Origin of the sequence: Aestuariivivens marinum (assembly GCF_022662175.1) — a bacterium.
GTDB classification, from domain to species: Bacteria; Bacteroidota; Bacteroidia; order Flavobacteriales; family Flavobacteriaceae; genus Aestuariivivens; species Aestuariivivens marinum.
Genome location: NZ_JAKMCR010000002.1, coordinates 288,358 through 346,028, shown reverse-complemented (window position 1 = coordinate 346,028; position 57,671 = coordinate 288,358). Strand labels below are relative to the sequence as shown.

The window sequence follows — 57,671 nt, the reverse complement described above, 5'->3', positions numbered from 1 at the left end:
AAATTAAATAATCATGAAATCAATAATGAAAAAAGTAATATTAATAGCAATAATATTCACAGGTTTTAGTTTCTATGCTCAGAACAGGGATTTAGACAATTTTAGGCAACCAGATAAGCGTGGTATAAACGTTTTCGAAGCTCCTAAAGATAGTGTGTCAACTTTTGAAAACGTAAAAGTGAGATTGGGAGGAGCTTCAACACTACAATTCCAATCATTGTCACAAAAAAATGATAACAGTAGTGTTACACTCACAGATTTGGGATCTAATTTTAATTTGGCTACCGCTAATTTAGATTTAGATGTGGCTTTAGCAAAAGGTGTTAGAATGCATTTAAGAACTTATTTATCATCTCAGCATCATACTGAAGCTTATGTTAAAGGCGGATATATTCAAATCGATAATCTTGACTTTATAAGTGAAGGCTTTTTAAGTGATTTTATGAAGCATGCACGTGTGAAAATCGGTCATATGGAAAACAACTATGGTGATACCCATTTTAGAAGAACTGATAACGCTATGGCACTTTACAATCCTTTTGTGGGTAATTACTTAATGGATTCATTTACAACTGAAGTTGGAGCCGAATTGTATTATTTCAGTAATGCATGGTTTGGAATGGTTGGTATAACCAATGGAAAATTAAATCAAAATGTAACGGATAAAGATCAAACAAGCCCATCGTTCTTAGCTAAATTTGGATATGATAATCAAATTGATAATGATTTTCGTTTCCGCTTAACAGGATCCTTATTCCACAGTGCTCATAATAATGCTAGAGGTATTTATCTATACAGTGGTGACCGTGCAGGTTCTAGATATTATACTGTAATGAATGGTAAGGATGCCAATGGAGATGCTATAGGAGACAGTTTTAGAGCAGGTAGAATCAACCCTGATTTAAAAAATGAAATGACAGCTGTGATGATAAACCCATTCTTGAAATATGGAGGATTGGAATTCTTTGGTGTAATTGAATTTTCACGAGGAAAAGCCAAACAAGAGGTAGATAGAAGAAAATGGACTCAAGTTTCAGGAGAATTACTATATAGATTTGGAGATAAAGAAAATGTTTATTTTGGTACTCGTATTAATAGAGTTGGTGGTGAATTACGCAGTGGAGATGATGTAGAAGTTAATAGATTCCAGTTAGTAGGAGGATGGTTTATGACCAAGAACATTTTAATGAAGGCAGAATATGTTAGGCAAAAATATAATGATTACCCAACATCAGATTATCATTATGGAGGTAAATTTGATGGTCTAGTTCTTGAAGCAGCAATTAGCTTCTAAAAAGTAAACAGTAAGCAAGTCTCTTGGTAATATGTTTAATTAAAATATTTAAATTGACATATACTTTGAGACTTGTTTTTGGAAAAAAAAATTAAAATTGCCTCATTGATAATGAAATCAAAAATTTTAAATAAAGTATTGTTTATTGTTGTAATAGGAATGGTTATGGCATTTACTACAAATGATGCTATGTTTAAAAGTACATCGGTTATTGTAACTTCGGAAAGTTCATTAGTAGTTAGAGGTACAACGAATGTAAATACATTTACTTGTGGCTTTGATGTACTTAAACTTAAAAATCCAGTTCAAGTGCTTTACAAGAAAGTGGGCGCTAGATTGGTTTTTGATAAAACAGCCTTGGTTTTGGATAATGATTGCTTTGATTGCGGAGGTATAGTTATTAATAGTGATTTTAGAAAAATATTAAAATCTAAAATGTATCCACAAATCACTTTGTTTTTAAATGATATTAATGATTTGGAGGAACAAACCGATGATGTCTTGGCTTCCATAGACATTGAGATTGCAGGAGTCTCTAAAAATCATAAGGTACCTATAAAGTTTAAGAAAGGTAGAGGTATGCTCATAACAGGAGTTTTGCCTATAAGTATGTCTGATTACGATTTAAAACCACCAAAAAAATTTTTTGGACTTATTACGGTTCATGATATTATAAAAATTTATTTCCAATTGGCGGTTAAGGAGAGTTGATTTAAATAAATAATTTTAAAACATAAAAGGTCTTCATTTGTATGAAGACCTTTTATGTTTTAATTGGTGGGCAATTCTTTTGATTGGTTATTTGTTTTTAATGCTTCCTGAAACACTATTGTTTTTAGTCACTTTTTCAGGGTTTCCATAATACTTTACATCGCCACCGCTTGTAGCACTAGCAATAAGTTCCTTGGCCGTGTTTATGGTTATATCTGCACCACTTGTAGCTTTTACTTTACTGGATTGAGCGATTAACTCACCAGCTTTAATATCACTACCGCTGGTAGCTTCTGCTATTAAGAGATCAGTTTTTCCAGACAGTTTTAAATCACTTCCACTAGTTGATTCGCAATGTAGTGTTCTGGCATTGACCGCCAAGGTCATATCACTACCACTTGTGGTTTTTAAATCTAACATTTCAACATCTATGGTTTTGGTAGTATAGACATTACTACCGCTTGTGGCAATTATTTTTGAGATATCCTTAAAGTTGACCAAAACTTTTTTTGCTTTACATTTTCCAATGTTTTTTTTGGTGTGTATTTTTAGAACATCATCCTCAATTTCTGTTAAGATAAGGTTGTGAAGATTCTCATCGGCTTCAACAATAATACTTTCATTATCGTTTTGGGTTAAAAGCACTTCCAAGCCTTCGGTTGCTTTAATGATTGAAAAGTTGGAGCTAGTTGTACGTTCTTCGGTAACTACATTACCATTGCCACGAACTCCAGAATTTAAATTGACATCAAAATTACAGGAAAAAAGTGATAAGCTGAGAAGGGTTGTTACAATGATTTTGATTAAAGTTGTCATAACTGTTCGTTTTTGTATGATTATTTTGATTAAAGATTTGATCGAATTTATTTAGTTACTAATTATAATTTAAAGATTTGTTTTTTTAGTTGCTAAACTGTTAATTATTGGTCGATTTCACAGATAGTCCAGTACTATCTAAGCTAACATTAACGGATTCTGTAATGCCTTTTATGCTCTTTCGTTTAATGGTTAAACTAGAACTATCGGCTTTTACTTCAACACCTTCTTTGTTTATTTTTACGCTGGAATCGCCATCCTTAATGTCTACATCTACTTCAAATTTTTCTTCTTCGGGACAGTCTAAGCACTCCACCTTATCGTCAAGTATTTTTAAATAATGGTTAGCATTATTATGAGATACAATGGACCCATAGTAGTTTCTACTATAAAAAAACGAATTTGAGTTGGAATGGCACTTGAGTATAGATCCCTCTGGAAGATAAAGTGCTAGATGAATTTCTTGATCACTATACTTGTTTTCAGGTGAGGTGGTAAAGTAAGAATCCAAAATCAAGGTTTTATCATCAAATACATAATTATAGTTTATATTTCTGGCACGTTCCATGGCTTTTTCAAAACTTCTACCATCAGCACTTTTTTCTATGCTTAATGTTGCTAAAGAATCGGTTGTAGATTTAACAATAATGGCCACATCAGAAGAATAGATTATTTTCTCTCCTTTTTCATTATGGGCAACTTTAAAGGAGTTACTACGGTATCTCGTGTTTTTATAAAGGTCGTTATTTACCATTTTTAAATTAAGCGTATCGTTTGTAGTGATGTTGAGTTCTATCTTTTCCACAACCCGTTCGTCAAAAGCATGTTCGCTAGCTTCCCTTACCCCAAAAACAGTAAGCATGATGATAGAAATTAACCATGCTCCCAATAGGGTAAACTTTGCAATCTTGCCAATGGATTTTAAATTGTTTATCAATATTTTAAGGCCAAGGTAGAACACAAAGAAAAATGGAATACCAACAGCAAAAAAAGTTAATAAAGAGATTAACCAAATAGGTGTGTTGGCCGCGTTAACAATATTTGCATATTCAATACCAGGAATATTTAGAATATTGACTACTCCCACAGAAAATAAGCTAATTATTAATGCTATTAGTGTAACTGCGCCAATAAACATTAACAAGATACCAACGAATTTGGCAAATATGTTAAAGAAAAATAAGATGATGTCTCCAATAGTATCAAAAAATGTTTTTGATGACGACTTAATGGAGTTTGCTTGTTTTTTTACATTAACATTTTTGGCGACATCTGATACATTTTTGGCAACATCGCTAACGGTCTCAGATACATTTTTAGCAACATCACTTACAGTATCAGACACATTGTCAAAGCCATCCTTTATTTTTTTTTCAATGTTACTAATGTTAACGGGCTCTCCGGTCATCATTAATTTTTCGGCAGTGGTTTTGGCTTCAGGAACTAAAACCCAAAATAAGATGTATATAAATATAAAGGTGCCTCCAGAACCAATAGTTAAAATAATCCATAGCAATCTAATCCATACGGCATCAATACCCAAATAGTGACCTAACCCAGAAGACACACCACTTATATAAGAGTTGTCGGTATCCCTGAACAACTTTTTAGAAGGTGACGAGGAACTTTTATATGAGGTTTTTGGTTCGTCTTCAAAAATTTCGTCATCAACTAAGTAGTCTTCAGGCTGCCCCATAATGGCGATAATCTCATCTACTTCTTTTATACGTATAACTTGCTTGTCATGTTGTACTCGCTCGTTAAAAAGTTCGGCAATACGTGCTTCAATATCAGCAATGATTTCAGAGCGTCCTTGAGAATCTGTAAATGAACGTTTTATAGCCTCAAGATAGCGTTGTAATTTTAAGTATGCATCTTCATCGATATGAAAAAATATACCTGCTAAATTTATGTTGACTGTTTTATTCATTTTTTTGTTGTTTTTTGGCTTGTTACTATGTTTACTGCGTTTTGTAATTCGTTCCAAGTATTATCTAATTCTTTTAAAAAGAGCTTACCTGTTTCGGTTAACCCATAATATTTTCTTGGAGGTCCAGATGTGGATTCTTCCCATCTGTAGTTTAAAAGTCCTGCGTTTTTAAGTCGCGTTAGTAGGGGGTAAATGGTGCCTTCTACAACGAGCAACTTAGCGTCTTTTAAGGTGTCTAAAATCTCTGCAACGTATGCGTCGTCGTCTTTTAAGACCGATAGTATGCAGAATTCAAGTACCCCTTTGCGCATTTGTGCTTTTGTGTTTTCTATCTTCATGTTCTAAAGCGTTTAAATATGGTGAAACTGTTCATTTTTTTGATTGATGATTAATGTTGATGAAATTTATTGTAAGATATTTTTAGTGTAAATTACTTTAAAAAATTAATGGTTAATGGATACTTGTATGGTTCGCCATCCCTAGCTTTTAAACTAGCTTTGACTATTAGAGCCAGCTCCACAATAAAGGCAATGATCATTAAAGCCCCCAAGCCACCACCAATGTAAAGTAGGGGTGAAGGTTTTCCAAGGTTAATATGAAAATTGTGAAACCCGTTAAAGTCTATAAAGTCCAGTCCGCCTAAAATTTTAAAAATAAAAAAGGGAATGGTTATGGTTCCAATAATAATGGCATACAGCAAAATACTCATTTGAAAGTTTAAGGCTTGTTTACCATGATTGTCTACAAATTCCGATTTTTCCTTGTTGGCAATCCACAGGACCAAAGGGCCAATAAAATTTCCAAAAGGAATAATAAACCTACTAAAGGTTGATAAATGTATAAACGTTGCGATGGTTTTTTGGTGTTTATCTAACATGATTTAAAAGCATATAATAATATCTTATGCAAATATATATCTAAAAAAAGGTATTATGCAATACAAAGTACTGTTATTTTATTAAAATTAACAAAATATTAACATTTTACGATATTGATTTATTTCATAATTTAGAGGTAAAATAAAAGAACCTCTATGCGTATAACTCCCAGAAAATTAAATGCTTTTAAGCTGTTAAAACTGCCATCGGCTTATTTATGCGGTGTGCGAACTAAATCTATTGATGCTAAATCCTGTGTTGTGACGGTGAGACATCGGTGGATAAACCAAAATCCATTTAGATCCATGTTCTGGGCGGTGCAAGGCATGGCGGCAGAATTTTCTACCGGTGCCTTAATGATGAGCAAAATTAAAAGTTCAGGAAAACAAATGTCCATGTTAGTGGTTTCCAACAAAGCGATCTTTACAAAAAAGGCAACAGGTAAAATTACGTTTACTTGTAACGATGGCCATTTGATTGATGAGACTATAATTAGGGCCATAGAAATAGGCGAGGGACAAACTCTTTGGATGACTTCGGTTGGCGTTAATGAAGAAGGAACAGAAGTATCTACTTTTCATTTTGAATGGAGTATTAAACTTAAGGGTTAATCGTATGTTGTTAAGTTGTGTAGTTACACCTTAACAACGAACATCTAAACAGCCAACAAAAAACTGTAACAAAACAGCAAACAAATCAACATATAAAAGAATAAACAAAAAACATAAAAATGACAGCACACGAAATAGACTATAGAATTTACGGCGAGGAAATGCAGTATGTAGAAATTGAACTCGACCCTAATGAAGGCGTTGTAGCAGAAGCGGGCAGTTTCATGATGATGGACGATGGGATAAAAATGGAAACCATTTTTGGGGATGGTTCGCAAAAGGACTCAGGATTTTTAGGGAAAATTTTGGGAGCGGGAAAGCGTATTTTAACAGGTGAGAGCCTGTTTATGACCGCATTTTATAATACCTTAAGTGGTAAGCGAAATGTGTCTTTTGCCTCACCTTATCCGGGTAAAATAACCCCAATTGATCTTACTCACTATAGCGGTAAGTTTATTTGTCAAAAAGATGCTTTTCTATGTGCGGCAAAAGGAGTTAGCGTAGGTATTGAATTTTCGAAGCGATTGGGGCGAGGGCTTTTTGGAGGCGAAGGTTTTATCATGCAAAAATTGGAAGGTGATGGTATGGCCTTTGTACATGCAGGGGGCACTATGGCCAAAAAAATATTGCAAGCTGGTGAAACCTTACGTGTGGATACAGGGTGTATCGTTGGTTTTACCCAAGATGTAGATTATGATATTGAATTTGTAGGTGGTATTAAAAATACCATTTTTGGAGGTGAAGGCCTGTTTTTTGCAAAATTGCAAGGCCCTGGAACGGTATATATTCAATCGTTACCATTTAGTAGACTGGCAGGACGGGTTTTAGCTTCTGCGCCAAGAGGTGGTGGGAAGGATAAAGGAGAAGGCAGTATTTTAGGAGGGTTAGGCAATTTACTTGATGGAGATAACCGATTTTAAACTGTTAAATTTTTTAAATTTAGATACTAGTTTACAATTTTTTGTTAAATTTAGATGTTAAATTATTAAACTTGCTGCCTATAATATACCTTTACTTTTTTCAAACCAAACACCTTAATATTAATTATGGCAAGAGCAATGCTAGAGTATACCAAAACTGTACTTAAAAAGGTCAGTTTTGATGTTACATTGTTTTGCAAAGAGGTACAAAAGGCATTAACACGTTTGTTGCCTTATGAGATTGAAGAACTTAAAGTTTTTATTCAATCTCTTGTACAGCAAAACCCAGAATTAAATCAATGTTTAATTTATTTAAAACCATAATAAAAAGCGATCTTTAGATCGCTTTTTTAGTTTTTAGATAAAGGACTAATGATTTTTACATTTTGAAACGCTATAGCTCCTCTTATAATACCTGATATTACATCTTGTAGGGCTTCAATGATTTGCATTTTTAGTTCACTTTTGTGATAAATAAGGCTTACCTCCCTTGCAGGGGGTGGTTCATTAAAGTAATGTATGTTTTCGGTGTCTTTTTCATTAAGATCCAAAGTGTGTAAATAGGGAAGCAAAGTCATACCTAAACCTTCATTGGAGAGTTTAATAAGTGTTTCTATACTTCCGCTTTCCAATTGGAATTTATCATCTGGATTGTCTTTGAAAATTTTGCAAAGATTAATAACGCCATCCCTAAAACAATGACCATCTTCTAATAACAACATATCATTTATATCTAAATCTTCAATATTAATCTTATTGTTTATATGAAGCCTGTGGTTTTTTGGAATATAACTAACAAAAGGTTCAAAGTAAAGTACTCGTTCCTTAATATCTTCCTCTTCTAACGGTGTTGCAGCAATAGCAGCATCTAAATGGCCTTCCTTGATTTTATTGATGATTTCCTCGGTGGTAAGCTCTTCAATTTTAAGCTTGACTTTAGGATGCTTTTTTATAAAGTTTTTTAAGAACATAGGTAGCAAGGTAGGCATAACTGTTGGTATGATACCTAGTTTAAACTCACCGCCTATAAATCCCTTTTGTTGGTCTACAATATCCTGAATTCTATAGGATTCATTAACAATATTCCTGGCTTGTGTCACAATTTTTTTTCCAACTTCGGTCAGCTCAATTGGTTTTTTACTGCGATCAAAAATTTGAACGTCCAATTGGTCCTCAAGTTTTTGTATTTGCATGCTTAACGTGGGCTGCGTTACAAAACACTTTTCAGCTGCCTTGGTGAAATTTTGGTTTTCAGCAACAGCTAAAACGTAATATAATTGAGTGATAGTCATATTTATTATATGTTAGACTGTAAAGATATAAAAACTATCAATAAAATTTATTAAAACTGATATTTGTTATAAATTAAATATGTTGAATATTTAAAAATATCGTAATGATACTTTTAAATAATTTAGGCTTAGAAACCAATAAACAATAACTTTACGAAGAGATTTTAATCATTTTTCGGCTAATTTTCAAATATACTATCTAAACTTTCGATGTATTTATTGGAATATTAAAGCAAACGCTTTTTTGGTTTTCATATATATGACCAATATTTAAGCGGTATGATTTCCTAACGTGTATTGAATTGACTTTAGCCAAAACACCATTGTATAGGTTCGAGGATTATATTGTAAAACCTAAAGTGCCTGCTTTAAAAAACATATCGCAAGACAAAAGGCAATGCGTCTTATTGTGGATTTACTTATGTACTTTTAAAGATTGAAAGGCATATTTTAAATAAGTCTCATGATGTCAATAATGAAAGCATGAATTCTATGTTGATTGATTTTATTTAAGAATAAAAAAGACGTTTTTGATTATGAAAGTTTGTTTCTGTTAAACCATTTAGTTTGTTAATTTTTAGTTTGAAAGTTCATTAGCCAGAGTTCATTGATTTTTTTACAATAAACCTCTGGCCTTAATTTCAAGGTATTTGTTGATCGTATCTATGGTCAAAGCCTCGGGAGTCGTTAAGATGGTATGGATGCCATATTTTTTTAACTCATTCACAATTAAACGCTTTTCAAAGGCAAGTTTTTCAGCAATAACCTTATCATAAACCTCTTGTACCGTTTCGGCTTTTTCATTTATAAGCCTGCTTAGTTCGGTGTTTTTAAAGAAAACAACTACTAGAAGATGGTTTTTTGAAATGCCTTTTAAGTAGGCTAGCTGCCTGTTCAAACCATCTAAAGTTTCAAAATTGGTGTATAGTAAAATAAGGCTGCGGTGCTGTATGTTTCGTTTTATATCGGCATATAAGCGTCCAAAGTCACTTTCAAAAAAATCAGTATTAATGTTGTACAGTGCATCTAATATCAATTGCATTTGGGATGCCCTTCGTTTAGCCACTATACGATTTTCTATTTTTTTTGAAAAGGCAATAATACCCGCTTTATCTTGTTTTTTTAATACCATATTGCTAATAACTAGAGTAGCATTTATGGCATAATCCAATAATGTTAAACCATTAAAGGGCATTTGCATAACGCGGCCTTTGTCGATAATGGAATAAACAGGCTGCGACCGCTCATCTTGAAACTGATTAACCATAAGCTGATTACGCTTGGCGGTTGCTTTCCAGTTAATGGTTCTTAAATCGTCACCCAAAACATAATCTTTAATCTGTTCAAATTCCATAGTGTGTCCCAACCGACGTATTTTTTTAATGCCTTGTTCCATGGCATTTTTGTTAATGTTTAATAGTTCAAACTTTCTAAGCTGTTTGAAACTTGGATAGGTGGGTACCATGGCACCTCTGTCGAAAGTAAATCTTTTGGTTACTAAATTTAGTATGGAAGCTGCGTAGATATTTAAATGTCCAAAATGGTATTCGCCACGCTTGGTGGGTTTTAAAATGTATTTAATAGTTTTTATTTTTCTGGGGCTTATGACTTTTTTAAGCTTAAAATCCCTTACTTGAAACTGTTCTGGGATTTCATCAATCACTTCCAGATAAATTTTAAACGGGTAATTATTGGTGATGGTTATACTCACAGCATTATTATCGCCATTAGAAAACTTATCTGGGAGTATTCTTTGGGCTTCAATCTTCTGTTTTCCTAAAAATACAATGAGAACATCCAGAAAGAAGAGCACCATAAGTACTAGTATAGAAACTTGTGCTATGTTGAACAATATCGGAACAAAATAACTTAAGCTAAACAAAACCACGATACCAATACCAATATAGAAAAAACGGGGTTGTATGTAAAATGGTTTAAGTAGTTTCAATGTTATTGGTTAATGATTGTTTGTTAATATTTGTGTATTAGGTTTTTTAGCTTTTACTCCGACTGCCTACTGAACACTGCCAACTGTTAACGTGGTATCTCCACCGTTTCAATGATTTGTTTAATGATTTGCTTACTTGTTACGCCTTCCATTTCACGTTCTGGCGTTACAATAACACGGTGTTGCAATACAGGAATAGCAGCACGTTTAATATCTTCTGGAGTTACAAAATCACGTCCACCCATTGCAGCGAAGGCTTTGCTGGCCTTTAAAATGGCAATGGAAGCCCTTGGTGATGCTCCTAAATATAAAAAGGGATTGTTACGTGTAGCCACAATAAGTTCGGCAATGTATTTTAGCAAATGTTCTTCTATAATAATTTGTGCTACCAGATTTTGGTATTCCAAAATTTGTTTGGCCTTTAAAAATGGAGAAATCGTATCTGTTTTTTCTAAGTCCTTTAGCTGGTGCTCCCTAACTAAAATTTCGATTTCTTCATCTAAATTGGGATAGTCTACATCTATTTTGAACAAGAAACGATCCAATTGGGCTTCGGGAAGTCTATAGGTGCCTTCCTGCTCTACGGGGTTCTGGGTGGCTAAAACCATAAAAGGAAGGTCTATTTTAAATTTCTGTCCATCAATGGTTATTTGATGCTCTTCCATAACTTCAAATAAAGCGGCTTGTGTTTTAGCAGGAGCTCGGTTTATTTCATCAATTAAAACCATGTTGGAAAAAATAGGGCCTTTTTTAAACTCAAAATCTGAATCCTTTAAATTAAAAACCGATGTCCCCAAAATATCACTGGGCATTAAATCTGGTGTAAACTGGATTCTACTAAAATCAACACTCAAGGACTTGGCCAGTAATTTTGCCGTAATGGTTTTGGCAACACCCGGTACGCCTTCTATAAGCGAATGTCCTTTAGCTAAAAGTGAGGCAATAAGCATATCGACCATATCTTTTTGTCCCACGATTACTTTACCCAATTCCTGCTTTATTTTTTGAATACTGGTTTGCAGTTCGGTTAAATCCAACCGACTTTTAAACTGTAAATCGTTATTGTCTTGAAGTGTACTATTCTCTATTGACGATAAAGCACTTTCGGGTTTTGGTTTAAAGTCTTGGTGGTTTTGTTCTTCTTTATTTTCGTCCATAGTTATTTTAAGTAAAAAGCTTCAATAAGCCTGTTTAATTGCATGAGGTTAGTCTCAAAAAACTCATTTTTTGTACGTAACCAATTTATGTAATTTATAAGTTTTTTGATGTCGTCTTTTTTCTTTCCGGTTTTTAGGGCCAACTTCTTTATAAAATTATTGTCTAAAGTTGTTGTATCCATATTAAAATCAACTCTTAGGCGTTCTAGAAAATAAGTTATTTTTTTATCAATCAGGTTTTTGTGGTCTTGGGTTTCGTAATATAGATTAGATATAGTCTTTACAAAATCTATCGTTGTATTTTGTAGCGGTTTAATGGTTTTAATAATACGTTGTCTACGTTTAGCATTAAAAATTATAAATAGTAATCCAAAAATCAATGCCATGTACCAAGCCCATTTAAAGGAGAGCTGTTCTAGAAACCAACTAAGATTCGATTCTTTTTCAACATCACCATTATAACCCGTTTGTATTTTAGTATACGAATCAAAATAAATATTGTTTTCTGGTAAATAGGAAATTAACCCTTCAACATATTTGTAACGGTCTTCTTTTAAAAGATTGTAATTGGTAAATGCTTTAGGTTCGGTATGCAAATAGATTTTTCCTTTACCAAAAGGGATTTCAATAAAATTTACAAGACTGGAATCTATTTTTGTATGGCCTAAAATACTGTAGTTAATGGAGTCGAAACTGGAGAAATAATTAATACCTTCATTTTTGTCTATATTAACTGTATCAACATCTATATGTTTTAAGTAATGATAAGAGATGCTATCTTTTGTGTTTTTAATATATTCAACAGAAACATCTAGTGTGTTGTGTATTTTTTGTGAGAAATAATAATCTGAAATAAAAAGCGTATTACCAGCACCAACAAAATTAAGAAGTTCGTCAACTGAATCATCTTCCAGATAATCAGAGTTTCCTATAATTATGAAACTACCTTTGGCGACATGGTCACCATAGCCATCTTCCCTATTTGCTGTTAAATAACTAGCAGGTTGATGATATACCGTTCTAATTTTTTGATTTTTAAAAAGTTTGGGCAATTCTTTGTAAAACACGCTTACCCCATAAGGTTTATTGCTTTTTTCGTTAAACGATTCTTCCCAATCAATGCTACGGGTGGATTTAATGCCAAGGGTAATGGCAATGACAACAATTAAACCAATAATGATAAGACCTATGGGAAGTACTTTTTTCATTATTTCACTTGGTTTAATAGGGTTACAAAATTGTGTTTGGCCTTATCGTAATCAACATTGTCTAGAGGAAATTTGCCATACCAGATATAGCTGTAAAGGTAGGAGGTATAAGCAAAGGTATTACTGAATGGTTTCTCGCTAATTTCATTTAAATAATCGCCGTTGGTTTTATCGTCTTCAAATTTTATATGGTTTTTTAGGCTTAGCGTTTTTAATACCAATAAATAATAATACCGAATGGCCAATCTAAAATCGTTATTGTTTTCTGCATGTGTTATTAGGGCATCGATATCGGTGTTTTCAATGTTTTTAGCGGTTATGTTCTCATGATGGTTAAGTTTTCTGTTTTGTCCTTTTGAAAATAATCCGGTTCCACCTTCATTCAGTAAAATATAGACGAGATAAACCAAGGCAAGAATTAGGGCTAGGTAAAAAAGCCAACTAAAGGGGCCTAAGTTTATTGAAAAAGTATCACTGTTGTCCCTTTCCCTAATATTAGGGTTTTCATTTTTATAATCTTCATAATTACCCGAGCCAGAAGGTGTTTCATTAATTACTTTTTTGCCTTCGTAATTATATTTTCTACTGGAATAACGGTCTTTAAAATTAGTGTCAAAGCTTCTAATCTGTTGTGGCTCTTGAAAATAAGTAGAGCCAAAAACATTAAAGTGAAGCAAAGCCACTAAAAACAATAAAACAAAACGATATAACCTAGCTGTTTTCAAATAATCTTAGGGCTTAAAATGGGCGTTTTGGTAATTTCCTTTTGAACCTTAAACGGATAGACCAAATAGTAATAACTAATTATAGCCAAAGTAATTAAAATGATACCAACCGATAGCCAATGCGGCATAATGTTGGAATACCTAGTGATAAAACCTTCTAAAAATCCTGCTGAAAATGTAAAAGGAAACGTGCTTATTAGAATTTTCACACCTGTTTTAGCACCTTGCTTAAAGGAAACATATCTGGAATGTGTGCCGGGGAACAAAATGCTGGCTCCTAATATTAAACCTGCAGCACATTCTATAACTATAGCGAAAATTTCCATAGATCCGTGTATCCAAATGCCACGGACACTTTCCCAAAATACGCCTTTTTCATAAAAGAAATATTGAAAAGACCCTAGCATAATACAGTTATTGAACATAATGTACAGTGTACCAAGGCCACCAAAGGCACCTAATATAAATGCGATAATACCAACACGAAGGTTATTTATGGTAATTCCGATAAAGCTTCCCCAATTGCTTCCGCTTTTATAAACTGCCACAGGGTCACCCTTTTCAATATTCTCCAAGGACATGTTTACATAGTCATCTCCTAAAATAGAACGTACAAATTCACCATCGTTTGCAGCAGAAATAGCCCCAATAAATGTAAATGCAAAAAATATGATGAATGCAATGTAGATAAATTTACGATACTGATAACAAATGAGTGGAACTTCGGTTTTCCAAAAAGCGACAAAACGATTGGTGTTTTCCCGTTTGGTTTTGTATATTTTTTGAAAGGCCTTTGAGGCTAATTGATTCAAATAATCGATAACCCTACTTTTTGGGTAAAAGGTCTGGGCATAAGCCAAATCGTTTATTAAATGAATGTATTGCGAAGCTAGCTCGTCGGGATCTTTAAAGTCATTATTAAAAATGGCCTTTTCAAAACTCAACCATTTTTCCTTATTTTGTTTGATGAATGAAACTTCCCTCATATTTTTCTTCTGTGAGAAACTAAATTTTGTATCAAAAAATTACAAAATTTAGTCCTACTTCAGTAACCTCTTTCGTTAATCCATGTAATTTATTCATTTACTTTTTCTAAATTTTCAAATGAATAAATTCATGTATTTTTGATAAATTAAAATATAAAATGTCAGAGTTACAAATTAACACGACCCAAAATGTAAAAATAATGTTCACTGCGGCAGGAGCAGGAGAACGACTGTTAGCTTTTGTAATCGATACCGCCATTAAAATAGGCTATATGCTCGTTTTAAATTGGACATTCGGAGCTTTTGATAACATGGATGAATGGTCACAAATCGCCATAAATACGGTCTTGAGCTTTCCGGTTATGTTCTATACGTTAGCATTGGAATCCCTTTTAGATGGACAAACTATTGGCAAACGGGTCTTAAAGATACGTGTGGTGAAAATAGATGGCTACCAGGCGTCTTTAGCTGATTATGTAATACGCTGGTTTTTTAGAATTGTAGATATCTATGTCTTTGGTATCGGTTTTTTTGTGATTCTATTCAATAAAAAACAACAACGTTTAGGAGACATGGCAGCAGGAACGGCAGTTATAGCTTTGAAAGATAAAGTAAACATTAGTCATACCATTTTGGAAGAATTAAAATTAGATTATGTGCCCACTTATCCTAATGTGATTAGATTAAGTGATAACGATGCACGTATTATCAAGGATACTTTTACGGCTGCTAAGCTGGCAAAAGATTATTCAACGCTTATAAAATTGAGGAATAAACTTGTAGAGGTTGTTAATATAAAAGATATAAAACAAAAAACCGATATTGAATTTATTGATGTTATTTTAAAAGATTATAATTATTACACGCAAAGTATGTAAGTAGAGAGCCGCTATTTGAGTAGAAAAAATAGTGTTGATTACTTACCCTTAGTTTATTTTGGAATCTCATAAAAAAGCATATGTTCTACACCATAGATATTTTAGGAACCATAGCCTTTGCCATTTCAGGGGTATTAGTAGCTATCAATAAGAAAATGGACTTGTTTGGTATTTTAATTATTGCGTTTGTTACGGCTGTTGGTGGGGGAACATTACGCGATTTGCTAATTGGTGCAACGCCTGTGAGTTGGATGAAAGATATGACCTTTACCTATGTCATTATGGTTTCAGCAGTATTTGCTATTGTGTTTAGAAGTAAGATTAATTACTTGCGAACCTCATTGTTTTTGTTTGATACCATTGGTATAGGCTTGTATACTGTAGTTGGTATAGAAAAGGGGGTGAATATAGGTTTACACCCTATTATATGTATTGCTCTGGGAACTATGACAGCTAGTTTTGGAGGTGTTATTAGGGATATTTTATGCAATGAAATACCCGTTATTTTTAGAAAGGAAATTTATGCAACAGCCTGTATTTTGGGAGGGCTCACTTATTTTTTGTTACGGGAGCTTCCGATTGGTAATAATCTTGTTTTTGTTATTTCAGGCATTGTGGTTATTACAGTTAGGTTACTTGCAGTAAAATTTAAAATTGCCTTGCCTTCTATTTATAAATAAGGTTTAAAGTTCAAAGTTTATGTTTTGTATCTTTGAAGACTGCCAACTCATACTGAACACTACTCAATAATCTCTACGTTTTTAATATAAATATTCTTAAGCGGCCAATCGGCTTCGTCAGTATCAACCGCGGCTATTTTGTCAACCACATCCATACCATTAATTACCTTGCCAAAAATGGTATAATCACCATCTAAATAATGGGCGCCACCCTGTTGTTGCACAATAAAAAACTCGTAAGGCGAGGCTAGTTTGTGAGGGTTGTCTATTTCACTGCTAGGCATGGAAATAACTCCTCTATCATGTTTAAATCCTCTATTAGTATCTTTAGGAAGCAAGTATCTGCCAATCCTTTTACGCTTTCTGGCTGTCTTTTTATCATCGCTATTACCAGCCTGAACCATAAAATTATCGATAACTCTGTAAAATTGTGTGCCATTAAAATACTTTTGCTTGGTTAAAAAGATAAAGTTTGCTCGGTGGAATTTGGTCTCTTCAAACAATAAAATGTCAATGACACCAAAATCGGTGGTCATTCGTACTTTATTTTCTTTATGTTCTTTTTCATAATGTAAAAAGAATTCCATAGCATTTTTTGTGTCTAATTTCGGAAGGCTGCTCTTCAGTTTGCTATCGGGTTCAGGAGTAGTTATTTTTTCATTATTTTGTTCTGTTATTACAGAAGGGGGTTGTGGTTTCGTATTTTTTTTAGATTGTTTATCTTCACAATTCAGAACTAAAAGACAAGAACAGATTAATATAGCAAGACGCATGTAGATGAAATTTGATGAATTTTTAAAATCGCTTTCAAAAATAAAAAATATACCGCTACCAGCCGAGTCGTCACATTTTAAAATGGTGCCACCGTTTAGGCGCGAACTTCTCAAATTGCAGAGTGAAGCCATAAAGCAAGCAAAACACGCAGGAGTAGTTGCATTGTTTTATCCAAATAAAGAAGAGCAAACCAAGTTTGTATTGATACTCAGAAACACCTATAATGGGGTGCATTCGGCACAAATAGGGTTTCCAGGAGGGAAATTGGAGCCTCAGGATAAATCGTTACAACATGCTGCTATACGTGAAACTTTTGAAGAAATAGGAGTGCCTATGCATGAGATTAAAATTTTGCGTGAATTATCCCAAGTTTACATACCTCCAAGTAATTTTTACGTTTTTCCATTTTTGGGAATTGTATATCACCCCCCAGTTTTTAAAAAACAGGAAGATGAGGTAAAGGCAGTTATTGAAGTTGACCTGCAAGATTTTTTGGACAATAATATGTTGATCACCAGAAAAGTAAAAACATCTTATAGTGTTGCAGTTGAAGTGCCAGCATTTTTATTGAATGGACACGTGGTTTGGGGTGCCACAGCCATGATGTTAAGTGAGATTAAAGACCTTATTAGGCAGATAGTATAGTTTTTTGGTTTAGTACTATGCTTTTGGGGAAATTAAATTTTGTATAAAAGCTGCAAAAATTTGGTTTCAGTTTAGCAACAATTTTATTAGTACATAAAATTTTTTTATTTGGTTTTCCGTGAATTTTCAAATAAAAAAATTCATGTACTTTTGTGGCAACTAACCAAATATAGAATCATGATTTATGGGGCTGTTTAAAAGAAATCCATTTGGACATATACTCCTTGTAAAAAAATGGATCATCCGCATTTTGGGTGTGATGACCCACAGACGTTTTCGCGGATTTAATGAATTGCAGATTGAAGGTTCGGAGATTATAAAGGATTTACCCGATAAAAATGTACTGTTTATATCCAATCACCAAACCTATTTTGCCGATGTTGTGGCCATGTTTCATGTCTTTAATGCCAGTTTAAGTGGTCGGGTAGATTCTATTAAAAATGTGGGCTATTTGTGGAACCCTAAACTCAACATCTACTATGTGGCAGCTAAAGAAACTATGAAGGCTGGTTTGTTGCCAAAAATTTTAGCTTATGTAGGTTCGGTAAGTATAGAGCGTACATGGCGTGCTGAGGGTAAAGAGGTGAACAGACAGGTGAAAATGAGTGACATTTCCAATATTGGAAAGGCGTTAGATGACGGTTGGGTCATTACCTTTCCACAGGGTACAACCACACCGTTTAAGCCTATTCGAAAAGGGACTGCCCACATCATTAAGCGTTACAAGCCAGTTGTAGTGCCTATTGTTATTGATGGTTTTAGACGTTCGTTTGATAAAAAAGGACTTCGTATTAAAAAGAAAAATATTCTACAGTCCATGGAGATAAAAGCCCCTTTGGAAATTGACTATGATAATGAAACCACCGAAGATATTGTTAAGAAAATAGAATTCGCTATAGAGCAACACCCATCTTTTCTGAAAGTGATTTCCCAAAAAGAACTGGAAGAGCAAGAAGCGCTGAATAAGTTAAGAGAGTGGTAGGGGTTTGTTTATAGCACTTAGGCTACAATATAAATACTCGATGAAAATTCCCTAACCTCAATAACTAAATCCATTAACCCACACCTTGAAAGTCTGTATCGCTGAAAAACCTAGTGTTGCCCGTGAAATTGCTGCTGTATTGGGGGCCAATACCAAGCATGATGGATACTATGAGGGTAACGGTTATATTGTAACTTATACTTTCGGGCATCTGTGTACACTTAAAGAACCGGTAGATTATAAACCCTATTGGAAAAGCTGGGACTTAAATAACCTGCCCATGCTACCCGATAAGTTTGAGACCAAAGTGGTTTCCAATTCGGGGGTGAAGAAGCAATTCAATATTATTAAAAGCCTGTTTGATAAAGCTGAAGTAGTTATAAATTGCGGCGATGCAGGCCAGGAGGGAGAGCTCATACAGCGATGGGTTATGAATGCCGCCAATTACAAAGGCGAGGTAAAACGGTTATGGATTTCATCTTTAACCACCGAAGCCATTAAAGAGGGCTTCGAAAATTTAAAATCCGAAAAAAATTATGATAACCTCTATTATGCGGGGTTTTCACGAGCGATTGGTGACTGGTTGTTGGGTATTAATGCCACACGGCTGTACACGGTTAAGCATGGGGGCTACAAGCAGGTGCTGTCGGTGGGGCGTGTTCAAACACCCACTTTGGCGATGGTGGTAAACCGGTTTAAAGAGATAGAAAACTTCAAATCTCAACCCTATTGGGAATTACAAACCGTATATCGTGATACTTTATTTGCTTATGAAGAAGGACGCTTCTTTAAAAAAGAGGATGGTAAGGCATTGGCGAATAAAGTTAAGGAAAGTGATTTTGAAATTGTTTCTGTTGAAAAAAAGAAGAGTAAGGAATATGCGCCCAAATTATTTGATTTAACAGGGCTTCAGGTGTATTGTAATAACAAGTTTGGGTTTTCGGCAGAAGGCACATTAAAAATTGTTCAGGAGCTTTATGAGCGTAAGGTAGTGACCTACCCCAGAGTAGATACTACATTTTTACCTAATGACGTTTATCCAAAAGTACCTGGCATTCTGCAAAAATTGACCAATTATATTAACCTAACCCAATCACTATTGGGTAAAAAACTGAAAAAGACTTCAAAGGTCTTTAACGATAAAAAAGTAACGGATCACCATGCCATAATTCCAACAGGAATACAAATTGGATTACAGACCAATCAGCAAAAGGTTTATGATATTATTGTGAGACGTTTTATAGCTGTATTTTACGATGATTGTATGGTGGCTAATACCACAGTAATGGGTGTGGCTGCAGAGGTTTCTTTTAAAGCTACCGGAAAAGAGATTTTAAGTAAAGGGTGGCGTATTGTTTTCGAATCGTCTGGCAAAAAAGAAAAGGAACCCGATATGTTACCAACATTTGTTAAAGGTGAAAAAGGGTCGCATGAACCGTCTTTTTTGGAAAAGGAAACTAAGCCTCCCAACCAGTTTACCGAAGCGACTTTGCTTCGGGCAATGGAAACAGCTGGAAAGCAGGTGGGTGATGATGAACTAAGGGATTTAATGAAGGAAAACGGCATTGGACGCCCTTCAACCCGAGCCAATATTATAGAGACCCTTTTTAAGCGCAAATATATTAAGCGCAATAAAAAACAGGTGTTGCCTACCGTTACTGGAATTCAGTTGATTGATACTATTCAAAATGATTTATTGAAGTCGGCCGAATTAACTGGGCGTTGGGAAAAGCAACTAAAAGATATTGAAAAAGGAGAGTTTAGTGCGACGGTGTTTATAAAAAACATGAAGCGCATGGTTGATGCCTTGGTGTATGAGGTTAGGAGTGAAACCAAGCGCGCTAACATATCACATGTTGTTGCTGATGAAAAGCGTAAGGCTAAGGCAATACAAAAGGAAAAGGCTGGTATTGTGTCTAAAACTTGTCCGAAATGCAATAAGGGAACTCTATTAAAAGGCAAATTCGCCTATGGCTGTAGTGCATATAAGCAAGGTTGTAATTTCTCTTTGCCTTTTAAAGTCCATGGCAAAAAAATTTCTGAAAAGCAATATATAAGATTGTTGCAAAAGGGGACTACTGTTAATCTTAAAGGATTTAAAACAGAAGCAGGTACAGTTGAAGGTTTGTTGTGTTTTGATGGTAGTTTTAATCTTATTTTTAAACCTAAGACTAGTGATAAACTTGTTAAGCTTAGTAAATCTGAAGGAGAAAATAGATGTCCCAAGTGTAAAATGGGTCACATCATAAAAGGTAAGACAGCATATGGTTGCAGTGCATACAAATCGGGATGTGATTTTAAAGTGACTTTTGAGGTGGTTAAAGCAAAGTTGAATGGTAGCAAACCCACTCGTGAGCTTGTATATAACATTTTAAAGAACAACATCTAAAGTGGCTCATAAACACTTCATCATTTACAAACCTTATGGCTGCTTGAGTCAGTTTTACAGCAATTCCAAACAGCAACGAAACAAACGGTTTTTGGGCGATCTTTATGATTTTCCTGAGGGCATTATGCCTATTGGTCGGTTGGATGAGAAGTCGGAAGGCTTATTGCTGTTGACCACTGATGGTAAGTTAAGCGATTACATTAACAGTCAAAAAGTTGAAAAAGAATATTATGCTTTGGTCGATGGTACTGTATCAAATGAAGCTATAGAACAATTGCAGGTGGGTGTGGAGATTGGTTTTGATGGGAAAAAGTATAAAACCAAACTTTGTAAGGTTTTTAAACTGGATCGTGACCCCAATTTACCGGAACGTTCCAAAAAAATAAGGGATGCACGCCATGGGCCAACAACCTGGCTGTCCATTACCTTAAGAGAGGGGAAGTTTAGGCAAGTGCGAAAAATGACTTCGGCAGTAGGATACCCCACACTTCGATTGGTGCGAGTTAGGGTAGGGGCTATTGGGCTTGACAATATGCAAGTTGGGGAGGTGGATGAAGTTAACAAATTACTTCCTTAGGGCTCAAGTGTTTTTAGTTCTTTATAATTCCTGTTTAAACGTTTAAGTAGCAGTCCGTAAATAAGCTTATAAAATAGCCAAATGACGAGAATAAAAATTATAACTACACCAATTATTTTAGCGATTAAAAAAATAAATTCATTATTGCTATAATTGTCAATTGCATTGGTGAATTTGGGGTCTTTTGTTAATGAATAGTAAAAACCTAAGGCTAATGATACTCCTGCCATAATAAGGTTGTATAATACGTAATATTTTATGATTTTTCGGGTATGTAAAATCCTCTCCATTAATGTTTTTGCATTGTCTGTAACAGATATAGCTTTATGGGATTTAAATAACAAATAGATAAATAAAACAATAACAGCATAGCTGAAAATGGTTAGGCTAGTCAATAAGTAATCACTTTTATAAATATGGTCAAGTTTAGCTTTATAGTTTTCGGAAAACAAATATGGTATAGAATTAATAATTATCCATAAAATAAGTTCCCCTACACTTATATAGAATAAGGTTTTAACAATAGAAGAAGACTTTTTGTGAAGCATAGGATAAATATCCTTAACCGATAGTTTTTTGTCTTCAGGTTGTTGTCTATTCCAATCCTTTTTTAATAAATCTAATCCTTCCATAAGCTTACGGATTTAATACGGTTTTAAGTTTGGTTTTTATTCTATTCATCTTCACCCGGGCATTCACTTCACTTATACCTAAAGTTTCACTTATTTCTCTATAATCCTTATCTTCCAAATACAAAAACACAAGCGCTTTTTCAATATCGTTTAAATTGTGTACTGCTTTGTATAGTAGTTTTAATTGTTGTTCTTCCGTATCGTCATAGTCTTCAGCATTTATTTTGAATTCCACACCATCAAAATTTTGGGTAGAAATGCTTCGTTTCGATTTTCTATAAAGTGTAATTGCAGTATTCAATCCCACACGATACATCCAAGTACTAAATTTGGAATCGCCCCGAAATTTAGGGTAAGCCTTCCATAATTGGATGGTAATCTCTTGAAATAAATCGTTGTGTGCATCATAATTGTTGGTATACAATCGGCATACCTTGTGAATGATATTCTGATGCTTTTCCAGCAATTCTACAAAACTATGTTCAAGCTCTTTGTTCAATGTGATAGGTTAGCTATTCTGTAAGTAGCCTAGGTGGTTAAAATGTTACAAAGTAAAATTATTTATTAAGTTTTAGTACATAAAATTCTTTTATTAAAGGACTGTTTTGAGTTTTTTTGTTTTAACTTTTTTAATTTAAATTAATAATTTAATTAATATATATTAAATAATTGATATTATGTTTATTAAATAATTATTATAGATTTTATTTATGATTGTTTTTTAAGCCCAAAAACAATTAATAATTGTGCTAAAGCATAAGTTAGCATAATGCTAATATTTGCTAAGGGTAATGGTTTGTAAAATTTATTTAATGCCAATAAACTATCTGAAATAATAAAGGTAATAGCTCCTAAAAAAACTAATATAAAACTTAATTTATTTACTTGCCCCTGTCTTAAAAATGCCATTGTTACCATAAGTAAAATAACAGCCATATATAAAATTACAGGTAAAAGCATATTGCCCAAATTGTTTTTTAAAATATAAAAAAGGAAGAAAACATAAATTAATAAAATACCTAAAAAATTAAAAATCTTTTTGTGAAACTTATGCTTCCCATAAAACACTTTTATGTACATAAGGTGTGCCAACATAAAAGAAATTAATCCACCTATAAAAAAGTTTTGGTTGATATAGACAAACATTAATAGAATATCTCCTAAAACTGAAAAAGTCAATGCCCAAATGGTAATTTTTTTAGTTTTTCCATCAAGTTCATTAGCATATTGATGTAAAAAACAAATAAGTGAAATCACAATGGCAGGTTTGGTAATGAAGTGCAATACATATAGGGATACTACGGAGCTACAAACCAATTCTAAAATTACAATAAGGAAATAAACAAAGACAAAAGATTTTTCAGACTTGGTTAACATATAATACCTTTTTATTCAAAAGTAAATGATTTATATGCAATTCATAATCAAAAGTTCACAATTCAGTTCATATAACTTTTTATAAGGACAGGATGTTTTATTTTATAAACTTAATTAAACAAGTAAGACAGGCCATTAGTTTATGAAACCACTTGAGGTAGTTATAACCTCAGTGCTTTGGGCGACTTTGTTGATGCTCTACATGCTTTTACTTTACCTGAAAATATTGAAGTTGCTTTAGACTATCACTTATTTGTCAGAGTAGGTATTGCCAACGAAATATAAATTTGTATTGATTGTAGATAGGTGTTTGTATCCTATCTAGCAACAACAAGCGATATGTCATTCCATAGGAGCGGTTTTCCTTTTTTGTTTGGTGGGATTACCTTTTCGACTGGAGATAATTTTCGAATGTGGATAAGTCTTGTCTAGTATATTGTTTAGATACTAATAATTAAACAAATCAGTATAAAACCGATATTGGACTTATGAATATTATTGCTACACTTTGGGACAAAAAAGAGGCAGAAAGGTTCGGTAAGTGCTAATCTATATTAATAATTCAAAATCTTTGGGGCTATATAGAGATCCAAAAGTTATAACAATTATTTAACTTTTTTTTAAAAAATAGAGCTAATTATATTGTAATTTTACCGCGATGAAGTTTATATCACTCATATTATCAATCTATATCTTTGGGCTCAATTTAGTCCCCTGTGAAGATAATGTGAAATTTACAGATGAGGTTAAAACAGAAATTTCACAAGTTCAGGGTAATGACCATCAACATCAAGACAGCGATTTATGTTCACCATTTTGTAGTTGTGAGTGTTGTCACATTTGTATTTTAAGTTTTAATGCGGCAGACTATATTATTCAAAATCCATTTGTTTCCACAGAAGTATTTTATTATAAAGGTGGTTTAGAAAAAAACTTCAATTTTTACATTTTACAGCCTCCCCAGTTTTAATTCAGTTTTATAGGATAGTGTATCCTAATTTTATCGTTTTCGGTCATTTCAAGTCCGATAGACAGAAAATTATTTTTATCGAAACGTTTAACTGAATTAATATATTTTATATGATTAACAAGATCATTGATTTTTCAATCAATAATAAATTTATTATTGGTTTGCTTACGCTTACCATAATTGGAACAGGTATTTGGAGCATGACCCAAGTTCCCATAGATGCTGTTCCAGACATTACAAATAATCAAGTACAGGTTATTACCCAGTCACCAAATCTAGGCACAGAGGACATCGAACAGATTATAACCTACCCTGTAGAGGTGGCCATGAGTAATTTGCCCAATGTAGAGGAAATACGTTCCATTTCACGGTTTGGCCTATCGGTCGTTACCATTGTTTTCGAAGATGATATGGGAGCTTTTCTTCCCAGACAATTAGTAGCAGAAAAGCTAAACGAAGTTAAGGAACAAATCCCTCAAGGATTTGGAGAACCTACTATGGGACCCATTTCAACAGGATTGGGAGAAATTTACCAATACACCTTAAAGGTAAAGCCGGAGTATAAGGACAAGTATTCCATATCAGATTTACGTACCATACAAGATTGGATCGTACAGCGCCAAATGGCCATGGTTCCAGGAGTGGTTGAGGTAAATGCCATAGGAGGTAGAGTAAAACAATACGAAGTTGCTGTAGATCCAAACGAACTAAAATCGATTGGATTGACCATATCGGATGTATTCGAAGCCCTTGAAGCCAATAACCAAAATACTGGCGGGGCTTATATTGAAAAAAATCGTCAGGCTAATTTTATACGAGGTGAAGGTTTGGTAAGGAGCTTGGACGATATTAAGAAAATCACCGTAAAGAACATCAATAATGTACCTATAACTATTGGTGATATTGCTAACGTGCAGTTTGGTTCGGCCATTCGTTACGGTGCCTTAACGCAGGATGGCGAAGGTGAAGTGGTTGGTGGTTTGGTAATGATGCTAAAAGGCGCAAATTCTAACGATGTTATCGAAAATGTCAAAGAGCGAATGTCTCAAATTCAAAAATCATTACCAGAAGGTGTCGTAATAGAACCACTTTTAGATCGTAGTAAATTAATTGGCGAAACCACTTCTACAGTGGCTACTAATCTTATAGAAGGTGCCCTTATAGTTATTTTCATACTCATCTTTTTATTGGGTAATTGGCGTGGTGGATTAATCGTAGCGTCAACTATTCCCTTGTCGTTGTTATTCGCATTCATTTTAATGAACATATTCAACGTATGGGCAAATTTGATGAGTTTAGGGGCTATCGATTTTGGTATAATTGTAGATGGTGCTGTCATTATTGTTGAATCTACTGTATTTCTTATTGCTTCAAAAGTGCTTAAAAAGAAAAAAATAACCACAAGAGAAAGTAATGAGATTGCTGCTTTAGCGTCAAAAAAAATGATGAATGCTGCTTTTTTCGGTCAGCTTATTATTCTTATCGTTTTTTTACCCATTTTAGCATTACAAGGTATTGAAGGTAAGATGTTTAGGCCCATGGCACTCACCTTTATTTTTGCTATGTTGGGAGCTATGATATTATGTTTAACCTATGTGCCCATGATGTCGGCTTTGGTGTTGAGGCCTCCCAAAAACAATAAATTGTCATATGGTGATAAATTTGTTCACTGGGTAGAAATCAAGTACAAGCCATTTTTGGAAAAAGCATTACAAAAGGGAAAGCTTGTCATAGGAATTGCAGTGGCTTTATTTGCCGTTGCGGTCTTTATGTTTACCAGAATGGGAGGGGAGTTTATACCTCAACTCGATGAAGGTGATATTGCCTTTCATGCCATTTTAAAACCTGGTAGCTCGCTTACCGAAACTATTGAAACTACAACCAAGATAGAGCAAATTGTAAAGGTGAAGTTTCCAGAAGTTGAAAAAATTGTGAGTCGTATTGGTGTGGCTGAAATTCCTACTGACCCTATGCCGATGGATATTGCAGACGTATTTGTAATTCTTAAGCCCAAAAGGGAATGGACTACTGTAGAAACCAAAGACGAACTTATTGATGAAATAAAAGAAGCAGTCGAAATTATTCCTGGTGTAAACTACGAATTCACCCAACCTATTGAAATGCGTTTCAACGAACTGCTAGAAGGTATTCGTGAAGATATTGCCATTAAATTATATGGGGAAGATATAAACCTATTGTCTCAAAAAGCAGAAGAAATCACTAAAATAATTGCAGGCACCCCAGGTATTGGTGATATGAAAGCTGAGGCTACAACAGGACTGCCACAAATGACAATAACTTACAATAGGAACAAATTGGCACAATATGGCCTACAAATAAATGTACTTAACAAACTAGTGCAATCGGCTTTTGCCGGAGGTAATTCAGGTGTTATTTTTGAAGGTGAAAAGCGTTTTGATTTGGTGGTTCGTTTAAATCAAAGTAATCGCAAGGACATCTCAGATATACAAAATTTATTTGTGAACTTACCATCAGGGACACAAATTCCACTTCGGGAGGTAGCTAATATATCCTATAAGTCAGGTCCAATGCAAATAAGCAGAGACAACACAAACAGAAGAACCTATGTGGGTATTAACGTGAGAGGGCGTGATGTAAAATCTTTGGTTACAGAAATAAAATCAAAACTAGAAGACCAATTGGAGTTGCCTTCAGGTTATTTTGTTCGTTATGGTGGTGCTTTTGAAAACCTGGAACGCGCGAGTAACCGTTTAAAGATGGTAGTGCCCATTGCCCTGTTGCTTATTTTTGTACTTATATATTTTGCTTTAAAATCATTGCCTCAAACCTTAATGATTTATATTGCCATTCCAATGGCTACTATAGGCGGTGTTATAGCATTGTGGTTGCGAGATATGCCTTTCAGTATTTCGGCAGGTGTTGGTTTTATTGTACTGTTTGGTGTTGCGGTTTTAAACGGCTTGGTAATGGTAAGTGGGTTGAACGAACTCAAGGAAGAAAGCATTACAAGTTTAAGGGATAGGGTTTTTGAAGGCACTAAGCGACGTATTCGCCCCATTTTGCTAACAGCATTCACAGATGTGCTTGGTTTTTTGCCCATGGCAATTTCAGCATCGGCAGGAGCCGAAGTGCAACGTCCCTTAGCAACCGTTGTTATAGGTGGTTTGTTGACTTCTACACTACTTACTTTGTTTGTGCTGCCTATTTTATACTATTGGGTAGAAAGCAAATCCTTTAAATTTCAGCCCAACAAAAAAATGATTGCAGTTACCGCAGTATTTGTTTTGATGTTTGGTTTTTCAAATAAGAGCAGTGCACAGCAGTTACAAATGTCATTACCAAAAATAACGTTACAGGATGCCGTAAAGCTTTCCAAAGACAATTACCCACTATTAAAACAAAAACAATTGGAAGTAGCCAAGCAGGAAAGCCTAAAATCCACAGCTTACGATTTTGGCTCTACACAGATTTTCACGGGTGGAGAAGAAATTAATGAGGACTATGGTGTTTATACCACAGTGGGTATAGGACAATCCAATATCAATGTTTTTGGCATTGGTTCTAAAAGAAAGTTACAGGAGGGGTACATTAGGCTATCAAAACAGGTGTTACAATTATCTGAATTGGAATTAGAACTTAAAGTAAAAAAAGCTTGGGTAAAGTGCTATCAATCCAAAAGAAACTATTTATTGTACCTAGAACTCGATTCCATCTACAATAAATTTGAACAGGCTGTAACCTTAAACTTTGAAGTTGAGGCCATTTCAAAATTGGAGTATTCAGCAGCCAAAAGTCAGGTGTTTCAAATCCGGAATAAAAAAATGCAGGCTTATAGGGATTATCTTATTGCTATTCAACAATTAAATCTTTTGTTGTTTACTGAAGAAACTTTTACGGTCACTGATGATTTGGAAGTCTTATCCTCAATAGAAGTAGTCATTCCTGACTTAAATAAGCACCCTGCTGTTGTATTATCGGAACATCAACTCAATTTGGCTGAAGCAGAATTTAGAATGGCAAAAACCGATAATCTCCCAAAACTCAATCTTCAAGGTAGTTTGCAGAAGGTAGATGGCAATACTGGGTTTTACAGTTATCAAGCAGGTATTTCCATTCCGTTTTTATCAAGTTCAAACAAAGTAAGGGTCAAATCAGCTAAAGTTGATAAGGCAATAGCAGAGAATAATGTTCAATTTAAAAAGAAAGAAATACAATCGCAATATGCACAGAGAAGGGCAAATTATTTAAAATGGAAAAATGCTTGGGAACTATATCAATCACATGTATTGCCAGTTTCGAATGACCAAAAGTCTGGTGCGCTTTTGGCATATCAGGAAGGTGAAATAGATTATATCACCTTTACACAATTGTTAAAAGAAGTAGTACAGTTTGAGCTAGAGGCACAAACCACTTTGGTAAATTATTTGGAAAGTGCATTTCAATTACAATATTTTAATTTATAACATCATGATAAAAAAAGGAAATACATACATTGCTTTAATTTTTATAGTACTATTAATCGTGTCTTGTGGTAACAAAACTGACCATTCAGAAAATGACGTACACTCACACGATAAAGATAAACAATCTGTTAAAGGTGAAATGCATCACGAAGAAGAAGTAATTCTTAATGCACAACAATTCAAAGAATTAAAAATGAGAATAGACACTTTGTCTTTGCGCAGCATAGGAGATTATGTTGAAGCTAACGGATCTTTAGAAGTGCCACCGCAGAATGAAGCTGCAATAACAACAGTAGTTGGAGCAAATGTAACAGCTATTAAGGTTATTGAAGGCGATAAAGTAAACAAAGGCCAGATTGTTGCCTACCTTTCACACCCGAGTATTATAGCCTTACAAACCGATTACTTGAAAGCCTTCAGCAATAGTGAGTTTTTAAAGAAAAATTTTGAACGCCAGAAAAAATTATACGATTCTGGTGTAGGCTCTGGAGCTAATTTTCAAAAGGCAGAAGCAGAGTATAAATCCTCTATCGCAATGGTAAACGGCTTAGCTGCACAATTAAATATACTTAACATTAATGCAACATCAGTGCGGAATGGCATAATAGACCAACAAATAGGGATACAAAGCCCAATTGAAGGGTATGTTCAAAAAGTTAAGGTAAAGACTGGTCAATATGTCGAGCCACAGACAGAACTGTTTGAGATTGTTAATACACATCACGTACATGCTGATTTAATGGTATTTGAAAAAGATGTGCACAAAGTAAAAAAAAGGCAGAAGGTAGTCTTTAGTGTGCAGTCTGTACCAGATGCCGAACTTACCGCAGAAATTTATTCGGTGAGTAAAACATTTGAGGACAATCCTAAAGCGGTACACGTACATGCCGAAATTAAGAACAAATCGGAGACTTTGATACCAGGGATGTATATTCAAGGAAAAATACAAACAGATAGTATCTTGACAAAAGCATTGCCTGAAAGCGCTATTGTAAAAGATAATGACAAGTTCTATGTGTTTGTTGTTGGAAAAAAAGGAAATGCTTGGACTTTTAAACCTATAGAAGTTATTATTGGTAAAAAGGATGGTAAATGGATTGAAGTGAGTTTTCCTAAAGAGCAACCATTAAATAGTATGTTTGCTTTTAACAATGCTTATTACCTTATAGCAGAGATGAAAAAAGGTGAAGCTGAGCATACACATTAATCGAATTCAGCTTTTATATCGATTTCTGAAATTTTGTCGTTTTAAAATGAAGTTAAAATGTCAAAATTTCAGAAACTTGTTAAGAGATTCTTAATAAATATGTCAAAGTAGATAGATATTTGGTTTTGGTACTTTATTTGTCAATGTATGATTGAAAACAAATGTTTAACTAGCCTGCATAAAGCAGGCAAATAAAAAAATTAATCATGAGCAATCTAGTGACATTACCAAAAAATGGAAATTTAGCACATAGAAACAAAAATAGGTTGCCAAATTTCCCAGGTTTATCTACGTGGTTTGATGATTTTTCGTTGGGTGAATTTCCCTCAATGTTTTCATCAAGCTTTAATACAGGTATTTCTATGCCTAAAGTAAATATTAAAGAGGTTTCAGATGCCTTTATAGTAGAAATGGCGGTTCCAGGATTAAAAAAATCAGATTTCAATATCAATTTAGAAAACAATCTAATGTCCATTTCTGCTGAGCTTAAAGAAGAAAAAGAAAATAAGGATGAGGATTATACAAGAAGGGAATTTGGTTACTCGTCTTTTAAAAGAACCTTTACATTGCCAGATACTGTTAATGAAAGTAAGATAAATGCGAGCTATAGCGAAGGTATTTTAACGGTACAACTTCCTAAAAAAGAAGAAGCCAAAGAAAAACCCGCACGTACTATTAAAATTTCATAAGAATTTAAGTTTTCTAGTAAAAAAGCCTGTTATATAACAGGCTTTTTTTATACAAATTCATTTTATAGGTTCCGTTAAATGATATTTATCATAGTAAATTAACAAGGTTTCAAATATTTTTAAAGTATCAAATTTAAAATTAAGTAATAGACCATAACCAAGACTCATTAATGTAGTTAAATTGTTTAAAGTTGGATTGCATCGGATAGATATAAAATAAAAAATTGACTGATGAAACCTAAGAAGAACCCCAAATTTGAAATAGGAAGAAATAGCAGCTTATATTTTGCTATTGGCTTAAATGTTATGCTATTTCTCTCTTGGCGAGCCTTAGAGCACAAAACCTATGATAAGTCAGAAATAGATTTAGGTATAGTTAATATTACTGAAGAAGCGGAAGAAGATGTACTTGTTATTAAAGTTAATACTTCGCCGCCACCTCCACCTCCAGTTACAATTCAGGAGTCGATTCAGATTGTTGAAGATGTTGAAGAAATTGAGGAAACAATTATTGAAAGTACAGAAACAAATCAAGAGGAAGCCATTGAAGAACGTGTTATTGAAGTAAGCGATGTGCAAGTTGAAGAAGTTGAAGAAGAAGTTGAAGTTCCTTTTACTACGATTGAAGATGTTCCTGTTTTTCCTGGATGTGAAGGATTGAGTAAAGTTGAAGTTAAAGAGTGTTTTCAAATGAAAATACAAGAACATGTTAGAAAACATTTTAAATACCCCCAAGCTGCTCTAGATTTAGGAATTCAAGGTAGGGTGTCGGTGATTTTTGTAATCGATTCACAAGGTGTTGTAACTGATATTCGTTCGAGGGGGCCTGATAGAATTTTGGAAAGTGAAGCCGAACGAATAATAGGTTTGTTGCCAAAAATGGCTCCAGGAAAACAGCGTGGTAAGGCTGTGAAAGTTGCTTATGCATTACCTATTTTATTTAAATTCCAGGAAAGTTAGCATATGGTTTTGAGCATGCTAAGCGTTCAGTTAGTTATTAGCTTAACGGCCTTTACTATTTAATCGAAAAAAATCCTCGAATCCAAACATTCGGGTCAGGGTTTCTAATGATATTCCCGTTCCCATCTATAGGTTGCAAATATTCTCAAGGAACGATCTTGGAAAGATTGGAAAATGAACAGGATATTTAAACCTTGATCCAAATTAACCGGAAGGTTTTTTAAATATTAATGTAATAAAGGGTGTGCTAAGCTGCTTCAATTACTGTTTACAAATAAAACTGAACTCGCTATATCGAACAAAATAATATTATATTACTGTAACGTTTTAAGATGTTCAGGGATTTGTTGGAATATTTCTAAAATCTCTAGTGATAGACCTAAAAAGATTAGTTTTAATTTGAAGGACTCACACGATAAGCAAAAAAAGCTAAATTTTTTTCGTGACAATATGACATTTTTACAATAATGGCAGTACTTTTGCCAATCAATTTAAGTGTTTGCATAAATTATAATTTAGCATGAGTAAAAAGGAAAGTAAAGAGATAGAAAAAGAACAGGTTGAAGGTCCTCAAACTGAAACTGTTGAGACTGAAGATCCGATAGTGGAAGAACAAACAGTAGAAGAAAAACTTCAAGCAGAATTACAGCAGGAAAAAGATAAGTTTTTACGTTTGTTCGCTGAGTTTGAAAATTATAAAAAACGGACATCCAAAGAACGTATAGATTTATTCAAAACAGCAAGTCAGGACGTTATGGTGGCTTTGCTTCCGATTTTGGATGATTTTGACAGGGCCTATCTGGAAATTTCTAAAAGCAAAGAAAAAGAACTTTTAAAGGGAGTTGAACTTATAAGTAATAAGCTAAAAACAACCTTGGAACAAAAGGGATTGTCAGAAATGAAGGTCAAGCAAGGCGACGAATTTAACGCCGATAACCATGAGGCAATTACACAAATTCCTGCACCAAGCGAAAATTTAAAAGGAAAGATTATAGATGTTATTGAGAAAGGATACACTTTAGGTGATAAGGTTATTCGGTTCCCAAAAGTTGTTATAGGACAATAAACCAAGAGCATGGCTAAGAGAGATTATTACGAGGTTTTAGGAGTAAATAAAGGGGCTAGCGATGCCGATATTAAAAAGGCGTATCGCAAGAAGGCCATTGAATACCATCCAGATAAAAATCCAGATGATAAAGAAGCTGAAGCTAAGTTTAAGGAAGCTGCTGAAGCCTATGAGGTATTGAGTAATGCTGATAAAAAAGCACGTTACGATCAGTTCGGCCATCAAGCCTTTGAAAATGGTGGTGGATTTGGTGGTGGTGGCATGAATATGGATGATATATTTAGTCAGTTTGGTGATATTTTTGGAAGTGCTTTTGGTGGTGGCGGTTTCTCAGGATTTGGCGGTGGTGGTCAACGTCGTGTTAAAGGTAGCAACTTGCGCATCAGGGTAAAGTTAACCCTAGAAGAAATCGCTAATGGTGTTGAAAAAAAGATAAAGGTAAAACGAAAGGTTCAAGCACCTGGAACAACCTATAAAACGTGTTCAACATGTCATGGTTCGGGCCAAGTAACACGAATTACTAATACTATTCTAGGTAGAATGCAAACTTCAGCACCATGTAATGTGTGTGGTGGTGCAGGAGAGACTATTGATAAAAAACCGGCTGATGCTGATGCTCAAGGACTAAAAATTTCCGAAGAAACAGTTTCCATAAAAATCCCTGCAGGTGTTGTTGATGGTATGCAACTTAAGGTGTCTGGTAAAGGAAATGAAGCACCTGGTAATGGGATCTCTGGTGATTTATTGGTGGCCATTCAGGAAGTAGAACATGAAAAGTTACAGCGCGAAGGCGACAATTTACATTACGATTTATATGTAAGTTATCCCGAGGCCGTTTTAGGGGCATCAAAAGAAATTGATACTGTAACAGGAAAAGTGCGCATTAAAATTGAACCAGGGGTTCAATCTGGTAAAATATTGCGTTTACGCGGAAAAGGTATTCCAAGTATAAATGGTTACGGAAGAGGGGATTTATTGGTACATGTTAACGTGTGGACTCCTAAAACATTAAACAAACAACAACGTGAGTTTTTTGAAACTATGATAAATGATGAGCATTTTATTCCAAAACCAGAAAGTACAGATAAGTCTTTTTTTGAAAAAGTAAAAGACATGTTTTCATAAGAAAAAGACCCAAAAACTTAATAATCCGCCTTTGAGCGGATTATTTTTTGCGATAACTTATTTAATAGTTTTGCTATTAGTATCGAAAAAAAAACTATATTTGAACTATCACTAATTTATTTTAGTGGTAATTTTTCTTTTTCATAGCAATTTTTTTCCCATCCTTAACTCGTTAAGGGTGGGTTTTGTTTTTATATTGAAAATTGATTTTAAATAGCTGCTAATTCTGCATAAAGCATTTAGTCCCTCCAATAACATTTAATATATTTACATTCGCTAAGCGATTAAAGTAACACAATGAACAACTTACTTGAAGTTAAAGCTGTATCCAAACATTTTGGAACTTATAAAGCCTTAAACCGAGTTTCCATTACGGTACCCCAAGGCAGTATTTTTGGATTATTAGGGCCAAATGGTGCTGGAAAAACGACGCTTATTCGAGTCATTAACCAAATAACAATGCCCGATGAAGGTCAGGTGTTTTTAGGTGGTGAAGCACTAAAGAACAGGCATATTACAGATATTGGTTATTTGCCTGAGGAGCGGGGTTTATACAAATCTATGAAAGTAGGGGAACAGGCTTTATATTTGGCACAGCTTAAGGGATTGAGTAAATCAGAAGCCAAAATTCGTTTAAGGTATTGGTTTGAGCGATTAGAAATTGGAGATTGGTGGAACAAAAAAATACAGGAATTATCAAAAGGGATGGCCCAAAAAATACAATTTGTGGTTACGGTGTTGCACCAACCCAAATTATTAATTTTTGATGAGCCTTTTTCAGGTTTCGATCCTATAAATGCTAATTTAATTAAGGAAGAAATTTTACGGTTACGGGATGAAGGGGCTACGGTAATATTCTCTACCCATCGTATGGAGTCGGTTGAAGAACTTTGCGACGACATTGCATTAATCAACAAATCGAATAAAATATTGGAAGGTAAGTTATTGGATGTTAAGCGACAGTTTAAGAGCAATACCTACGAAGTTGGACTTAAGACCAATAATCGAGGTTTGCTGCAAAACCACTTGGCTGAAAAATTTGAAGTTACCCAGGCTAATTTTAAAACCTTAGGGGATGAGTTAAAGCTAAACATTAAGATACCTAATGGAGAATCACCCAATATGCTGTTAGAATATTTGGTAGGGTTAGGTGAAGTATCCCATTTTGTGGAGCTTATCCCTAGCGTCAATGATATTTTTATTCAAACCATAAAGAACAATACCTGAGCATGAACCATTTACCGCTTATAATAAAACGTGAATACCTTACTAAGGTTAAAAACAAATCCTTCATTGTGATGACCTTTTTAAGCCCGATGATTTTTATAGCACTTATTGCCCTAGTGGCTTATTTATCGCAATTGAATAACGATAAGATTCATATCATTTCGGTATTGGACGAATCTGGGCTCGTTAGTGATGGACTAAAAAGTTCGGATAAGATAAAATATGAAAAGCTTTCAAATCTATCGTTGGAAGAGGCAAAGGCATTAGCTAAGAAAACAAAAAGCTATGGATTGTTACATATTAAGACATGGGACAGTTTTAATGACTTGTCCAATAAAGTCAATTTTTATTCTGAAGAATCACCATCATTTGCAATTTTTTCAGAATTAGAAAATCAAATAGAATCTAAGTTAACCAATTTAAACCTTGAAGAGAAAGCAATTGATGTTGACGTAATTAAAGATTCAAAAATAACTATTGATATTATCCAGGAAAACTTTGAAGGTCTTCAGACATCAAAAACAGATGGTATAGCCAAGCTGATTTTTGGAGGTGCAACGGGATATTTGCTATTTATGTTTATTATTATTTATGGCAATATGATTATGCGCAGTGTTATTGAAGAAAAAACCAGTCGTATAATAGAAGTAATTATATCGTCGGTTAAGCCCGTACAGCTTATGTTGGGAAAAATTATAGGAACGTCATTAGCAGGCATTACACAATTTGTTATTTGGGTTATTTTAGGAGGTGTTTTAATGACGGTTGTGTCATTGGTTTTGGGTATAAACTTATTCGATTCATCAACGCCACAACAAGAGTTAATGACAATAGCTTCTGAAGGGAAAGGAGTTGATTTTTATTTTGAATCGTTTAAATCGATTTTAAGAAGCTTACCATTAATCAACTTGGTCATTGCTTTTATATTGTATTTTATAGGCGGTTATTTGTTGTATAGTTCGCTGTATGCTGCCATAGGTGCAGCGGTAGATAATGAGACAGACACCCAACAGTTTGTAATGCCCATACTAATGCCTCTAATTTTAGCCGTTTACGTTGGCATTTTTACTGTAATTGAAGATCCACATGGCACTGTTTCTACTGTTTTTTCTTTTATACCGTTTACTTCGCCAGTAGTTATGCTCATGCGAATTCCCTTTGGTGTACCTTTGTGGGAACAATTGCTGGGTTTTTTGCTGTTAATTGCTACCTTTATGTTTACCGTTTGGTTTGCTGCAAAAATATATCGTGTGGGTATTTTAATGTATGGTAAAAAACCGAGTTATAAGGAGTTGATTAAATGGATTAAATATTAAAATGCAAGATAAAGTAACAGATAAAATAGAGCAAAAGGTTGAAGAAGTAGGAGGAGTTATAGCCGAAAGCTCTGCTTGGGAAAGTATAAAGAGTTTTCTTGATCTTCATATTAGTTTTACTGATGAGATTAAAATATCTATACTTAACCTGTTGATTGTTACTACGGTAATTTTTATTGCCTCGATAATTTTAAGGGTGGTTTTTAAAATCCTGACGAGAAAGCTTCCTAAAGACGATAAAATTAAGTTTAATGTAGTTTATGGGTATTTCAGATGGCTAATCTACCTTATCATTTTATTAATTACCCTGCATTCGGTCGGTGTGGATGTAACGGCTATCTTTGCAGCTTCTGCAGCTCTTTTAATCGGTGTTGGTTTAGCTTTGCAAACACTATTTCAGGATATTATATCTGGGATTTTTATACTTATAGACCAATCGGTTCATGTGGGTGATATTATTGAAATTGAAGATAAGGTGGGGCGCGTGGAAGAAATTAAATTACGCACAACCCGTGCCGTTACTATAGACAATAAGGTACTCATCATACCAAACCATTTGTACTTAACCAATAGTTTGTATAATTGGACACAAAATGGAACAACTACTCGGGAATCGGTATCAGTAGGGGTAGCTTATGGCAGTGATGTACAGTTGGTTAAAAAATTATTGATTCAGGCAGCAAGTACCCATCCTGATGTGCTAACTGAACCAGAACCTACCGTAGTTTTTACCAGTTTTGGAGATAGTTCATTGGATTTTAAAATTATATTTACTATAAATGATAGCTTTAAGGCACAATTTCCAAAGAGTGATATACGTTTTGAAATAGATCGCTTGTTTAGGGAGCATAACGTAACCATTCCGTTTCCACAAAGAGATGTTCATATTATTAAAGGTCCAAAATAAAACATTGAATTATTAAGAATAAAGGGGCAATGCATACAACTTCGTTTCAAAACATTTCAAAAGTGCTTTGCTTTCTTGTTTTTGTATTTGTTTCTAAACTATCTAATGCCCAACTTACAGATTTAGCTCGATTGGAATATTCGTTTATGCCTAAAAATAAATCAGATGACCATTATACAAGGCTTCGAGGATTGATTAATTACCCAATAGAGTTGAAAAATGATACCTATATAGTTGTTGGTGCTGAGTATAATCAAATTCTACTTAATTTGGAGGATCACTACCCTTTTGATGTATCTGGGTTAAGCAAGATTCATGTTATAGACTTAAATTTTGGTTATACGTTTAAGTGGAATGATAATTGGCGGGTTGGAGTAAAGTTTAATCCCAGGGTTGCTTCAACATTGACAAAATCATTGGTGTCTGACGATTATTTTATGAATGGTGGGGTTTATTTAATAAACGATAGAACTAAAGATGAAAACCTAAAACGCCCTTATCGATTAATTTTAGGCTTGACTTATAATGCGACTACGGGATTACCTTTTCCCTTACCTTTTGTAAGCTACTTTAGGGAAATTAACGACAAATGGAGTTTTAGTTTGGGCGTTCCTAAATCAAACTTAAAATATGCCTTAAACGCTAAAAACAATGTTCAGGCATTTGTGGGACTGGATGGGTATTTAGCACATTTACAAGAACCTTCATTGGTTAATGGACAACAGGTTGATAACATTTCGTTATCTGTTGCCATTGGTGGTTTGGGGTATGAATATTTGTTCACAAAGCATTTGGTAGGGTATTTGTATACAGGTTACACGTTTAGATTAAATAATGTATTACGTAACGAAAAGAGGGATGAAATTTATAAATTGGACGACATCAATACGTTTTACTTAAGAACAGGAATTAAATTTAAAATTTAAATATGTCAAAAATATTAGTCATTGAAGATGAAGCCGCCATTAGGCGTGTGTTGGTTAAAATACTTTCCGAAGAAAATAGTACGTATCAAGTTGAGGAAGCCGAAGATGGTTTATCGGGAATTGAAAAAATTAAAAATGAGGATTACGATTTAGTGCTTTGCGATATTAAAATGCCTAAAATGGATGGTGTTGAGGTATTGGAAGCGACCAAAAAAATTAAACCTGAAATTCCAATTGTGATGATTTCTGGTCATGGTGATTTGGACACCGCAGTTAACACTATGCGGTTAGGAGCGTTTGACTATATATCAAAACCACCGGATTTAAACCGTTTATTAAATACGGTTAGAAATGCTTTGGATAAAAAGGAGCTGGTTGTCGAAAATAAAATTCTAAAGAAAAAAGTCAGTCAGAAATACGAGATGATAGGTGAAAGCATTGCCATTTCCAAAATCAAGGACATGATTGATAAAGTTGCCCCAACCGATGCTCGTGTACTTATTACTGGTCCTAATGGGACTGGAAAGGAATTGGTCGCGCATTGGTTACATGAAAAAAGTGAACGCTCTAGGGGTGCTTTAATAGAGGTGAACTGTGCGGCTATCCCTAGTGAACTTATAGAAAGCGAATTGTTTGGTCATGTAAAAGGAGCGTTTACCAGTGCCAACAAGGATAGGGCAGGCAAGTTTGAAGCGGCTAATGGTGGTACTGTTTTTCTTGATGAAATAGGGGATATGAGCCTATCGGCACAAGCTAAGGTGCTTCGTGCCTTGCAGGAAAATAAAATACAACGGGTAGGGAGTGATAAGGATATTAAAGTAGATGTAAGGGTAATTGCTGCTACCAACAAGGATTTAAAGAAAGAGATAGAAGATGGCAAGTTTAGGGAGGATTTATATCATAGATTGGCCGTGATTTTAGTGGAAGTTCCAGCACTTAATGACCGTAGGGATGACATTCCATTATTGATCAATCATTTTGCAGAAAAAATAGCTAATGAACAGGGAACAGCCGTAAAAAGCTTTTCGGATAAGGCGATTAAACAACTTCAGGAATACGACTGGACGGGCAACATCAGAGAACTCAGAAATGTGGTGGAACGCCTTATTATCCTTGGCGGTAAAGAAGTAAGTGAAACCGATGTGCAGCTTTTTGCGAGCAAGTAATGTGAGCTTATACCATAGTTACTCAACATTTGATAAAAACATTGAGAAAAGGAAAAATCATAGGAATTCATATATTCATTTTTGTCATTTTAACAATTGTTTTATTTCTTTCTTCTGAACTATTATTGAACAAATTTGCATCAGGAATTCACAATGTTGAAATGTGGCTAAATTTAATAATATATGGAACAATTGGGATTTTGATTTTGACAATAATTTCGTGTCTGATTTTTATCAAAAAAGGAAAAACGGACATTGGAAAAGCTGACTTATAAACAGACCTCAATGCTTCTTTATGGAGTTGCTTTGATTACACCAATGTTTTTCGGTACTTGGACAATTGGCGTTTTTGGACTGATTATGGGCTGGTTAGGAATTTTTGCTTTAGAACCATTTGTTGCGATTCCTTGGTTTGCGAATTTTCTATATTTTGGAAATCTAATTTTTAACAAACTAAATCTGAAAACGAAAATCGGAATGTCTGTTCTGACTATAATTTTTGCAATTTTAATTGTTGGACTACTATCACTACCAGATAATGCAGGCGGAAATAATAGAGAGGTTACCGTGGGAATTGGATTTTTAATATGGATTTCTAGTTTTATCGTTTTATTAATAGGACAATTAAAAGAAAAAAATAAAAACGTTGGGTAACAAAGAACTGAGTTAAAAACAAGTGTTTTTAAGTTTATTCCTCTGCTGAATAGTCCTACGGACGATTCCGCGCCAAAATCATATCCAAACCTTTAAGTAAGAAATTCTTTGAAATTCAAAACACAAATAAAAATATTATCTCGTTTCACACAATTCCAACTGAGCCATATAGTTTGAGGCCAAAGTTTTTATGGCATGGTTAAAATGGTTTTTTATGGCTTCTAAGCTTTCGGTTTCTAAAGTCTCTGTGCTGCTGTTGACAGTTAAGACCTCATGTTTGCAATTACAAATATCTAAGGTGCTGTTATAGGTTTTTACGTTTAGAGCTATGGCATTTTTATAGGATTGGATTAGCTGCTTCTTTTTTAAAGAAAGTTCCTGTTCCTGTTGCTCTGCCAATTTGGCCTTTATCTCCTCTTCCTTTTGTTTTAAGGCTTCTTGCTGTTGCTTTAATTTTAGCTGTTCTTTTTCTAAATCGGAAAGAATGCTGACCTCCGCTTGGGTTTCAATAGGTTCGGTGTATTCGGCAACCGAGCATTTGTCAATTTCAATAATACTTTCCTTGCTTAATTCTCTGGCTTGCTTTACAAAAAAGCGCCCATCTTCATAGGTAGTAACACCGTCTACCTTTGCCAATAGGTCAATGCTTTTATTGGCCAATGTTAAGGCCTTGTCGCAACCGCAATCTCCTAGAGTGTTTTTGGACAGTTTAAAAGATTTTAAAGAGCGATCGGCATAATATTTTAAATGACTAATATTGTTGGAGTCATAAGCATCCTTGACATGCGAATAAGCATTAACAAGATACGCATTGGCTTCATCACAGTTGGGTTGTGCATAACCAATAAAACAAACTAACAACAGGAGAAATAAATAAAAAGTTTTCATTTAGATTTGGTTTCATTACATAAATAGGTAGGACGAATGTAATAAAAACAATACACTTTTATGTGCAGTTCATCGAAAAGTTGAAACAAACTATAGCATTATTTTTTTAACCATAGGATTTATTAACTAAAGACTATCAATTAGATAAATTATAAAACCGTTTGTATTTTATATATTTAAACCTTTATAAATGATGAAAAATGGATGAATATAAAGTAAGATCAAAAATCACTTTAAAACATCTTAAAACGAAAGTTGTTATTGATAATGCCAAACAGCAGCTTAAGGTAATTAGGAAGCAACTTGGTGATTTACAGAATACCATGTACGCCCATAACAAATATGCTGTTTTGGTGTGTTTGCAAGGAATGGATACTGCGGGCAAGGATAGTTTGGTACGTGAAGTTTTTAAGGATTTTAATGTTAGGGGGGTTAATGTGCATAGTTTTAAAGTGCCTACCGAATTAGAGTTAAGCCATGATTATTTATGGCGCCATTATATTGCATTGCCAGAACGAGGCAAGTTTGGTATTTTTAATCGAACCCATTATGAAAATGTTTTGGTGACCAGGGTGCATCCTGAGTATATTTTAGACGAAAATATCCCGTCGGTCAATTCGGTTGACGATATAAATGAAGTCTTTTGGGATAAGCGTTTTGAGCAGATCAATAACTTTGAAAGACACCTTGCAGAAAATGGAACACTTATTTTTAAATTCTTTTTAAACCTGTCTAAAAGTGAACAGAAAAACCGATTATTACGCCGATTAAACAAGCAGGAAAAGAACTGGAAATTTTCGCCGGGAGATCTTAAGGAACGCAAGCTTTGGGATAATTATCAAACGTGTTACGAAGACGCTATTAATAGAACCTCAAAACCATATGCACCTTGGTATACTATTCCAGCCGATGACAAACCAACAGCACGTTATTTAGTGGCCAAAATTTTATTTGATACCTTAATACAGTACACCGATATTAAAGAACCAGAATTAGACGACAATATTAAAGCAAATATTGCCTTGTACAAGGAACACTTACAAAATGAATGACAAGTTTTGTGATTTCTTTTAGAAATGATAGGTTTATAAATAATAGATTTGATATTTCAAAAACACACCCATTTATGAGATGTATTAGAACCGCTATTTTAGTCTTTTGTGTATTGTTTACAACCAACCTGTTTTCACAAACGGATGAGGAAATATTTAAAAACATTTATAAATCGTCATTAACTAATGGTAAGAGCTACGACTGGTTAAATTACCTTTCAAATCAAATAGGTAGTCGTTTGTCTGGGTCTTTGGGAGCTGAACGAGCTGTGGCTTTTACCAAGCAAGAACTTGAAAAACTTGGGTTGGATAACGTGTGGTTACAGCCTGTAATGGTGCCAAAGTGGGTCCGGGGAGCTAAAGAATATGCTTATATTAAGTCGGCAAAAGGAACCACTACGGTTAATATTTGTGCTTTAGGTGGTTCTGTTGCTACACCACCACTTGGTTTAAAATCAGCTGTGGTTGAAGTTCATGATTTTCAGGAACTGAAAGCCTTGGGTAAAGAAAAAGTGGAGGGTAAGATTGTATTTTACAACCGCCCCATGCAGCCTGATGTAATCCAGACATTTGAAGCCTATGGCGGTTGTGTCAATCAGAGATACGAGGGGGCTTTACAAGCTGCCAAATATGGAGCCGTTGGCGTTATTGTACGCTCAATGAATTTAAGATTGGATGATTTACCCCATACTGGAAGTATGACCTATGAGAATTTACCCGTTGATAAGCGTATCCCTTCGGCAGCGATAAGTACCAATGATGCTGAACTATTAAGTACTATGTTAAAATTAGATCCATCAATTGAATTCTTTTTTAGGCAAAATTGTAAGCAATTAAAAGATGTACTGTCCTATAATGTTATTGGTGAGATTACAGGTAATGAATTTCCAAATGAGTATATGATTGTTGGAGGACATCTAGACTCATGGGATTTAGGAGATGGTTCTCACGATGATGGTGCGGGTGTTGTTCAGTCTATGGAGGTATTGCGACTATTAAAGGAAATAGGCATTAAGCCAAAGCGTAGTATACGGGTTGTTTTGTTTATGAATGAAGAGAATGGCTTGCGTGGTGGTAATAAATATGCCGAAGAAGCTAAACAGAAAGGTGAAAACCATGTATTTGCTCTTGAGAGTGATGCAGGTGGTTTTACGCCTCGTGGGTTTAGTTTTGATTGTACCGATGCAGCCTTTAATCAGGTTTTGAGCTGGCAGCATTTATTTAAACCTTATTTAATTTACTTTTTTGAAAAAGGAGGTAGCGGTGCAGATGTTGGCCCTTTAAAAACCAATACAAATGTGTTGGCAGGATTAAGACCAGACTCTCAGCGTTATTTTGATCATCACCATGCTAGTAACGATACTTTTGATGCTGTTAATAAGCGAGAACTGGAATTGGGTGCGGCAACAATGACTGCATTAGTATATTTGTTCGATAAGTATGGTGTTAATACAATGGTTAATCGGTTAAAAAATTAATAAGGATATGGAATTAAAAAAAATTAAGAAACCCATTTTACCAATAGCTTTAATGCTAACGGTGTTTGTTATGGCACAACAAGATGAAAAATTACCTTATTATGAAATTCCTCAGCATGCCGAAAGTTATACCGCAGGGACTGTAGCTTCAAGAATGGTTGACGGCTTGGGCTTTCGTTACTATTGGGCAACCGAAGGATTAAGGCCAGAAGATTTAAGCTATAAACCAAGTGAAACTGGTAGGACTATAGAGGAAACTATAGACCATATTTTTGGTTTATGTAATTTTATTTTAGGGAATATATCTGAAGATAAGGGTAGGAGTGAAAAAAAGGAATTGACTTTTGAAGAAAGACGGAAACAAACCCTTTTAAGTATTAAGAAGGCTTCTGATATTTTAAGACAAATGGAAGATTTATCGAAATTCGATAACGACAGATTCCCATTTTGGAATATTATAAATGGACCTATAGCTGATGCGTTGTGGCATTGTGGACAAGTGGTTATGCTAAGAAGGGCTTCAGGAAATCCGTTTAATTCTAAGGTTAGTGTATTCTTTGGTAAGCTAAGGGAATAACTTAAATTTGTTTAAGATTCTGTCAACTAAATGTTGTGTAGTGTAATTATAACCTAAATTTGTTGATGGTGTAGAGGCTTATTTTTATCACTTAGCGGCTCTTTTAGAAAAATCTTGCATATTTGATAATAGCCATTTCTATAACCTGTGATCAAAAGGTTAATATCGTTAGGTGACCAGGCAGGTAAAATATCCTTAACGTCGTTATAGGTGACTTGAGTTTTATGTCTGGCATCGTTATGCATAATGAATATTTCAGAATGCGTCATATCATCAACCTTAGCAGAATAAGCAACTCTTGCACCCCTAACATTAGACCAATTAGGATATTCACTATGGTCTTTAAAATAACTAAGCCTATCTCTATCTTTAGTGATTATATTGTATGTATAAATAATGTTGCTTTCGCCCTGTGTATTTCTGTTGGAATAATAAATAACATTATCTCCTCTTGGTGTAAAGTTTGGGTAGAGGTTAATGTGTTTGTTTGAAATAATTTTTTTTAAGCGTTTTCCCTTATTAGAGCACATATAAATATCAAAAATATCGACACTTTCTTTGTGGCTAAACACGACTTGAACACCATTTGGTGCAAATCGGGCAAAGGATTTATGCCCTTCTAAGTTTATGGGAACTTTATCTATTGTATTGGTTTCAAAGGAATAAGTGTAAATTTCGGAAGTGCCACTTCTATCAGACTCAAACAGTACTATGTCTTTGTAGGGATGCCATGATGGACGCCTATCATTAGCTTTACTTTTAAACAATGGTTTTTGGTGTCCACCATTTTTATCCATGATGTAGATTTGCCAAAGCCCATCACGGTTCGATTCAAAAACTATTTTGGACCCTTCTTTGTTGTAACTGGCATATCTATTATCAGCATTGGTGTTGGTAAGCAATTCTTCCTTATATCCCAATTCTTTTTGGCCAAAAGTAGCAAGGGTAATACATGTATAAAGTAAACAAGTTATTTTTTTAAACACTTAAAAAAAATAATATGAGATTGTTCACTAATATAAACATTATCTTATAAATGGTATATATGAGCTTATTTCTTTTCTTTAAAAGCCAAATGCAAATGTATATAATGCCTAATGGTTATAAAGCAAGACTCCCAGTATTTTGATCTCTGTTGGTTTTCTTTTTTGAGAGTAACATAACCAAATTACAACTAATGATACTAATGAGTAAATAATTAGCATAGCTCCAGTAGAAATTACAGCTAGTAAGACCAAAATAACAGCACCCACAATAATGTTAATAGTGTTGGCAGAAAGACCTAATACGCCTACACTATGTTTTAATCCTTCGTATTTTTGAATCATAAAGGGTTGTTATAAATAACTTAACCACCATTTGTCTTTGTTGTTTGCCTTGTATATCATATACTTTTTACAAGGTATATAGAGTAACATAACGATGGCTATCCATACAATATATGTTGTAAAAAGAGAATAACCATATTTTGCTAATCCTGGCAGGTGGTTTCCATGTATAGAAAGTAATAATTCCATACCATTATCATTATATAAAATAATACCTATAATGGCTGTAGTATGTATTACGAATACATGCAAAAAATAATAGAACAACGGCACACGGCCAAAAACCAAAAAGAAATTAGATATCCTATTCTTAACATTTTCAATACAATATAAAAACAGTAATGAAGGTCCTATTGTAATCAAAAGATATGATAGGGAAGGTGGATATTTGGTAACATTAAAGAATGATAAAATGGTTTTTGTTGATGTATCTTGATGGCTCCAAGGTACCAAGTCGCCATAACTGTTTATGCTGCGTATGATAAAAAAAAATATAATGGCCCCAACACCAAGGCGTAGTAACCATTTTTTTCGTTTGCCCAAACTATACCCTTTTGTAAATAATGAACCTAAGCAATAACCTAAAGCAATTAATCCTATCCAGGGTATAACAGGGTAAGCAAAATATATAAATTTATCTCCAACAGTAATTCCATTGGCTTGGTGAAGCATGTACCAGATAACCGACTTTAAACTACTGCCTTTCATGGTTATATTGTCTAAAATATTATGTCCAGCAATTAATATAAAACCAATAATTGCAATTAGTTTTCGAGGTAAAAAAACAAGAAAAGATAGACAAACCATACTCGTGCCAATGGCCCAAATAACCTGTAAAACAACAAAACTATAGGAAAGATCGAATGTCCAATTAAGACTATTGAGTATAATCTCTAAGATGATTAGCCATATACCTCTGGTAAATAGAAATATAAACAGTTTAGGCTTGGTTTTATTGCTGCCATATAAAAATGCAGAAGTACCCGCTAAAAAAACAAATACTGGGGCACAAAAATGAGTAATAAATCTAGTAAAAAATAAAAAAGGAGTTGTGGTTTCAATATCTGTAGGATCGTGGATAGCAACGTCGAAATGAAAATAATCCCTAACATGGTCCAGGGCCATAAGGACCATAACCACCCCCCTTAGGATATCTATAGATTGAATTCTAGTTGATTTAACCAAAGTCATAACCCAAATTAAATTTATAGGTAGAATAAATTATTGTTCCCAAATATCATTAAGATTTTTATTATAAAATGTTTATTGGGTCATTGCATCGGAAATACCTTTAGTATCCGCAAATTGTTGGAAGGAAATTATTTTACCATTTTTAAGTGTCCATAAATGCGCCATTTGCAGATTTATAACAGCTTCATTTTTTTTGTGTTTGGCCTCATACCTCCCAGTTGCCAAGACTTTATTGTTGGTCATTTCGTGGAATTCTAGGTTAGATAGGTTCCAATATTCCCAATCGTTCATAATCCTGGAAAAAACACCATCTACGACAGCATTAAATCCCTTATATGGATTTCCATCGGCATAAGGAAAATTTTCAGCTTCGTTCCATATTAAATTTTCATCCATAACTGCCCCAACAGATTCAATATCTCCCTTAGCAAAATTGTCGTAAAGTGTTCTAATGGTTATAACGTTGTCTGGGTTTAAAAATGGATCTAGACCAAGTTGCCCCATAAAGACTAGGTTATCCATAAAGTCCTGTTCTTGGGCAATCTTTCCATCCTTCATTTTTACAATAGTGCTACCTTCTATATCTACGGATTTTCCAGTAGCAGGAATACCAAAGAAATCTCCAGTGTGCGTTCCTTTGTAATGCCAATGCTTTACGATTTTATCGCCTTGCCCGAAAACATCTATAATAGTAAAGGACACATCAGAGAAGCCATTAATAAAGTTCGAATAGTAGGCTTTAAAATCTTCAATTCCAATGATGTTTTCAGGACTTGTAATGAGCGTAATATCCTCAGTAAAGTTTAAGAGGTTAATTAGGTCTAAATTGCCATCATTTATAATATGATCCCAGGTTTCGGTGTACATTTTAATATTGTTTTCAATTTTAGAGTCTTTACAAGAATACATAGAAAACAAGGCAAAGAAAATAAAAGAGGTGATTAATTGTTTCATTTTGTTTGGTTTTAGTTGGTTATTGGTTTTGGTCATTAAATACTGCTGTATGAATTATAAAGAATGTTAATTGAAATAAATGAAATAGATAAAAATGGCATTAAAAGTCTTTTTGATGTCACCAATTTTTAAAGCCTTAGGGGAATAGGATTACAATTTGGAAAAAAATTAAAGACAAAATATTTTTTTATAAGGGTAAATCGAAGAAAAAGAGCCATACCTTAAAGTATGGCTCTTTATATATCAAACGATTTAAGTATTTACCCCATTTTACCATTTACAATTCCAACTACTGCTCCAGTTATAGCGCCCATAACAACCATTATAGCAATATCAAGTCCAACCATTTGATAAGTAACGTCAGAATTCATTGCTAATTGAAAAAAGTCAAAATAAAGTGCTATGAATAGTGAAATGATGGCACCAGCTTTAGCACCAGTACCTCCTGTTGAAATCTGTGCCCATTGACCAAAAATGTAAGCCATAAACAAGCCAAGAGACAGACATCCTAAAAATATCATAAGCATAGTTGTTGAGTTTTCTTCTGGTTGTGGAAAGCTGTCCTGGAATAACATACCATAAAAAACCCAACCTAAAAGAAAGTTAACTACAGCGCCAGCTATACCAGCTGCCAAAAAATTTTTTGTTTTCATTTTAATAAATTTAATTAGTTAGTTGAAACTAAATGTATAAAAAAAATGTTAATTCATTAAATTATGTTGTAATTTTTTAATGAATATCTATTAATAAAGAGGTGTTGTTGAAAATAATTAAACCATGAATTAGTGTTTAAGGCCTGTAGATTTGTTCTACTAAATCAATGTATTTTTCAATAATCACCTTACGCTTCATTTTTAAAGTTGGTGTTAAGTGTCCAGCATCAACAGACCAAACATCGGGAGTCAACTTAAAGCGTTTTATCTGTTCCCATTTACCAAACTTTTTATTGCATATGTCAATCTCTTTTTGGATTCTAGAGCATACAAGTTCAGCATTGATTATGTCTTCATTAGTGCCGCCGATCTTATGATGTTTTCTTTCAATCCATTCTTCTAAGAATTCGAAATTGGGTTGTATTAGGGCAGCAGGCATTTTTTCACCTTCACCAATTACCATTACCTGTTCTATAAAACGAGATTGTTTTAATTCGTTTTCAAGCAGGGTAGGGATAATATATTTTCCGCCAGAGGTTTTGAACATCTCTTTTTTTCGACCGGTTATCTTTAAAAAACCATCTTTGTCAATTTCGCCTTTATCACCAGTGTGAAAGTAATCTCCGGTCATTACCTCGGCAGTTTTTTCTGGGTCTTTGTAATACCCCATCATAATGTTGGACCCTTTAACAAGAATCTCACCATCATCAGCAATTTTAACTTCAACTCCATCTATTGGTTTGCCAACAGTTCCTACTTTATAGTATTTATTGGCAATCATGCCTACAGAAACAACAGGAGACGTTTCGGTTAAACCATAGCCTTCCATAATATACATGCCAGCTGCACCAAAAATTCGAGATAACCGTGGTTGTAATGCAGCACTACCAGAAACCATGGTGGTTAATTTTCCACCTAAGGCAGCACGCCATTTTTTAAAAACCAGTTTATTGGCAATGCTTAATTTAAATTCATAAAACCATCCATTTTTACCATATGGTTCCCATATTTCACCCAAACCGACCGCCCAATAAAACAGCATTTTTTTTACACTGCTTAATTCCTCTGCCCTTGCCATTATTTTGTCGTATACTTTTTCCAGGAGCCTGGGAACTACACTCATCATATTGGGTTTTACTTCCTTGGCATTGTCGCCAATTTTGTCAAGGGCTTCTGCATAATATATGGATGTACCAGCATGCTGATACACATAAATAAGAACACGTTCAAAAATGTGGCATATAGGTAAAAAGCTAAGCACACGGGTTTCTCCTTTAGACAGGGGTACTCTTGGGGCACTATTTAAAACATTACTGGTTATGTTCCAATGGGATAGCATAACCCCTTTAGGTTTGCCCGTAGTTCCAGAAGTATAAATAATAGTGGCTAAATCATCCTTGTCTACTTCAACTTTTCTTGTTTCAACGTCATCTTGGTTGGAATTGTCTGCTCCAAGATCAAATAATTCAGAATAGTGTTTCTCACTATCTATAAGGTCAAATGTATAAACAGCTTTTAATTTTGTATTACTTTTAACTTTATTTATTTTTTCAATTACCTCAATATCTGAAACAAAGCAAAAAATAGACTCGCTATGGTTTAGGATATATTCATAATCTTCAGAGCTTATGGTTGGATATATAGGTACGTTTTGAGCTCCAATTTGAAGCACCCCTATGTCCACAATATTCCATTCGGTTCTGTTCGTTGAAGAAATAACCGCAATTTTATCATCTTTTTTAACACCTAATTTTATAAGGGCTCTACTTATGGCATTTGCTTGATCTATATACTCCTTGGTTGATGTTTTTATCCATTCACCATTGTATTTAGTAACCAAAGCTGCATCGTTTGGGCAATGTTCTAATTGGTAATAAGGAAAATCAAAAAGTCGTGTAATAGTTGTCATTCGAAATTTTTAATGCGTTGATGCAAAGTATGAAATTTAAAACCGATTTTCAAATAAGCAGTATTAAAAAGGTATTTAGGGTAAGCTTACGGTTAGACTTAAGGTTAAGATGAATATGTGAAATAGTTTTTTGAAAATATTTTTATTCATTTTAAATTTTTATGAAAAAAGAATAAAAACAAACTCAAAACTATCATTCTTTATAAATAAAATTAGCTTTCGTTACTATATATTCTATAATTAGAATAAAAGTTTAAATAATTGTTTTTTTTGATTTAAAAATTCAAACGTTTTCGTAATGTAAAAACGCTTCAATCTATTACTGTTATTGAGTTTACTGACTTTTGTCAGTTTTATAATCTGTATTTGAAAGTACCTTTGAACAGTTAATTTTTACAAAGAATTTTTCAAAATATTAATGGCATAAGTAATGGAAGTAAAAGAATTTAAAACTGGTATTTGGATAAATAAAGTTGATGTAAGAAACTTTGTGGTCAATAACATCACACCTTATTATGGGACACATCATTTTTTGGTTGGTCCAAGCGATAGAACCCAAAAATTGTGGGAAGTGTGTAAAGAAGCCACCAAGGAAGAGCGTAAAAATAATGGTGTTCGATCGGTAGATACAGAAAGTATTTCTACAATTAGTGCATTTAATGCTGGCTATATCGATAAAGAAAATGAAGTGATTGTTGGTTTACAAACCGATGAACTTCTAAAACGCACCATGAAACCATTTGGGGGCTTTAAGGTGGTACAAAAAGCGTTGTCTGAACATGGTCTAAAGCCCAACAAGGCCATAACAGAATTGTTTTCTAAATATGTAAAGACACACAACGATGGTGTTTTTGATGCTTACACTGCTGAAATAAAAAAATACCGTTCTCTGGGATTTTTAACGGGTTTACCAGATAATTATGCAAGGGGCAGGATTATTGGCGATTACCGTAGGGTGGCCTTATATGGTATCGATTTTTTAATAGAATCCAAGAAAGCCGATTTAAATAATATCCAAGGACCAATGACAGATGCCACTATCCGTTTACGTGAGGAGGTATCTGAACAAATTAAGGCCCTAAAAGAAATGCTGGAATTGGGAGCAAAATATCATTTAGACTTAAGCCGCCCGGCTGAAAATGCAAGAGAGGCTGTGCAGTGGACGTATATGGCATATCTAGCGGCAGTAAAAGAACAGGATGGAGCAGCTATGTCTTTGGGTAACGTCTCAACCTTTTTAGATATATATATAGAAAATGACTTGCAAGAAGGTCTAATTAGTGAAGTAGAAGCTCAGGAATACATTGACCAATTTGTAATGAAATTACGTATGGTACGTCATTTACGAATGGGTGCTTATGATGAAATTTTTGCAGGTGATCCAACATGGGTAACCGAAGCTATTGGTGGTATGTTTGAAGATGGAAGAACCAAGGTGACCAAAACCTCTTTCAGATTCTTAAATACATTATACAATTTAGGTCCTTCCCCAGAACCAAATATGACCGTTCTTTGGTCTGAGGAGTTACCCCAAAACTTTAAGGATTTCTGTGCTAAAGTAGCTATCGATACCTCATCCCTACAATTTGAGAACGACAACTTAATGCGAAAAAGTAGGGGAACAGACGATTATGGTATTGCCTGTTGTGTATCTCATCAAGCATTGGGCAAATCTATTCAGTTTTTTGGTGCGCGAACTAACTTGGCAAAAACATTATTGTTGGCCATTAACGGTGGTCGTTGTGAAATTACCGGAACTAAAATGGTTGAAGGTATTGCACCCTGCGATGATGAATATTTAGATTTCGATACGGTTATAACCAATTTTAAAATAGCCATGAAGCAGGTGGCGCATGTATATAATGATTCTATGAATATTATTCACTACATGCACGATAAGTATTATTACGAAAAAGCTCAAATGGCTTTAATCGATACTAATCCAAACATTAATATGGCTTATGGTATTGCTGGACTATCTATTGTTGCAGATTCATTATCAGCCATTAAATATGCCAAAGTAAAACCAATAAGAAATGAAGATGGCTTAACGGTAGATTTTAAAATTGAGGGAGAGTTCCCTTACTATGGCAATGATGACGATCGTGTAGATGTGTTAGCGGCTAATGCGGTTGCCGACTTTAATAACGAATTAAAGCAACTGCCAGTTTATAAAAATGCAGAACCTACAATGTCGGTGTTAACTATAACCTCTAATGTTGCATATGGGAAAAAAACAGGAGCTACACCAGATGGTAGAGCTAAAGGTATACCATTTGCGCCAGGAGCTAACCCAATGCATGGACGTGATTCCAATGGTGCTATAGCCTCATTAAATTCTGTGGCTAAAATTAATTATAAGGACTCTCAAGATGGTATTTCCAATACATTTTCTGTCATACCAAAATCTTTGGGAGCTAATGAAGAAGATCGAATTGAAAATTTAGCAACTATTTTAGATGGCTATTTTTCAAAAAATGCACAGCATGTAAATGTAAATGTATTAAATAAAGAAACGTTATTGGATGCTATGGAACATCCTGAGGAATATCCGCAATTAACCATTCGTGTTTCCGGTTATGCTGTGAACTTTGTGAGATTAACCAAAGAGCAGCAATTGGAAGTCATAACGCGGTCATTTCATGAATCCATGTAAATTTTTTAATATTTTGAATTAGAAGTATCTGAAAATAGAAGTGTAAAAAGCTTCTTTTTCAGATACTAATTTAAAACGGGAAATCATTCAAGCTCAAGACAACATATTACACGTACATTCTATAGAATCGTTTGGTACACACGATGGCCCTGGTGTTCGTATGGTAGTTTTTTTACAAGGTTGTAAATTAAAATGCCTGTATTGCCATAACCCAGATACGATAGACACACATGGAGGTAAAGCCTATTCTATAGAGGAATTGGTACAAATGGCAGTTAAACAGAAACCCTATTTCGGAAAAAAGGGAGGTGTCACCGTATCGGGAGGTGAACCTTTACTGCAGTCCAAAGCATTAATTCCTTTTTTTAAGAGGTTAAAAGAGGAAGGCATACATACCAATATTGATACCAATGGTAGAATATTGAACCATTTTACCGAAGAGTTGTTGGATGACTATACAGATCTGGTGATGTTGGACATTAAACACATGACTGAGGCAGGATATCAATCGATTACAGGAGTTAAGAATAAAGAAACCACATTTAATTTTGCCAAGTATCGTGAAGCCTCAGGGAAATCGATGTGGCTACGCTATGTGCTTATTCCGGAAATTACGCATAAACCTGAGTTATTACGTGCTATGGGCGAGTATTTCAAAGATTATAAAACTATTGAAAAGATAGAAATCCAACCTTATCACAAATTGGGGATACATAAGTGGGAGGCTTTGGGATGGGACTATCAACTAAAGGAGGCACGGGAAAATACACCAGAAGAACTCGATGGGGCCGTACAAATACTGCAACAGTATTTTAAGGAAGTAAAAGTAAATTAAACAAAACCTATGTTGCAAATAGCAATGTAAAAATACAATGAGACAATGAATAAACAAAAAATAAAAAACAGATGGTTGATAGCAGCTTCAGCGGTTGGGATACATATTTCTATTGGTTCTGTTTATGCATATTCGGTAATGACCAATCCAGTAAAGGCTATTTTTGATGTAGATGGTAGTGTTGTAAAATGGGCATTTAAAATTGCCATTTTATTGCTGGGACTATCGGCTGCATTTTTAGGTCGTTGGGTTGAAAAAGTAGGACCTAAAGTAAGTGGAACAACTGCTGGAATTTTTTATGGTATAGGTATATTAGGTTCTGGACTGGCAGTACAATTGGCATCCTTGCCTTTATTCTATCTGTGTTATGGAGTAATAGGTGGTATTGGACTAGGATTAGGATATATAACACCAGTAAGTACACTCGTTAAATGGTTTCCAGACAGGAGAGGATTGGCAACAGGGATGGCCATTATGGGCTTTGGCTTTGCCGCCTTAATTTTTGGTCCCATCATGCAATCACTTTTTGATTCAGTTGGTGTAGCCAATGCGTTTTATATTTTGGGTGTAGTTTATATGCTCATCATTTTATTGTCGGCAAGATATATTGAAAGACCACCAGAAGATTATATGCCAAAAGGGTTTCAGCCTAGAGAAGGAAAAACTGTTAAAGCAGATATGGCCAACATAGATGCCAGCGAAGCGTTAAAAACAACACGTTTTTACTACATATGGCTGATGATGTTTATAAATATAGCTTGTGGTATTGCGATTATTTCTGCTGCAAGTCCCATGATGCAGGAAAAATTGAACTATAGTCCTATGGAAGCCGCCGCAATAGTAGGACTAATAGGGGTCTTTAATGGTTTAGGTAGAATATTGTGGTCCAGCCTTTCAGATTATTTGGGAAGGGCTAACACTTATATTGTGTTTTTTGTATTTCAGGTATTAGCTTTTTACTTCCTGCCAAAGATTACAATGGAACTAAGTTTTTTAGTTATTTTATTTACCGTTATTACCATGTACGGAGGAGGCTTTGCAACTTTACCGGCTTTTTTAGGAGACTTATTTGGCACCAAACAATTAGGAGCTATTCACGGGTTGGTATTAACTGCCTGGGCCTTGGCAGGTGTTGTAGGTCCAACTATTTACGACATGGTTAAGTCTACCACCGGTTCTTTAGATACAACTCTAGCGGTGTTTGCAGGATTGTTCTTAGTCGCCTTTGTAGTTGCGATGTTTATGAAAAGGGAAGTCACTAATGCGTATAAAAAATTAAATAAAGGAATAAGTTTTGCTTAGAGCTGTATAAATCAATTTTTTCATATTTTTTTAAACCATCTTCATTATCATGTGAAGATGGTTTTTTATGCAAATCAGGGAATATATAAATTATTCATTCTATGATTTTTATCATTAAAAAACTACTTTTTTGGGGCTACTTTTACACATGTTTTTAAAAATTATTAATCATGGAAATATTAGAAGAAGTGAAAACAAGAGTGTACAAATTTGGTAATAAGAACGCCGATGGAAATAGTTCAATGCGAAACCTTTTAGGAGGAAAAGGTGCCAATTTAGCTGAGATGAGCTCAATTGGAATCCCAGTTCCTCCGGGTTTTACTATAACAACCGAGGTTTGTACTGAATATAACGAATTGGGGGAAGTTGCAGTTGTTGAGATGATAAAACCAGAAGTTGAAGCTGCCATAGCCAATATTGAGAATTTAATGGGTTCCGGTTTTGGCGATAAGGATAACCCCTTACTAATTTCGGTACGATCAGGAGCTCGTGTATCCATGCCAGGTATGATGGATACGGTTTTGAATTTAGGAATCAATGATGAGGTAGTGCTTGGGTTGGCCAATAAAACCAATAACGAACAATTTGCTTGGGATTCTTACCGTCGTTTTATTCAAATGTATGGAGGGGTGGTTTTGGGTATGAAACCTGCTTCAAAAGAAGATATAGATCCTTTTGAGGAAATTATGGAACACCTAAAACATAAAAGAGGCATCCAATTGGATACTGAATTCACGGTTCAGGATTTAAAAGACTTAGTTTACGATTTTAAAGAAGCTGTTAAAAAACGTACAGGGCATGACTTTCCAACTAACCCTTGGGACCAGCTTTGGGGAGCTGTCGTTGCGGTATTTAACAGTTGGAATGGTGATAGAGCTGTGTATTACAGAACTATGAATGGTTATCCAGCCGATTGGGGAACTGCAGTGAATGTTCAAGCCATGGTATATGGTAATATGGGCGATAATTCTGGTACAGGAGTTTGTTTTACGCGCGATGCTGGAACTGGTGAAAACGTATTCAATGGGGAGTATTTAATCAATGCCCAGGGAGAGGATGTGGTTGCAGGTGTAAGGACGCCACAGCAGATTACTAAATTAGGTTCCCAGCGTTGGGCGGAATTGGCTAAAATTGAAGAAGAAGATCGTTTGGAAAACTATCCTTCACTAGAAGAACTAATGCCTTCTATTTTTGAAGAGCTTAATGGTTATCAAGATATTTTAGAAAAGCATTACCGTGACATGCAGGATATGGAGTTTACCATTCAGGACGGCAAATTATGGATCTTACAGACCAGAAATGGTAAACGTACAGGAGCAGCTATGGTAAAAATTGCCATGGATTTGTTGAAAGAGGGTATGATTAACGAAAAAGAAGCTTTATTGTTGGTAGAGCCTAATAAATTGGATGAATTATTACACCCCATATTCGATCCTTCAGCATTAAAACGAGCCCATGTTATTGCTCAAGGTCTGCCAGCTTCTCCAGGAGCGGCAACAGGTAAGATTGTGTTCTTTGCAGACGAAGCAGCCAAATTTAAAAATAGTATCCTAGTGCGTATTGAAACCTCTCCAGAAGATTTGGAGGGTATGAATATAGCCAAAGGTATTTTAACTGCTCGTGGAGGAATGACATCACATGCAGCCGTTGTGGCTCGTGGTATGGGTAAATGTTGCGTGTCTGGAGCTGGTGCATTAAAAATTAACTATAAAACCAGAACTTTAACTGTTGATGGTCATGAGTATCATGAAGGTGATTGGATTTCATTAAACGGTTCTACAGGTAATATTTTTGAAGGTAAGGTAGCTACTATGGAACCTGAATTAAGTGGCGAATTTGCAGAGCTTATGGAATTGACCGATAAATATGGAAAAATGAAGGTGCGTACCAATGCTGATACCCCAAAGGATGCTCAGGTGGCCCGTAGTTTTGGTGCACAGGGTATCGGGTTGACCAGAACGGAACACATGTTTTTTGAAGTCGATAGAATTAAAGCTATGCGTGAAATGATATTGGCAGATACTGTTAAAGGTCGTAAACAGGCTCTAGAGGAACTGTTGCCTATGCAACGATCAGATTTTGAAGGCATATTCGAAGCTATGGAAGGGCTATCTGTAACCATTCGTTTATTAGATCCACCATTGCACGAATTTGTGCCACATCAACTGACCACCCAAAAAGAATTAGCAGAGGACATGCATATTTCCTTGCAAGCGGTAAAAAATAAAGTGGCAGAACTAGAGGAGTTCAACCCAATGTTAGGGCATAGAGGTTGTCGTTTAGGAAACACTTATCCAGAGATCACCGAAATGCAAACTAGAGCTATTATTGAAGCAGCACTTAACTTGAAGGAACGTGGCATTATTTGCAAACCAGAGATTATGATTCCATTAATTGGAACGGTTAAGGAGTTTGAGGCTCAAGAACAAGTGATTAGGGGTACTGCAGATACCGTTTTTGAGGAGCGAAATGATACAGTTGAGTATTTGGTAGGTACCATGATTGAAGTTCCTAGAGCTGCCTTAATGGCTGATTTAATAGCTGAAAAAGCTGATTTCTTCTCTTTTGGAACCAATGACTTAACACAGATGACTTTTGGTTATTCCCGTGATGATGTTGGTAAGTTCTTGCCTATATATATTGAAAAGGGTATCTTAAAAGTCGATCCTTTTGAAGTATTAGATCAGGAAGGCGTTGGACAATTGGTGAAATTGGGAACTGAACGTGGTAGAAACGCAAAACCAAACTTAAAGGTTGGTATTTGTGGCGAACATGGAGGT

The 57,671-nt window shown here is 34.6% G+C and carries 51 protein-coding genes (1 of these 51 running past the window's edge); 31 read left to right on the top strand and 20 right to left on the bottom strand.

The genetic code is table 11. From position 1 onward, the window contains the following. Positions 1-13 precede the first annotated feature (13 nt). A complete protein-coding gene (locus MR053_RS08845; RefSeq protein WP_242132091.1) occupies positions 14-1,294 on the top strand; it encodes a hypothetical protein in 1,281 nt (426 codons plus the stop codon). 111 nt (positions 1,295-1,405) lie between these two features. Next, a complete protein-coding gene (locus MR053_RS08840) occupies positions 1,406-2,005 on the top strand; it encodes a hypothetical protein (RefSeq protein ID WP_242132090.1) in 600 nt (199 codons plus the stop codon). A gap of 87 nt (positions 2,006-2,092) precedes the next feature. On the opposite strand, the gene MR053_RS08835 is transcribed toward MR053_RS08840, so the two are convergent. The 4 genes from MR053_RS08835 to MR053_RS08820 all read right to left on the bottom strand — a co-directional run bounded on the left by MR053_RS08835 (position 2,093) and on the right by MR053_RS08820 (position 5,628). After that, positions 2,093-2,821 (bottom strand): head GIN domain-containing protein, encoded by a 729-nt coding sequence (locus tag MR053_RS08835; protein ID WP_242132089.1) that lies wholly within the window; start codon positions 2,819-2,821, stop codon positions 2,093-2,095. Positions 2,822-2,921: 100 nt separating this feature from the next. Next, positions 2,922-4,751, bottom strand: coding sequence for a PspC domain-containing protein (locus MR053_RS08830; protein WP_242132088.1), 1,830 nt, complete (start codon positions 4,749-4,751; stop codon positions 2,922-2,924). Next, positions 4,748-5,089, bottom strand: a complete 342-nt coding sequence (locus tag MR053_RS08825; protein WP_242132087.1) for a PadR family transcriptional regulator — start codon at positions 5,087-5,089, stop codon at positions 4,748-4,750. Before MR053_RS08825 ends, MR053_RS08830 begins: the two co-directional genes overlap by 4 nt. Before the next feature lie 92 nt (positions 5,090-5,181). Continuing rightward, positions 5,182-5,628 (bottom strand): DUF4870 domain-containing protein, encoded by a 447-nt coding sequence (locus tag MR053_RS08820; RefSeq protein WP_242132086.1) that lies wholly within the window; start codon positions 5,626-5,628, stop codon positions 5,182-5,184. Positions 5,629-5,784: 156 nt separating this feature from the next. Between MR053_RS08820 and MR053_RS08815 the strand changes: the two genes are divergently transcribed. From MR053_RS08815 to MR053_RS08805, 3 genes are all read left to right on the top strand, one after another. Beyond that, positions 5,785-6,240: a DUF4442 domain-containing protein gene (locus MR053_RS08815; protein WP_242132085.1), complete on the top strand. Its 456-nt coding sequence runs from the start codon at positions 5,785-5,787 to the stop codon at positions 6,238-6,240. A gap of 119 nt (positions 6,241-6,359) precedes the next feature. Next, positions 6,360-7,160 (top strand): TIGR00266 family protein, encoded by an 801-nt coding sequence (locus MR053_RS08810; protein WP_242132084.1) that lies wholly within the window; start codon positions 6,360-6,362, stop codon positions 7,158-7,160. A gap of 126 nt (positions 7,161-7,286) precedes the next feature. Continuing rightward, positions 7,287-7,484 carry a hypothetical protein gene (locus MR053_RS08805; protein WP_242132083.1) on the top strand — a complete coding sequence of 66 codons (198 nt, stop codon included), beginning with the start codon at positions 7,287-7,289 and terminating at the stop codon, positions 7,482-7,484. Between the two features lie 26 nt (positions 7,485-7,510). Here MR053_RS08805 and MR053_RS08800 read toward each other — a convergent pair whose 3' ends face one another. The 6 genes from MR053_RS08800 to MR053_RS08775 all read right to left on the bottom strand — a co-directional run bounded on the left by MR053_RS08800 (position 7,511) and on the right by MR053_RS08775 (position 14,476). Beyond that, positions 7,511-8,452, bottom strand: a complete 942-nt coding sequence (locus tag MR053_RS08800; RefSeq protein WP_242132082.1) for a hydrogen peroxide-inducible genes activator — start codon at positions 8,450-8,452, stop codon at positions 7,511-7,513. Between the two features lie 616 nt (positions 8,453-9,068). Further along, the gene (locus MR053_RS08795) at positions 9,069-10,400 is read right to left on the bottom strand and encodes a DUF58 domain-containing protein (RefSeq protein WP_242132081.1); all 1,332 of its coding nucleotides are present in this window, start codon (positions 10,398-10,400) and stop codon (positions 9,069-9,071) included. A gap of 86 nt (positions 10,401-10,486) precedes the next feature. Beyond that, positions 10,487-11,557 carry an AAA family ATPase gene (locus MR053_RS08790; protein WP_242132080.1) on the bottom strand — a complete coding sequence of 357 codons (1,071 nt, stop codon included), beginning with the start codon at positions 11,555-11,557 and terminating at the stop codon, positions 10,487-10,489. A 2-nt stretch (positions 11,558-11,559) separates the two neighbouring features. Then, the gene (locus tag MR053_RS08785) at positions 11,560-12,765 is read right to left on the bottom strand and encodes a DUF4350 domain-containing protein (protein WP_242132079.1); all 1,206 of its coding nucleotides are present in this window, start codon (positions 12,763-12,765) and stop codon (positions 11,560-11,562) included. Continuing rightward, the gene (locus tag MR053_RS08780; RefSeq protein ID WP_242132078.1) at positions 12,765-13,490 is read right to left on the bottom strand and encodes a hypothetical protein; all 726 of its coding nucleotides are present in this window, start codon (positions 13,488-13,490) and stop codon (positions 12,765-12,767) included. Before MR053_RS08780 ends, MR053_RS08785 begins: the two co-directional genes overlap by 1 nt. Beyond that, the gene (locus MR053_RS08775; RefSeq protein WP_242132077.1) at positions 13,487-14,476 is read right to left on the bottom strand and encodes a stage II sporulation protein M; all 990 of its coding nucleotides are present in this window, start codon (positions 14,474-14,476) and stop codon (positions 13,487-13,489) included. Before MR053_RS08775 ends, MR053_RS08780 begins: the two co-directional genes overlap by 4 nt. A 158-nt stretch (positions 14,477-14,634) precedes the next feature. On the opposite strand from MR053_RS08775, the gene MR053_RS08770 reads away from it, so the two are divergent. Both MR053_RS08770 and MR053_RS08765 read left to right on the top strand, forming a co-directional pair. Continuing rightward, complete coding sequence (locus MR053_RS08770) at positions 14,635-15,354, top strand: RDD family protein (RefSeq protein ID WP_242132076.1); 720 nt, start codon at positions 14,635-14,637, stop codon at positions 15,352-15,354. An 80-nt stretch (positions 15,355-15,434) separates the two neighbouring features. Beyond that, a complete protein-coding gene (locus tag MR053_RS08765) occupies positions 15,435-16,034 on the top strand; it encodes a trimeric intracellular cation channel family protein (RefSeq protein WP_242132075.1) in 600 nt (199 codons plus the stop codon). 59 nt (positions 16,035-16,093) lie between these two features. Here the strand turns inward: MR053_RS08765 and MR053_RS08760 are convergent, their stop codons facing one another. Next, positions 16,094-16,621, bottom strand: coding sequence for a peptidylprolyl isomerase (locus tag MR053_RS08760; protein WP_317221709.1), 528 nt, complete (start codon positions 16,619-16,621; stop codon positions 16,094-16,096). 190 nt (positions 16,622-16,811) lie between these two features. On the opposite strand from MR053_RS08760, the gene MR053_RS08755 reads away from it, so the two are divergent. From MR053_RS08755 to MR053_RS08740, 4 genes are all read left to right on the top strand, one after another. Continuing rightward, entirely contained in the window at positions 16,812-17,453 is a 642-nt protein-coding gene (locus MR053_RS08755) for an NUDIX hydrolase (protein ID WP_242132073.1), read from the top strand. Positions 17,454-17,637: 184 nt separating this feature from the next. Continuing rightward, complete coding sequence (locus MR053_RS08750) at positions 17,638-18,435, top strand: lysophospholipid acyltransferase family protein (RefSeq protein WP_242132072.1); 798 nt, start codon at positions 17,638-17,640, stop codon at positions 18,433-18,435. A gap of 85 nt (positions 18,436-18,520) precedes the next feature. Further along, the gene (locus MR053_RS08745) at positions 18,521-20,824 is read left to right on the top strand and encodes a type IA DNA topoisomerase (protein ID WP_242132071.1); all 2,304 of its coding nucleotides are present in this window, start codon (positions 18,521-18,523) and stop codon (positions 20,822-20,824) included. 1 nt (position 20,825) lies between these two features. Continuing rightward, entirely contained in the window at positions 20,826-21,401 is a 576-nt protein-coding gene (locus MR053_RS08740; protein ID WP_242132070.1) for a pseudouridine synthase, read from the top strand. Here the strand turns inward: MR053_RS08740 and MR053_RS08735 are convergent. The 3 genes from MR053_RS08735 to MR053_RS08725 all read right to left on the bottom strand — a co-directional run bounded on the left by MR053_RS08735 (position 21,398) and on the right by MR053_RS08725 (position 23,410). Beyond that, entirely contained in the window at positions 21,398-22,033 is a 636-nt protein-coding gene (locus MR053_RS08735) for a hypothetical protein (protein WP_242132069.1), read from the bottom strand. The two genes, MR053_RS08740 and MR053_RS08735, sit on opposite strands and share 4 nt — an antisense overlap. A gap of 4 nt (positions 22,034-22,037) precedes the next feature. Continuing rightward, the gene (locus MR053_RS08730; RefSeq protein WP_223552087.1) at positions 22,038-22,532 is read right to left on the bottom strand and encodes an RNA polymerase sigma factor; all 495 of its coding nucleotides are present in this window, start codon (positions 22,530-22,532) and stop codon (positions 22,038-22,040) included. Between the two features lie 209 nt (positions 22,533-22,741). Next, a complete protein-coding gene (locus MR053_RS08725; RefSeq protein WP_242132068.1) occupies positions 22,742-23,410 on the bottom strand; it encodes a lysoplasmalogenase in 669 nt (222 codons plus the stop codon). Positions 23,411-24,068: 658 nt separating this feature from the next. Here MR053_RS08725 and MR053_RS08720 point away from each other — a divergent pair. The 13 genes from MR053_RS08720 (at position 24,069) to MR053_RS08660 (ending at position 40,068) form a co-directional block, all read left to right on the top strand. Further along, a complete protein-coding gene (locus MR053_RS08720; protein ID WP_242132067.1) occupies positions 24,069-24,380 on the top strand; it encodes a DUF6660 family protein in 312 nt (103 codons plus the stop codon). Between the two features lie 110 nt (positions 24,381-24,490). Continuing rightward, positions 24,491-28,825, top strand: coding sequence for a CusA/CzcA family heavy metal efflux RND transporter (locus tag MR053_RS08715; protein WP_242132066.1), 4,335 nt, complete (start codon positions 24,491-24,493; stop codon positions 28,823-28,825). Positions 28,826-28,829: 4 nt separating this feature from the next. Continuing rightward, positions 28,830-30,032, top strand: coding sequence for an efflux RND transporter periplasmic adaptor subunit (locus MR053_RS08710; RefSeq protein ID WP_242132065.1), 1,203 nt, complete (start codon positions 28,830-28,832; stop codon positions 30,030-30,032). A gap of 206 nt (positions 30,033-30,238) precedes the next feature. Beyond that, positions 30,239-30,721 carry an Hsp20/alpha crystallin family protein gene (locus tag MR053_RS08705; protein ID WP_242132064.1) on the top strand — a complete coding sequence of 161 codons (483 nt, stop codon included), beginning with the start codon at positions 30,239-30,241 and terminating at the stop codon, positions 30,719-30,721. A gap of 231 nt (positions 30,722-30,952) precedes the next feature. After that, the gene (locus MR053_RS08700) at positions 30,953-31,681 is read left to right on the top strand and encodes an energy transducer TonB (RefSeq protein ID WP_242132063.1); all 729 of its coding nucleotides are present in this window, start codon (positions 30,953-30,955) and stop codon (positions 31,679-31,681) included. Between the two features lie 520 nt (positions 31,682-32,201). After that, positions 32,202-32,747: a nucleotide exchange factor GrpE gene (locus MR053_RS08695; RefSeq protein WP_242132062.1), complete on the top strand. Its 546-nt coding sequence runs from the start codon at positions 32,202-32,204 to the stop codon at positions 32,745-32,747. 9 nt (positions 32,748-32,756) lie between these two features. Beyond that, complete coding sequence (gene dnaJ, locus MR053_RS08690) at positions 32,757-33,872, top strand: molecular chaperone DnaJ (protein ID WP_242132061.1); 1,116 nt, start codon at positions 32,757-32,759, stop codon at positions 33,870-33,872. A 297-nt stretch (positions 33,873-34,169) separates the two neighbouring features. Next, a complete protein-coding gene (locus tag MR053_RS08685) occupies positions 34,170-35,099 on the top strand; it encodes an ABC transporter ATP-binding protein (protein WP_242132060.1) in 930 nt (309 codons plus the stop codon). A gap of 2 nt (positions 35,100-35,101) precedes the next feature. Then, positions 35,102-36,415, top strand: a complete 1,314-nt coding sequence (locus tag MR053_RS08680) for an ABC transporter permease (protein ID WP_242132059.1) — start codon at positions 35,102-35,104, stop codon at positions 36,413-36,415. 1 nt (position 36,416) lies between these two features. Beyond that, positions 36,417-37,322, top strand: a complete 906-nt coding sequence (locus tag MR053_RS08675; protein WP_242132058.1) for a mechanosensitive ion channel family protein — start codon at positions 36,417-36,419, stop codon at positions 37,320-37,322. Between the two features lie 29 nt (positions 37,323-37,351). Further along, the gene (locus MR053_RS08670) at positions 37,352-38,248 is read left to right on the top strand and encodes a DUF6268 family outer membrane beta-barrel protein (RefSeq protein ID WP_242132057.1); all 897 of its coding nucleotides are present in this window, start codon (positions 37,352-37,354) and stop codon (positions 38,246-38,248) included. Between the two features lie 2 nt (positions 38,249-38,250). Then, positions 38,251-39,414, top strand: a complete 1,164-nt coding sequence (locus tag MR053_RS08665; protein WP_242132056.1) for a sigma-54-dependent transcriptional regulator — start codon at positions 38,251-38,253, stop codon at positions 39,412-39,414. Positions 39,415-39,699: 285 nt separating this feature from the next. Next, the gene (locus MR053_RS08660) at positions 39,700-40,068 is read left to right on the top strand and encodes a hypothetical protein (protein WP_242132055.1); all 369 of its coding nucleotides are present in this window, start codon (positions 39,700-39,702) and stop codon (positions 40,066-40,068) included. A gap of 135 nt (positions 40,069-40,203) precedes the next feature. Here MR053_RS08660 and MR053_RS08655 read toward each other — a convergent pair whose 3' ends face one another. After that, positions 40,204-40,956, bottom strand: a complete 753-nt coding sequence (locus tag MR053_RS08655; RefSeq protein WP_242132054.1) for a hypothetical protein — start codon at positions 40,954-40,956, stop codon at positions 40,204-40,206. Positions 40,957-41,156: 200 nt separating this feature from the next. Between MR053_RS08655 and MR053_RS08650 the strand changes: the two genes are divergently transcribed. From MR053_RS08650 to MR053_RS08640, 3 genes are all read left to right on the top strand, one after another. Continuing rightward, positions 41,157-42,008, top strand: a complete 852-nt coding sequence (locus MR053_RS08650; protein ID WP_242132053.1) for a PPK2 family polyphosphate kinase — start codon at positions 41,157-41,159, stop codon at positions 42,006-42,008. A gap of 74 nt (positions 42,009-42,082) precedes the next feature. Further along, complete coding sequence (locus MR053_RS08645) at positions 42,083-43,486, top strand: M20/M25/M40 family metallo-hydrolase (protein WP_242132052.1); 1,404 nt, start codon at positions 42,083-42,085, stop codon at positions 43,484-43,486. 7 nt (positions 43,487-43,493) lie between these two features. After that, positions 43,494-44,063, top strand: a complete 570-nt coding sequence (locus MR053_RS08640; RefSeq protein WP_242132051.1) for a hypothetical protein — start codon at positions 43,494-43,496, stop codon at positions 44,061-44,063. Positions 44,064-44,116: 53 nt separating this feature from the next. Here the strand turns inward: MR053_RS08640 and MR053_RS08635 are convergent, their stop codons facing one another. From MR053_RS08635 to MR053_RS08615, 5 genes are all read right to left on the bottom strand, one after another. Next, entirely contained in the window at positions 44,117-44,983 is an 867-nt protein-coding gene (locus MR053_RS08635; RefSeq protein WP_242132050.1) for a hypothetical protein, read from the bottom strand. 417 nt (positions 44,984-45,400) lie between these two features. After that, positions 45,401-46,582, bottom strand: a complete 1,182-nt coding sequence (locus MR053_RS08630) for a DUF1624 domain-containing protein (RefSeq protein WP_242132049.1) — start codon at positions 46,580-46,582, stop codon at positions 45,401-45,403. 72 nt (positions 46,583-46,654) lie between these two features. Further along, positions 46,655-47,536, bottom strand: coding sequence for an ester cyclase (locus MR053_RS08625; protein ID WP_242132048.1), 882 nt, complete (start codon positions 47,534-47,536; stop codon positions 46,655-46,657). A 260-nt stretch (positions 47,537-47,796) separates the two neighbouring features. Next, positions 47,797-48,189, bottom strand: coding sequence for a hypothetical protein (locus tag MR053_RS08620; RefSeq protein WP_242132047.1), 393 nt, complete (start codon positions 48,187-48,189; stop codon positions 47,797-47,799). Positions 48,190-48,325: 136 nt separating this feature from the next. Continuing rightward, on the bottom strand, positions 48,326-50,098 hold the full coding sequence (locus MR053_RS08615) for an AMP-dependent synthetase/ligase (protein ID WP_242132046.1): 1,773 nt from the start codon (positions 50,096-50,098) through the stop codon (positions 48,326-48,328). Between the two features lie 430 nt (positions 50,099-50,528). Between MR053_RS08615 and pflB the strand changes: the two genes are divergently transcribed. The 4 genes from pflB to ppdK form a co-directional block, all read left to right on the top strand. Continuing rightward, positions 50,529-52,754 (top strand): formate C-acetyltransferase, encoded by a 2,226-nt coding sequence (pflB, locus tag MR053_RS08610; protein ID WP_242132045.1) that lies wholly within the window; start codon positions 50,529-50,531, stop codon positions 52,752-52,754. Between the two features lie 82 nt (positions 52,755-52,836). Beyond that, complete coding sequence (pflA, locus tag MR053_RS08605) at positions 52,837-53,589, top strand: pyruvate formate-lyase-activating protein (RefSeq protein ID WP_317221711.1); 753 nt, start codon at positions 52,837-52,839, stop codon at positions 53,587-53,589. A 45-nt stretch (positions 53,590-53,634) separates the two neighbouring features. Further along, the gene (locus tag MR053_RS08600) at positions 53,635-54,891 is read left to right on the top strand and encodes an L-lactate MFS transporter (protein WP_242132043.1); all 1,257 of its coding nucleotides are present in this window, start codon (positions 53,635-53,637) and stop codon (positions 54,889-54,891) included. A gap of 170 nt (positions 54,892-55,061) precedes the next feature. Beyond that, positions 55,062-57,671, top strand: the 5' portion of a protein-coding gene (ppdK, locus tag MR053_RS08595; RefSeq protein ID WP_242132042.1) for a pyruvate, phosphate dikinase. The gene runs 120 nt beyond the window's last position; 2,610 of the gene's 2,730 nt are visible here — the first part of the coding sequence; its start codon is at positions 55,062-55,064; its stop codon lies beyond the right edge, outside the window.

Excerpts from the sequence above, each read along its gene's own strand:
- MR053_RS08715 (WP_242132066.1), top strand. The coding sequence starts at position 24,491 with ATGATTAACAAGATCATTGATTTTTCAATCAATAATAAATTTATTATT.
- MR053_RS08765 (WP_242132075.1), top strand. The coding sequence starts at position 15,435 with ATGTTCTACACCATAGATATTTTAGGAACCATAGCCTTTGCCATTTCA.
- MR053_RS08630 (WP_242132049.1), bottom strand. The coding sequence starts at position 46,582 with ATGACTTTGGTTAAATCAACTAGAATTCAATCTATAGATATCCTAAGG.
- MR053_RS08615 (WP_242132046.1), bottom strand. The coding sequence starts at position 50,098 with ATGACAACTATTACACGACTTTTTGATTTTCCTTATTACCAATTAGAA.
- MR053_RS08760 (WP_317221709.1), bottom strand. The coding sequence starts at position 16,621 with ATGGAATTCTTTTTACATTATGAAAAAGAACATAAAGAAAATAAAGTA.
- MR053_RS08600 (WP_242132043.1), top strand. The coding sequence starts at position 53,635 with ATGAATAAACAAAAAATAAAAAACAGATGGTTGATAGCAGCTTCAGCG.
- MR053_RS08700 (WP_242132063.1), top strand. The coding sequence starts at position 30,953 with ATGAAACCTAAGAAGAACCCCAAATTTGAAATAGGAAGAAATAGCAGC.
- MR053_RS08655 (WP_242132054.1), bottom strand. The coding sequence starts at position 40,956 with ATGAAAACTTTTTATTTATTTCTCCTGTTGTTAGTTTGTTTTATTGGT.
- MR053_RS08685 (WP_242132060.1), top strand. The coding sequence starts at position 34,170 with ATGAACAACTTACTTGAAGTTAAAGCTGTATCCAAACATTTTGGAACT.
- MR053_RS08815 (WP_242132085.1), top strand. The coding sequence starts at position 5,785 with ATGCGTATAACTCCCAGAAAATTAAATGCTTTTAAGCTGTTAAAACTG.
- MR053_RS08735 (WP_242132069.1), bottom strand. The coding sequence starts at position 22,033 with ATGGAAGGATTAGATTTATTAAAAAAGGATTGGAATAGACAACAACCT.
- MR053_RS08625 (WP_242132048.1), bottom strand. The coding sequence starts at position 47,536 with ATGAAACAATTAATCACCTCTTTTATTTTCTTTGCCTTGTTTTCTATG.
- MR053_RS08675 (WP_242132058.1), top strand. The coding sequence starts at position 36,417 with ATGCAAGATAAAGTAACAGATAAAATAGAGCAAAAGGTTGAAGAAGTA.
- MR053_RS08775 (WP_242132077.1), bottom strand. The coding sequence starts at position 14,476 with ATGAGGGAAGTTTCATTCATCAAACAAAATAAGGAAAAATGGTTGAGT.
- MR053_RS08705 (WP_242132064.1), top strand. The coding sequence starts at position 30,239 with ATGAGCAATCTAGTGACATTACCAAAAAATGGAAATTTAGCACATAGA.
- MR053_RS08725 (WP_242132068.1), bottom strand. The coding sequence starts at position 23,410 with ATGTTAACCAAGTCTGAAAAATCTTTTGTCTTTGTTTATTTCCTTATT.
- MR053_RS08640 (WP_242132051.1), top strand. The coding sequence starts at position 43,494 with ATGGAATTAAAAAAAATTAAGAAACCCATTTTACCAATAGCTTTAATG.
- MR053_RS08755 (WP_242132073.1), top strand. The coding sequence starts at position 16,812 with ATGAAATTTGATGAATTTTTAAAATCGCTTTCAAAAATAAAAAATATA.
- MR053_RS08670 (WP_242132057.1), top strand. The coding sequence starts at position 37,352 with ATGCATACAACTTCGTTTCAAAACATTTCAAAAGTGCTTTGCTTTCTT.
- MR053_RS08835 (WP_242132089.1), bottom strand. The coding sequence starts at position 2,821 with ATGACAACTTTAATCAAAATCATTGTAACAACCCTTCTCAGCTTATCA.
- MR053_RS08680 (WP_242132059.1), top strand. The coding sequence starts at position 35,102 with ATGAACCATTTACCGCTTATAATAAAACGTGAATACCTTACTAAGGTT.
- MR053_RS08785 (WP_242132079.1), bottom strand. The coding sequence starts at position 12,765 with ATGAAAAAAGTACTTCCCATAGGTCTTATCATTATTGGTTTAATTGTT.
- MR053_RS08825 (WP_242132087.1), bottom strand. The coding sequence starts at position 5,089 with ATGAAGATAGAAAACACAAAAGCACAAATGCGCAAAGGGGTACTTGAA.
- MR053_RS08645 (WP_242132052.1), top strand. The coding sequence starts at position 42,083 with ATGAGATGTATTAGAACCGCTATTTTAGTCTTTTGTGTATTGTTTACA.
- MR053_RS08790 (WP_242132080.1), bottom strand. The coding sequence starts at position 11,557 with ATGGACGAAAATAAAGAAGAACAAAACCACCAAGACTTTAAACCAAAA.
- MR053_RS08710 (WP_242132065.1), top strand. The coding sequence starts at position 28,830 with ATGATAAAAAAAGGAAATACATACATTGCTTTAATTTTTATAGTACTA.
- MR053_RS08800 (WP_242132082.1), bottom strand. The coding sequence starts at position 8,452 with ATGACTATCACTCAATTATATTACGTTTTAGCTGTTGCTGAAAACCAA.
- MR053_RS08665 (WP_242132056.1), top strand. The coding sequence starts at position 38,251 with ATGTCAAAAATATTAGTCATTGAAGATGAAGCCGCCATTAGGCGTGTG.
- MR053_RS08845 (WP_242132091.1), top strand. The coding sequence starts at position 14 with ATGAAATCAATAATGAAAAAAGTAATATTAATAGCAATAATATTCACA.
- MR053_RS08650 (WP_242132053.1), top strand. The coding sequence starts at position 41,157 with ATGGATGAATATAAAGTAAGATCAAAAATCACTTTAAAACATCTTAAA.
- MR053_RS08660 (WP_242132055.1), top strand. The coding sequence starts at position 39,700 with ATGCTTCTTTATGGAGTTGCTTTGATTACACCAATGTTTTTCGGTACT.
- MR053_RS08810 (WP_242132084.1), top strand. The coding sequence starts at position 6,360 with ATGACAGCACACGAAATAGACTATAGAATTTACGGCGAGGAAATGCAG.
- MR053_RS08750 (WP_242132072.1), top strand. The coding sequence starts at position 17,638 with ATGGGGCTGTTTAAAAGAAATCCATTTGGACATATACTCCTTGTAAAA.
- MR053_RS08840 (WP_242132090.1), top strand. The coding sequence starts at position 1,406 with ATGAAATCAAAAATTTTAAATAAAGTATTGTTTATTGTTGTAATAGGA.
- MR053_RS08770 (WP_242132076.1), top strand. The coding sequence starts at position 14,635 with ATGTCAGAGTTACAAATTAACACGACCCAAAATGTAAAAATAATGTTC.
- MR053_RS08820 (WP_242132086.1), bottom strand. The coding sequence starts at position 5,628 with ATGTTAGATAAACACCAAAAAACCATCGCAACGTTTATACATTTATCA.
- MR053_RS08805 (WP_242132083.1), top strand. The coding sequence starts at position 7,287 with ATGGCAAGAGCAATGCTAGAGTATACCAAAACTGTACTTAAAAAGGTC.
- pflB (WP_242132045.1), top strand. The coding sequence starts at position 50,529 with ATGGAAGTAAAAGAATTTAAAACTGGTATTTGGATAAATAAAGTTGAT.
- MR053_RS08720 (WP_242132067.1), top strand. The coding sequence starts at position 24,069 with ATGAAGTTTATATCACTCATATTATCAATCTATATCTTTGGGCTCAAT.
- MR053_RS08830 (WP_242132088.1), bottom strand. The coding sequence starts at position 4,751 with ATGAATAAAACAGTCAACATAAATTTAGCAGGTATATTTTTTCATATC.
- MR053_RS08620 (WP_242132047.1), bottom strand. The coding sequence starts at position 48,189 with ATGAAAACAAAAAATTTTTTGGCAGCTGGTATAGCTGGCGCTGTAGTT.
- MR053_RS08695 (WP_242132062.1), top strand. The coding sequence starts at position 32,202 with ATGAGTAAAAAGGAAAGTAAAGAGATAGAAAAAGAACAGGTTGAAGGT.
- dnaJ (WP_242132061.1), top strand. The coding sequence starts at position 32,757 with ATGGCTAAGAGAGATTATTACGAGGTTTTAGGAGTAAATAAAGGGGCT.